Consider the following 55564-nt stretch of genomic DNA (forward strand, 5'->3'; position numbering starts at 1 on the left):
GGGAAGTTATAAAGACGAAGAGACATGGCAGTTTTATGGCAAAAGTAGCCTCATTTCTCCCTTTGGCGAGGTTGAACTGACCCTTGGCGATAAAGAGGAGATGCTGGTAGCGACCCTTGAAAAAGAGAGCCTTGTCGAAGCGCGCAAACTGTGGGGATGGAAAAAACAGGTCAGCAGAAGAGAAAACGCATGATGCACTATTTCCACAGGCAAGTCCAGCTGTGGGGCGAAGAGACACAGCAAAGCTTGCAAAGCAAAAAGATCGTGATCATCGGTTGCGGCGGGTTAGGAAGCTCTTTGGCGTATGCCCTTGGAAGCTCAGGCATCGGCGAGATTCACCTTGTCGATTTTGATGAAGTGAGTGTGCATAACATTCACCGTCAGATCGCATTTAAACTAGGCGACGAGGGGAAACTCAAAGCGAGTGTGGTCAAAGAGAGCATCGAAAGTCGTTGCCCTTTTGTGAAAGTTCAGGCGCATATTGGTCGCTTGGAAGCGTTTACATGTAAAGGCATTGAAGTCGATCTCATCATCGATGCGACCGATAATTTACCGACACGCGCCCTTATTGATCTGTATGCCAAAGAGGTGAAAACCCCATGGCTTTACGGCTCGGTTGAAGCGTTTAACGGCCAAGTCTGTTTTTTCGAGAAGAGTAGTTTTAAAGCGTTTCAAATAACCAATAAAACGCCTTCTGGCATTGCCGCACCGATTGTGATGCACATTGCTTCATTGCAGGCGAATTTGGCACTGCGTTATTTGGTAGGGCTTAGTGTTAAAAAAGATCTGCTTTATTATCTGTACATCAACGAAGAGGGTGAACTGATCACCCAAAAATTTGGCATGCCTTACTAAAAAATTGTTTTACATGTAAAAGGAAAACCATTGCATTTTGAACCTTATCCCTTTGAAAAATTGACCGAGTTATTGAAAGATATAATACCGAGTAACGCGTATCCAGCAGTAACGTTGACCATTGGTGAGCCGCAGTTTGAGACGCCTGATTTTATTCAAGAAGCGCTCAAACAAAACGTGCATTTGCTTAAAAAATACCCCAAATCTTCGGGTGAAGTGTATGTCAATGAAGCACAGCGCGCGTTTGTGAAAAAGCGTTTTGGCGTTGAGCTTAAAAGCAGTGAGTTGATCTCTGTTTTTGGAACGAAAGAGGTGCTTTTTAGCTTTCCTCAGTACCTTCTGCACGATAAGCCAAACCCTGTGATGGCGTATCCGAATCCGTTTTATCAGATCTACGAAGGTGCGGCGATTGCGAGTCGTGCGCGCGTGGTGCATCTGAATCTCACCAAAGAGAATAGCTTTAAACCCGACATCAATTTGCCTGAGCTTAAAGAAGCCGATCTGATTATTCTTAATTTCCCCAACAACCCGACAACTTCAGTTTTAAGCCTTGAAGAGCTAGGCGAATGGGTAAAATTTGCCCTCAAATACGATGTTGTGCTGTTAAACGATGAGTGTTACAGCGAACTGTATGTGGGCGAAAAACCAGCCTCTTTGCTTGAAGCCTCTTTACATGTAGGCAATGATAAATTTAGAAATGTCTTGGTATTAAACTCCATTTCCAAACGAAGCTCTGCGCCAGGACTTCGCTCGGGATTTATCGCAGGCGATGAGAAAATCCTGAATGGTTACGCAAAATACCGAACCTACGTGGGAGCGGCGATTCCCTTACCTCTTCAAATGGCTTCTGCACTTGCATGGAACGATATGGAACACGTGGAACTGACCCGCGCGCAATACGCGAAAAACCTTCGTTTAGCGCATGAAATTTTAGGTGTGCCTGAGGTGAATGCAACGTTTTACGTTTGGCTCGAAGTGAAAGACGATGTGATGTTTACATGTAAACTCTACGAGCAAAAAAATATCAAAGTGCTACCGGGTCGTTTTCTAGGACGTGGCGGCATCGGTGAGAATTATGTGCGCATTGCACTTGTGGAAAACAGTGAAAAAACAGAGCAGATCTTAAAAGAGATCAAAGAGGTTATTGCCTCTTTCTAAAAAATCGTGGAGCTTTTGAAGCTTAGCTTGGAAAGCGTATAAAAATAGATAAGGAAAGTAGTTGAAAAAGGTTCATTTTGTAGGCATTGGTGGCATTGGGCTTTCTGCCTTAGCCAAATATTTAAAACAAGAGGGCTACGAAATCACGGGCTCCGATGTGAAAGCGAGTAAAATTACAGCAGGACTCGAAGAGATGGGCATTCCTGTGCGTATCCCACACGATCCTGCGTGCATAACCGATCAAGATTTGGTGGTGTTTTCTGCTGTGATAAAACCCGATAACATCGAGCTTGCACGCGCTCGTGAAAAGGGAATGACGATCATGCCACGTCGTGAGGCACTGCTGTTTATCTTAAAAAACAGACGTGTTTTTTCGGTTTGCGGAGCTCACGGTAAAAGTACGACGAGTGCGATGCTCGCTTCGATGGTGGAGGGCTCTTTGGTTATTGGTGCGGAGAGCAAGCAGTATGGCTCAAATATGTACTACAAAGAGGGCAACAATGTCATTTTTGAAGCCGATGAAAGCGATGCGAGCTTTTTAAATTCCAATCCCTACATTGCGATTGTGACCAACGCGGAACCGGAGCATATGGAGTATTATAACTACGATTATGACCGATTTTACGGGGCGTATCGACACTTTTTAGAGAGTGCGAAGATTCGGGTGATTAACGCGGAAGATCCTTTTTTAAGCACGCTTACGGAACTTGAAGCCGATCGTCTCTATCCGAGTCGTGACATCAGCGGCATTGAGACCGTGATGTGTGATGGTGAACCTTTTACCTCCTTTGTACTCAAAGATTTGGGGCGTTTTGAAGTCTGGGGGATTGGTGCGCATATGGCACTCGATGCTTCATTGGCAATTCTAGCAAGTCTGCATGAGATGGATGTAGAAACGGCGCGTGAAAAACTTAAAAACTACAAAGGCATCAAAAAGCGTTTTGATCTTTTGACCAAGCATGAAAACTTTGCGTTGATTGATGATTATGGGCATCACCCCACCGAGATCAAAGCGACTTTGGAGTCTGCGACACAATACGCTGCACTCATTGGGCTTAAAAAAGTTACCGCCATTTGGCAACCGCATAAATATTCACGCACGATTGATAATTTGCAGAGTTTTGTCAACTGCTTTGAAGGGGTCGATCAGCTCGTGATTCTACCCGTGTGGCGTGCAGGGGAAAAAGAGGTTTTTATCGACTTTGAAAAAGAGTTTGCACGTTACTCTCCACTTTTCCCACCGCGCGTTTACCGAAAAGATGATAGTATAGAGATATTTCCTTGCGAAGCGAACCAACACATTTTTGATGAAGGGTTGGTCATTAGCTTTGGCGCAGGGGACATAACCTATCAACTCAGAGGAGCCATGTGATGCAATTTTTACTTTTTTTAGCGGTGGTACTTTTGGTTGTTTCTGTGATCTATGCTAAAAAGAGTACATTCTCTAAACAAGCAAAAATTGGACTTTTTAGTTTCCTTATCATTCTGATTGGGCTTGCGTGGTGGTATGAATCATACAATCGCGAGAACAGTGAAGCAAATCGTATGATGATCAGTGCATTTAAACAGGGCAAAACACTCTATTGCGATGGACGTGAAATCTCGTCCGCTACCTTTGTTTTTGTGAATGGAACGCTCAGTTTTATCGCAAACGATCAAAACCAAAACGATAAAGGCATCGTCATCGATATGGCTACATGTAAATTGGAAAAAGTGAAGTAACGCCCTCATGGAAAAGCTTTTTTCGAAACTCGATTTGGTCGATTATGCGGCTGGATTTAAACACTTTTTAGCGCGCGAAAAACCTCTGTTTATGGAGGGAGACGCGAACCTGCATTATAAAATGATCCATGAACTTCTCACACGCGATCGCTTGAAACCTTTGCCTGAAGTTCCCTCTTTAGATGTGGCACTGATGCACCTAAGTAAATTGGGCATCTTGCGCCTCAATGAGATTTTTTCCTTTGTTCAAATCATCAACTATATGCAGTATCTGAAATCAATGCTGAACGATCAAAGCCTTGGCGAATGGATGGATCGTATTGTGATTCCTGCTGAAGTCACGCAAATTTGCGGCTATTTCGATGAAAAAGGCGAGCTAAAATCTAGCGTGGATGAGCAGTTTGCGAGCATCGCTCAAAGCCTTAAAATGGTCAAAGAGGAGATGAACAGCACGCTTCGCCGTCTGATCTCCACTGAGAAAATTTCCCTCTATCTTGCCGATAAACAGATTCACTACATTAACAACCAAGAAGCGCTTTTGGTGCGTGGTGGCTTTAACCATGTGTTAAAAGGCAATGTCATCGGGCGCAGTAGCAGCGGCTTTTTCTATGTCGTGCCTGAAGCGCTTGCGAAGTTGGTGAGTCGCGAGAGTGAACTGATCGACCGCAAAGAGGAGCTGGTGTATAAGTACGCCAAACAGATCTCATCCTCTTTTACCAAACAGCTTAAATTCTTGGGTTTTGTGAACAAAGAGTTTGACCGCTTTGATGCGTACTACGCCAGAGTCGCGTATGCGCGAGAAAAAGATATGGAGTTTGTGTTGCCTTCCAAGAGCAATGTCATCAAACTTGAAAACTTTGCCCATCCTGCGCTTGCGAATCCAAAGCCGATTACGATTGATTTTAGCAAACAGGTGTTGATGATCACCGGTGTGAATGCCGGTGGTAAGACGATGCTGCTTAAATCCATTTTGACGGCGGCGATTTTGAGCAAATACCTGCTTCCGATGCGCATTGATGCCAAGCATTCGAGTATTGGCTCGTTTAAAGAGGTGTTTGCTATTTTGGATGATCCGCAAAATGTCAAAAATGACATCTCAACCTTTGCGGGGCGAATGAGTGAATTTAGTAAACTGTTTAGTAAAAAAGTAGCACTGATTGGTGTGGATGAGATCGAGCTTGGAACGGACGCCGATGAAGCGGCCAATCTCTTTAAAGTGATGATCGAAAAGCTTATTGATAAAGAGATGAAAATCGTCATTACCACCCACCATAAACGCTTAGCTTCTTTGCTCGCCACACATCCTGAAGTCGAACTCTTAGCGGCGATTTACGATGAAAAGAGCGAGCGACCGACGTATGGCTTTTTAAAAGGAACGATTGGTAGGAGTTACGCGTTTGAGACGGCACTTCGTTATGGCATTCCGCACTCCTTGGTCGCCGAAGCACGTGTTTTGTACGGCGAAGATAAAGAGAAGCTCAATGAGCTCATTCAAAAAAATATCGACTTAGAGCTTGAGATGCGTAAAACCTCCGAAGAGCTTGATGCAAGGCTCAAAGAGGTGGAAAAACTCAAAGAGTCGTTGCGCGATGAAAAAGAGCGGGTGCGAGAAGAGTTTGACCACGCCTATTCTAAAATGTCCAAAGAATTCAACCAAGCGATTGGCGAAGCGAAAAAGGCGATCAAGAGTTCCGATACCAAAGAGTCGCACCGCTTGTTAAACAAAGCCAATCAATTGCACCAAGAGACACGTAAAGTGATTCCCGATCAAAAGGCTGAACCTTTACATGTAAACGATAAAATCAAATACGGCAGCTCCAAAGGGGTGATTAAAAGCATCAAAAAAGAGGAAGCGACCATCGAGTGCGACGGCATTACGCTTCGTGTACCTCTCTCCAAACTCAAACGCAGTGGCAATCAACCTAAAGTGCACAAGGCGGGTGTGGTGATCTCCAAAGAGACACCGAGTGGCTCGATGATTTTGGATCTGCATGGACTAAGGGCGGATGAAGCGGTTGAAAAACTCGATAAATTTTTAAGTGACGCGCTGATGAGCGGCTTTGATGAGGTTTTGGTTTATCATGGCATTGGAACGGGAAAGCTTGCCTATGCGGTGCGGACGTTTTTAAGCAGCTATCCTTCTTTAGTTTCGTATGGCGATGCACCGATTAATATGGGTGGTTATGGTGCCACATTGATCAAGCTTTAAAAAAACTTGATGTTAAACAGTAAACAAGAAATGAGTATAAACTCTAAAGAATACTCTTTTACAATAGAGGAATCATGCTAAACACACACGAACTTTTCTTAAAACTTTTACGCTTTGTCTCCGTGACGCCAGATGATGGTGGTGCCTTTACATTCATCAAAGCGTACCTCAATGATTTTGAGATCATTGAAGTCAATGTTGAAAATACCAAAAATCTCTTTTTATACAAACGTTTTGGCGAAGGCCCACACCTCTGTTTTGCAGGGCATATTGACGTGGTTCCACCAGGTACGGGTTGGAAAAGTGACCCGTTTGAGCCTATCGTTAAAGAGGGTATTGTCTATGCCAGAGGTGCCCAAGATATGAAAAGTGGCGTTTGTGCGTTTGTGCAAGCGATGCGTGAGACGACGCATTTTAACGGGACACTCTCTGCTATCTTGACCAGCGATGAAGAGGGTGATGCCAAGCATGGGACAATTGAAGTGATCAAAGAGTTAGAGCGTCGCTCTTTTTTACCCGATTATGTCATCGTGGCAGAACCGACCTGCGAGAAGGTTTTTGGCGATGCGATTAAAGTAGGGCGTCGTGGCTCCATCAACGGTGTGATCGAAATTGTCGGGAAACAAGGGCATGCGGCTTATCCTGAAAAAACGATCAATCCTGTGCATCAAATGGCACCTCTGCTTTCCAAATTTGCGGGGCATTATTTGGATGAGGGCGATGAGTTTTTTACCCCTTCGCAGATCATCATCACCGATATCAGAGGTGGCATGGAAGTCACCAATGTTACTCCTGGTAATCTCAAGATCATGTTTAATGTACGCAACTCAACTAAAACTGATAAAGCAAAAATTAGAACGTATATGGAAGAGGTGTTGCAAGGCTTAAACTTTACTTTGTGTTTGAGTGAAAGTGCGCATCCGTTTGTGACCTCCAAAGACTCACTCATTGTCAAAAAACTTAGTAACGCGCTTTTACATGTAAAAGGTTTAATGCCTAAACTCTCCACCGCAGGAGGAACGAGCGATGCCCGATTTTTCGGAAGTTTTGGCATTGCGACCGTCGAGTTTGGTGTTGTAAACGATACCATTCATGCGCCCAATGAGTGTTGCCCTTTGAGCGAAGTTGAATCTTTAGTCCATATTTTTAAAACCGTCATTGAAAATTTCAAAAAGGAAGATGTATGAAAATAGTCTCGACGACCAATGCACCCGCTGCCATTGGTCCGTATTCACAAGCGATTGTGGTGAACGATATGGTGTTTACCTCTGGGCAAATCGCTCTTATGCCCGATGGTACTTTTTTAGAAGGCGATGTGGAAGCACAGGCTACTCAAGTGCTAGAAAACCTCAAAGCCGTGCTTAAAGAAGCAGGTAGTGGTCTGAAAAAAGTGGTTAAAACAACCATTTTTTTAGCCAATATGGATGATTTTGCAAAAGTCAATGAAGTGTATGGCGCGTTCTTTAAAGAGCATAAACCTGCACGCAGCACCGTTGGTGTCAAAACATTGCCTAAAAATGCGTTGGTTGAGATCGAAGCAATTGCAGTAAAGTAACAATTTATTTTAAAAAACTTTAAAGTTTTTATAATAGAATGTCGCACCCTAAAATCTTAGAGTAGGAAGTTATTTAGCATGACAAAAAATCACTATGAAGTCTTGGTCGTCGGTGGCGGAATCTCAGGTGCAGCTCTTTTTTATGAGCTTGCAAAATATACAGACGTTAAGCGTATCGCGCTTGTCGAAAAATATGAGCGTTTAGCAAAATTAAATTCTGCTGGAACGTCCAATTCTCAAACCATTCACTGTGGCGATATAGAGACTAACTATACTCTTGAAAAAGCGAAAAAAGTCAAAGAGACTGCAGGCATGATCGCAAAATATTGCGTTGCGCATGGGCACGAGGGTCAATTCTTATTTTCACATCAAAAAATGGCAATTGGTGTGGGTGATACCGAAGTTGCCTACATGCAAAAGCGCTACGAAGAGTTCAAAGAACTTTATCCCTACCTTGAAGTCTTTGATAAAGAGAAACTCGCACAGATTGAGCCAAAGCTTATTTACGATGCTGAGGGCAAAGAGCGTCCTGATAACGTTATTGGTGTGGGCGTTGAAGGTGGAGAGTTTAGTACCGTTGATTTTGGTCAAATGAGCGAAAGCTTGGTCAATGAAGCGCAAAAGATTGAAGGCAAGGTTGCCGATGTCTTTTTGAATGCGCAAGTGACCAACATTACCAAATTAGGCGATATGCACGTGGTGATGACCAAAGAGCATACCTTTACGGCTGATTTTGTCGTTGTCGATGCAGGAGCACATTCACTCTATCTTGCCCATGAAATGGGATACGGGCTTGATTTTGCCTGTTTACCCGTGGGTGGCAGTTTTTACATGACCAAGAAAAAAATGCTCAATGGTAAAGTCTATATGGTGCAACACCCAAAACTTCCTTTTGCGGCACTGCATGGCGATCCCGATATCTTAGCCGATGGTTGCACACGTTTTGGACCAACAGCATTGGTAATGCCAAAATTAGAGCGTTACACAGGTGGAACGTATCTTGATTTTTGGCAAACATTGCAATTTGATGGCAAAGTTGCGAAGGTCTTTTATGATTTGATGAAAGACAGCGATATTCGTAACTACATTTTACGAAACGTTCTTTTTGAACTTCCAAAATTTGGTAAAGAGCTTTTCATCAAAGATGCACGCAAAATCGTTCCTTCTTTGCAACTAGACGACCTTGAATACGCGCATCACTTTGGTGGTGTCAGACCTCAGGTGATTAGCAAAACAGAGAAAAAATTGATGCTAGGCGAAGCGAGTATCAACCCAGGTACAGGCATTATCTTTAACATGACACCAAGCCCAGGGGCAACCAGTTGTCTTGGTAATGCACGTCGCGATGTTAAAATCGTGTGCGAATACCTTGGCAAGACATTTGATGAAGCACGCTTCAAACACGAACTCGTTGACTAAAAAATCTCATGGGGCTTTTGATTAAAGCCCCAACCAAAGCTTGCCCATGATAAATCCTCTTGATCTTTATGCCAAAATCGAATCGCTCATCGGTTTTGATGCACAGTATGAAACCCTCTACCAAACCTATTTGGGCTTGCTAAAACCTTTACATGTAAAGCGTATTTTGGATGTGGGATGTGGCAATGGAAAATTTCTTCTACATCTTAAAAACGAGAAACTCAGTGCCTGCGGTATTGATCGAAGTGCCGCAATGATCGAGCGTGCGCGTGCTTTAGGCGTGGAGGCAAGTACCAAAGAGCTCGAAGCATTTGAAGAGGCTTCGTTTGAGTGCGTTGTCGCCATTGCCGATGTGCTCAACTACATCGCACCAGCGCAGATAGACTCTTTTTTAGAAGCCGTTGCACGCGTGCTTCCCAAAGAGGGCTACTTTGTTTTTGATGTCAATACCTTGTATGGTTTTGAAGGGGTCGCCGAAGGGGTGATGTGCCACGATACAGAAGATCAATTTTTATGCGTTGATGCAACATTTGAGCATAATGAGCTTTTAACGAAGATTGTTTTATTTGAAAAAGAAGGCGATCTTTACCACAAAAATGAAGGTTCCATCACACAATACTTTCACCCGCTCTCTTTTTTCAAAAAACTGGGAGCATTCAAACTCTGTTCTACCAAACCCGTCACACTCTTTGGTGACGAGCCTGATAAAACAATTTTAATTTTGCAAAAACGTTAAGCGAGGTCTTGCAAAAACGTATTGAGCATGGTATTTTCTTGCTCAAGTTTATCTTCGGCTTGCATCTTCTCTTGAAGTTGCTTACGGTAAGCATCGAGCATCGTGTCTAACATGGAGATTGCATTTTCTCGATCTTCACCGCTTAAGGGTGGTTCACTATCTGCACTCAGCCCCAATTTATCTTCAAGCTCCGCTTTTTTCTCTTCCATCAGTTGCTCAATTTTTTCTTGATTGTACTCTTGATAAAATTGAAGTGAACCTTTGGACGTCAGTGCTTCTTTAAATGCTTCAACCGCCGCATTTGATTCAACTGAAGCAGCTGAGATTGTGGATTCATCACTCGAACTGGTGCTTCCATCCAATTGACTTGCAAGGATACTGGCAAATGAGTCTTCACTAAGCGAATCCTTTGTGGTTACTTTTGTGAGTGTACTCAAAAACGATTGATTGACACTGTTTTTACTTTCCTCAATGGTCATTAAAAACTCCTTATGAGATGAGTATTTATAACAAGCAAAAAGGGTTCCTATGTTAAAATATAAATCAAAAAAGGAGTTCTATGTTTGTGGTTGAAGAGGCAAAAAGTTCTGATATAGAGCATTTAATTGATTTATTAACCCTGCTTTTTTCGCAAGAGGCCGAATTTACGCCGCACCCTGAGCTTCAACGCTCAGGCCTTAGGATGATCTTGGAAGATGCCACCATAGGCACCATTTTTGTTCTTAAAAAAGATGGTGTGATCATCGGGATGGTGAGTCTTTTATGGACGATTAGCACGGCACTTGGCGGTAAAGTTGCCTTCTTGGAAGATATGATTATCGCGCCTAAATACCGAGGAAAAGGGTGTGGAACACTGTTGGTGGAGGCTGCAATTGAGTATGCTAAAAAGCTTACATGTAAACGTATCACGCTTTTAACCGACCCGCATAATCATGCGGCACAGCACTTTTACAAACGACTGGGTTTTGATGATTCACAGATGCAACCAATGCGATTGATCTTAGCGTGACATTTTGCAAAAAACGGACAAAAAATAGTACTATACAGCTATACAAAGTAAAAGGATCTATGCTTGAGACGTTTTTTTTGTTTTTTAAGCCTCATGATGACACTACTAAATGCGACACCACCCACGGATTCTTATCTCTTATACCAAGAGGTTGTCCAAAAAATTAAAGAAGAGTCGGTTCAACCTTTTGATGAAAAACGGTTGATGGAAGGTTGTTTAGAAGGAATGGTGACCAGTGTTGACATCAATGGACGCTATCTCAACGAAGAAGAGTATGAGACGCTTTATCTCAGCTCAAAGCCCGTTGCTGGTGTCGGGTTGTATCTGATTCAAAAGCGCAACCATATTTATGTCAAATCGGTTGTTGACCACTCTCCTGCACACAAAGCCAATCTTCAAAAAGGTGATGAAATTGTTCAAATCGATGGTGTTCTTGTTCGAAACCTCAGTTTAGATGAGGTCATTTCAGCCCTTCGCGGATCTCCCAATACCAAAATTAAATTATTAACACTCAAACTTAACAGTTCAAAACCGATTGAGCTGCAACTCACGCGTAAAGCAGTTACGATCGATCTTATCAGTTCGTTGATGTTTGAAAATGATATTGCCTATGTCAAAATTAGCTCTTTCGCCCAAGATACACTTCCCTCTTTTTTGGAGGATATGCGCTATCTTTACGAAGCACAAAAGCACAAAATTAATGGAATGATTTTGGATCTTCGCGATAATCCAGGAGGCATTTTCAGCAGTGGTATTGCCGTGACCTCTCTTTTTTTAGAGAAAGACAAACTTGTTTTAACAGTCAAAAGTCGCCACAAAGAGGAAAAAAAGCAGTATAAAAACACACCGCAAGATTTTGAAGGGGTTGAATATGCTGACAAAATAGAAGCGCTCTCTTTTTTAAAAACAGTCCCCTTAGTCATTTTAACCAATAATGACTCAGCAGGGAGCTCGGAGATTGTCTCTTCGGTGCTTCAAGAGTACAATCGTGCCATGATCATTGGAACGCCAACGTTTGGTAAAGATACGTTTGCAACGCTTTTTCCCCTCAGTTCCAACACGACAGCTGTAAAGTTTGCGACAGCACGTTGGTGTACGCCTAAGGGAAAAAGTGTATGGCCCAGTGGTGTGATACCCAATATTGAGATCAATCAAGGAAGCGAAGAGGAAGATATTCCCCTTCAAGAAGCATTACGTTTTTTACAGAAAAAGTAGTTATTTGGTAATAAACATGTAAAAAGGTTTTTCATCCAGTTGCATGTCGATCCAAACGCCATTGGAACCTAACGTATCGCTCAGGGCAACTTGCACGGAGAGGTAGGTTTTAGGAAGTTCAAAAAGAACTTTAAGATTTTTACCCGAGAACGTTACTTTCGCCGATCCTGTGATGATATTGCAAAATTCAGCAACACCATCGACAATTGACGCTGTATCATCGGCTTCAAGACTCTCTCCCAACATGGCTTCTAGTGCAACAAGTGCCAGTTCTCGTGGAAAAACAAGGAAGAAAATACCACTAATATCGCCTTTAAATTTCATCGCAGCGATGATCACATGCGGAGGGATTTTTTCATTAAACGGTCTGATTTCATGCTTGATTTTTTGTGCTTCAAGCCCTGTAATCGTCACAAGCGAATTAACGGCGGTGTCAATAAACACAGGAAGATTCATCACCAGTTGTTTAGAAAGTCCTAAACCTTGTGAGGCGTGTGTTTTAGTGCTGCTTTGGTTAATGGCCGTGTGCGTGATGGTCATATCGTATTTTTTAGCAGAAGCTTTGATCTTAAAATCTTCTGCATTGCGTGCATGAACGATGGAATAGCCCATTTTCCCCAGTTCCATTGCAATTTTGTCGGCATTCTCTTTATCTTCATCGTAGATGAGTACGTCTAGCTCTTTTTTGAAGGCTTTTGGGTTAAAAAAGAGAATCGCTGTATTAATGTTTTGAAAGAGTTTCACCGAGGTATTGGCACTAAATTTTTTAAGATAGGCAAACGTATCGCGTTTATAATCACCAATAGCGACGGGAAGATCAATCCTATGGCTTAGTTTTTCAAGCTGTTTGACTAAATTCGCAAGGTTGGGATCTTCTTTGGTTAAAGGAGAATAAGGGGTATCTTTTAAGGAGACAAGTACACCTTTGATCCCTTTGTCTTTGAGCATTGCCTGTTGTCCTATAATCGTATTGTATAAGACACTGTTACGATTCTCATGAACCGCTTCGTTATAATTAAAAATTAAAATAGAGTGTTGAATGCTGTTTGTCATGGTGTTATGTTAACCGTATGTGTTGATTAGGATAATAAGTAGTGATAATACCACACAAAGCTTTTAATTTTATTGAATTAATCTAAGGCTATCGTATTTATCGACCGATGCAAAAAAAGCACCTTTCTTAAAATAGAATAAAGCCGATCCACAGACGTTTATAGGATGATGCAATGTGACAAAATGTGTAAAACTTCAGCATCTTTTTAAAGCTTACATGTAAGGCTTATGATATAATTTTGTAACACTAAAGTGATATAATAGAACTCATTATAAAAAAGGAAACAGAGATGGATAAAAAGACAAAAATCCTAGCAACCGTTGGACCAGCAAGTGATAGTGTAGAGATTTTAGAGGGGTTAATTCGAGCAGGTGTGAACGTATTTCGACTCAATTTTAGCCATGGAACCCATGAGTACCATGCAAGTACACTTGCCAAAATCAGAGAAGCGGAAAAAAATGTTCAGAAAAAAGTGGGTGTTTTACAAGATATTTGCGGGCCAAAGATTCGTGTAGGAAAACTCGAAGATGACTTTTATCTTGAGCCAGGGGATCACATCCATTTCACGAAAGAGCAAATTGTTGGTAAAAAACTTGAAGAAGGAAAATATGAACTCTGCATTAACCAACCGCAGATTTTAGATATGCTTAAAGAGGGCGAGTATATCTACCTTTACGATGGCAATATTCGCGCGAAAGTGATTGAAATAGGCGATAAGATTGTAACCCAAGTGGAAAACAGTGGCAAACTCTCTTCCAACAAAGGGGTGAACTTTCCCAATACGGTCATTAACATCGAAGTTATTACGCCTAAAGATGAAGCAGATCTTCGCTGGGGTGCAGAGAATGACGTCGATTTTGTGGCTGTCTCTTTTGTCCAAAGTGCCAAAGATATTTTACAAGCACGAAAAATTCTTAAAGAGCATAAATCCCGTGCGCATATTTTTGCCAAAATCGAAAAATTTGATGCGGTTGAAAAAATTGATGAGATTTTAGAAGTCAGTGATGGCATCATGGTAGCACGAGGAGACCTTGGTATTGAAGTCCCGTACTACAAAGTTCCAAGCATCCAAAAAAGATTGATTGCCAAAGCCAACGCGGCATCTAAGCCCGTTATTACGGCGACGCAAATGCTTCTTTCCATGGCAGAAAAAGAGATGGCAACCAGAGCTGAGATCAGTGACGTTGCGAATGCTGTGTTGGATGGAACGGACGCGGTGATGCTCTCAGAAGAGAGTGCGATTGGGGTCAATCCAATCCATGTTGTTGAGGTTATGTCCAATACGATTAAAGAGATTGAAGCGATCTATCCGTATAGTAAATTCGAGGTTTATCCCTTCTTGGATGAGACCGATATTATCTCTTCATCCACCGCGCGTCTTGCGGATCGTCTAGGTGTTGAAGCGATGATTTCACTTACCAGTTCAGGAAAATCGGCTAAAAAATTAGCGAGGTACCGCATTAAAGCAGACATTTATGCCGTTACGCATGATGAACGCGTTGCACGCTCTTTAACCATTGCATGGGGCATTAAACCGATCATGAACATTGAAGCCAGTAATCTCAACATGATGCTGGGCAAAACGCTTCAAAAGGGCATTGAGCGAGGTTTGATTGATAAAGAAAAAACCTACATCGTCACAGCAGGTTATCCAGCAGGTGTTGAGGGAAGTACCAACTTTATTCGTATCTTGAAAAAAGCACAGATTGAATACTACACCGATATGGTTCTCTAGGGAGATTTTAAGCGATTTAAGCCTTTTGGAAAGACTCCTTTAGGCTTAAAGACCTTTTACTTTAATATTACCTTAAAGAAGGTTTAGGTACAATCCAAACCTCAAAATAAATCTCTCCCAAGAAGGACATACGCATGTATGCAATTATAAAAAATGGCGGGAAGCAGTATAAAGTTCAAGAAGGCGACTACTTAAATGTCGATAGACTTGACGCTCAGCCAAAAGAGAAAATCGTAGTGACGGAAGTTTTAGCTGTGAACAATGGCGAACTTACAGTGGGTGCCCCATTCGTCAATGGTGCTACAGTAGAACTTGAAGTTGTTACTGAAGGCAAAGACAAAAAAGTTATTACTTTCAAAAAACGTAGACGTAAAGACTCTAAAGTCAAACGTGGTTTTAGAAGACAATACACTAGAGTAAAAGTTGTAAGCATTAAAGCTTAACCCACAAACGTTACAAAAGATAAAGATTAGGAGTAACCAATGGCTCACAAGAAAGGTCAGGGAAGTACCCAGAATAATAGAGACTCAGCTGGACGTAGACTGGGTGTTAAAAAATTTGGTGGTGAATTTGTACGCGCAGGCAATATTATTATTCGTCAACGTGGAACAAAAGTACATGTAGGAAATAACGTAGGCATCGGTGTTGATCACACGATCTACGCATTAATCGATGGTTTTGTACAATTCCAACGTAAAGATAAAATTAGAAACAAAGTTTCTGTTATCCCCGCAAGCTTATAATGTAAAGGTGGAGTTTTCTCCACCCTCTTTTTTTCCCTCAAAACAAAAATACCTCTAATGATTATACGTTTACATGTAATGATTAAAGGTATTATTACTCTTTATATTAAAAGGTTTTTACGATGTTTATAGACAATGTAGCACTCACACTCAGCTCCGGAAAAGGAGGCCCAGGTTCCGTCTCTTTCCGTAGAGAAAAGCATGTTATCCAAGGTGGTCCTGATGGTGGAGATGGAGGACGCGGAGGCAATGTCTATTTTGAAGTGGATAACAATACCCACACCCTCTCCCATTTTCGAAACAACCAACACCTTAAAGCCAAAAATGGTGAAGCAGGTATGGGAAAAAAGATGTACGGTAAAATGGGCGAACATTTGGTCGTAACGGTTCCTCCTGGAACGCAAGTTTTAGATGCAGAAACGAAAGAGGTTCTTTTAGATCTTGTCGATGACAGCGAGAAAAAGCTTTTTTTAGAAGGCGGTATGGGCGGTCTTGGCAATACACACTTTAAAAGTTCAACCAATCAACGACCTGAATTTGCTCAACCTGGGCGTCCTGGGCTTACCAAAGAGATTAAGCTTGAACTTAAATTGATCGCCGATGTTGGGCTTGTAGGTTTCCCAAATGTGGGAAAATCAACGCTGATTTCGGTTGTCTCCAATGCGCAACCTGAAATTGCAAACTATGAATTTACCACGATTACACCAAAACTAGGTGTGGTGGTCACCGATGATTACCGCTCGTACGTTATGGCGGACATTCCAGGTATTATTGGAGGAGCTAGTGAAGGCAAAGGGCTAGGGATTGAGTTCTTGCGCCACATTGAGCGTACTAAATTTTTACTTTTCATGATTGATCTTGCCAATTACCGTGATCTTAAAGAGCAATATTACACGCTTCAACAAGAGCTTCGCACGTTTTCTGAAAAATTAGCACACCGTGATTATGCGATCGCACTGACACGTTGTGACACATTAAGCTCTGATGAGATCAATGAAAAAGTGGACCAATTTTTAAGACTTTTAGGGCTTGAAGCCAATGAATTTACGCACAAATATAAAACGAGGGAAGACTTGCATTCGTATGGTCAAGATGTTCATGAGAGAGAGCGTGCATTGCCATTTTTTGTGATGCCACTCTCTTCTGTCTCTAAAATCAACGTTGATCCGATCAAGTATGCCCTATCCGATGTTATAACAAAGGTTCGTGATGAGAAGAGTAGTCGTTAAGGTTGGCACGCACGTCCTAAGCGAGCAAAACCGTTTATGTAAAGAGCGCATTTTAAATTTGGTGGAATTTTTAGTCGCACTGATGGAAAAACATGAAGTCATTTTGGTCTCTTCGGGAGCCGTGGCAGCTGGTTATTCCATCTTGAAATTGGATAAAAAATTACTGCACAATCGCCAAGCAATCGCCGCTGTGGGTCAACCCCAATTGATGGCGATCTACAATAAAAAACTTGAAAAATTTGGTAAAAGTGGCGCACAACTGCTCTTAACAGCCGATGATTTTGACTCACGAAAACGTTGTTACCATGCTAAATGTACGATTGACACTTTGCTTGAAAATGGTATTCTTCCCATTATCAATGAAAACGATGCGACGGCAACGGAAGAGCTTGTTTTTGGTGATAACGATCAACTTTCTTCACGGGTTGCATACTATTTTGGAGCAGACCTTTTGATCTTGCTCTCCGACATTGACGGCTATTATGACAAAGACCCTCACAAACATGCCGATGCGACGATGCGCAAGATTGTTCATGCGATTGATCCTTCCGAATTGGAAGTTGAAAAATCAGCCAATTTTGCCTTTGCAACGGGCGGCATCGTGACCAAACTCAAAGCGGCAGACTTTTTGTTGGAGCGCAAAAAATCGATGTTTATCGCGAGTGGCTTTGATTTAAGCGATGTGAAAAGTTATATGTTAGAGGGCGTTCATAAAGGCGGAACACTCTTTACATGTAAGGATTAAAATGCGCATTGTTTTTATGGGTACCCCTTCGTATGCTACGACAATTTTAGAAGCATTGCTTCAACATTCTGACATCGATGTGGTGCTTTTGATAACCCAAGAAGACAAACCCGTAGGACGAAAACAGGTATTGACTCCTCCGCACATTAAAGCATGGCTCCTTGAACACGATTTACATGTAGAAATTTATCAGCCAAAATCGTTGCGAGGAGATGAAGCTCACGCCAAAATTGCTGCGTTAAAGCCTGATTTTATCGTAGTGGCGGCATACGGTCAGCTTTTGCCTAAAGCAATCCTTGATATTGCGCCTTGTATCAACCTTCACGCTTCACTCCTTCCAAAATACCGAGGAGCAAGCCCGATTCAATCCACACTTTTAGCCAACGAAACCTACGCGGGTGTGACCTCAATGCTGATGGAAGAGGGGCTTGATACGGGCGCAATGCTTGGATTTTCATACCTTAAAATTGAACCAAAACACACTTCGACACTTTTGTTTGATGCCCTTGCCACACTGGCGGCAAAATTGACCGTTGTGACTCTTGAAAATTTTCATTCCATCTCGCCTTTAACCCAAATCAGTGCTAATGCAAGTCATTGTAAAAAGATTAAAAAAGAGGATGGTTTGGTCTCGTTTGATCACAGTGCTCAAGCGATTGTGACACGCTTTAAAGCACTCTCTCCTTGGCCGGGACTTTTCTTGGAATCGGGTATAAAACTACTAGAACTTGAATGCAGTAATGAGAAAGAAAATGCTCTTGGTGGCGTCCTTCAGGCGATAAACCCTGAAGGAATTATACTTACATGTAAAAAGGGTTCACTGCTGCTTAAAACCCTTCAGCCGATCTCCAAAAATGCGATGAGCGCTGTGGATTATATTCGTGGAAAAAGGCTTAACATTGGTGATACACTGGTTTGATTCTTTAGAGTCCACACATCAATATCTCATCACCTCGCTTCGCGAAGGTACACTTTTTGCACCATGTGCCATCGGTGCTACGACACAAACCAATGGGGTGGGCAGTCGTGGTAACGCTTGGGTTGGCGAAGCGGGAAATCTCTTTTTTTCATTTTGTGTCGAAGAGAAACAGTTACCGCTCGATTTGCCATTAGCCTCTGTTTCGATCTATTTTTCTGCTTTAGTGAAGCAGATTTTAGAAGATAAAGGCTCGTGTGTATGGCTTAAATGGCCCAATGATTTTTACTGTGATACGAAAAAAATTGGAGGAATGATCACCACCAAAACGAGTGTTACGATTGTAGGTTCAATTGGACTGAATCTTTGTAGCGCACCTGAAAATTTCGGGACTTTAGATATTATCATTACACCCAAAGCTTTAGCCGAAGATTTAATTGCTAAGGTTGAAGAAAAAATATCGTGGAAGAAAGTTTTTAGTAAATATAAGATAGAATTTGACCAAAATCGAAACTTTTCTTTCCATTTAGATGGCAAATTGGTCTCGTTACGTGACGCGGTATTGTGTGATGATGGCTCTATAGAGCTAGAAAATAAAAAGGTGTACAGTTTACGATGAGTGAGATTATAGCGATAGCAAATCAAAAGGGCGGTGTTGGTAAGACAACCACTGCTATCAATTTGGCTGCCTCCTTAGCAGTTGCTGAAAAGCGCGTGTTATTGATCGATATTGACCCTCAAGCCAATGCGACAACCGGTCTTGGTTTTCACAGAAGCGACTATGAGTACAACATCTATCACGTGCTTATCGGCAGAAAACGTCTTTCGCAAGTCATTCTTGAGACGTCACTTTCAACCTTACATGTAGCGCCATCGAATATTGGACTTGTAGGAGTTGAAAAAGAGTTTTATGATAACAATACCAAGGGTCGCGAGCTTATTTTGAAAACGAAAATTGAAGAGATTAAAGATCAATACGATTACATTATCATCGATTCACCTCCAGCACTTGGAAGCATTACAATCAATGCACTCAGCGCTGCAAACTCTGTAATTATCCCGATTCAGTGCGAATTTTTTGCATTGGAAGGTTTGGCGCAGTTACTCAATACCGTCAAACTGATTAAAAAAACGATTAACCCGACACTAGAAATTAAAGGCTTTTTACCGACCATGTACAGCACCCAAAACAACCTCTCAAAACAAGTTTTTGCAGACCTTAAAGAGCATTTTAAAAGCAAACTGTTTGTGGATAAAGAGAGTGCTTCGTATGTGGTCATTCCTCGCAATATCAAACTGGCAGAATCCCCAAGTTTTGGCAAACCGATTATTTTATACGATGTAGAATCGCCTGGTTCTAAAGCGTATCAAAATCTTGCCAATTCGATTTTAGTGAGTTAACGTGATGAGTGCAAAGAAGGTTTTAGGACGAGGACTGAGTGCGATTATCGAAGATGTCGAAGAGGCATACAAACAAGATATTGAGCAAGCAAAAGATTTGGTTCGTGACATTGCCATTGAGCGTATTACCCCAAATCCTTACCAACCACGAACGCATTTTAATGAAGTTGCTTTAAAAGAACTCAGCGAATCGATTAAGCGTCATGGCTTATTGCAACCGATCATTGTGGTTGCTAAAGATGATGGCTATATGCTTCTTGCAGGTGAACGTCGTTTACGTGCGAGCAAACTAGCAGGCTTTACAAAAATAAAAGCCATTGTGGCAGACATCGAATCAAAAAATCTACGTGAATTAGCGCTGATAGAAAATATTCAAAGAGAAGACCTTAATCCCGTCGAACTTGCCATTGCCTATAAAGAACTCATTGAAGAGTATAAAATAACCCAAGATGGACTCTCTGAAATTATCCATAAAAGCCGAACCCAAATCACCAACACGATTCGGTTACTGAGCTTAAGTGATCAAACAAAAAAATACCTTGCAGAAGGTATTCTCTCTCAAGGTCATGCAAAAGTTTTGGTAGGACTTGAACCCAAAGATGAAGAGACGATCGTCAACACCATTTTAGGTCAAAAACTGAGTGTGCGTGAAACCGAAGCGTTGGTAAAGAAGCTTAAAAGCAGTGATGAGTCAACTGGTAAAGTAGAAAAGACCGTTTCGGCTATTCCTGAAGAGCTTCAAACACTTACAAGCAGGCTGAAAGAGCTTGGCTTTGAGGCAAAACCTAAAGCAAATACCATCACAATCCATTTTAAAAACGGTGAAGCAATTTATACTTTTTTGGAGCAATTGAAGTCTTAAAGCGGGTTGCGTCGGTTCATTTAATAAACTATTTTCCTTTGCTGTGTTACAATTCGCGCAAAATTTTGATACGGCAATCTTGTTTGTGCTAAAAAAATCTTAAAAATTGAGTCTGATCTCGAGCTAAAGGAGCAAGAAATATGTTGGATATTATCCCAGCACTGTTACTGGTGACTGGAACTGTGTTTTTAGTGATGTTAATACTTCTTAACAAAACGCTTTACAAACCCCTTCTGGAGTTTATCGACAATAGAAATAACTCTATTAATCGTGATTTAGAAAATGCAGGGAAAAATGCCAGTGACGTTGTAGCCTACTATCAAGAAGTAGAAACGATTTTGTCTGAGGGCAAAATGGAAGCAGCGAAAATTAGAGAAGCTGCACTGAATGAGGCAAAAGAGAAAGCGGGCAAAAGAGTTGAGCAAAAAAAGAGTGATCTTGAAGCTCAAAGCGTAACGTTCTTGAAGGCTTTAGAGTCAGAAAAGGATGAGTTTAAAAATGGTCTGTTGGCACAAATGCCTCTTTTCAAAGAGAGTGTTGCTGCTAAACTGAGCCATATTTAAGGAGTATACGGATGAAAATAAACTATTTTTTACTCTTGTTAGCTCCAATGGCACTTTTAGCCAGTGGTGGTGAAAGTGGCGGATCGACGGATATTTTTCCAAGAGCTGTCAACTTTTTAATCTTTGCTGCGATTATGTACTACTACGTTGCAGATGCTGCAAAACAGTGGTATGTTGGGCGTAAAAACGAGATTGCAACGAAGTTAGATTCAATTCAAGTTAAATTGAAAGAGTCTAATAGCAAAAAAGAGACTGCCCTTGCTAAAGTCGAAGAGGCAAAAGCAAATGCAAGAGTCATTGTTGAAACGGCTAAAAAAGAGGCACTTCTTTTAGCTGATAAAGTTGCACAAGACGCAGATGTCGAAATCGAAAGTTTGAGCAGAGCCTTTGAAGATCGTGTCAGTATTGAGCGTCGTAAAATGCAAAGAGCTATTGTCTGTGAAGTTTTAGATGAGATGTTTAAAGAGGGTTCTATCTCTTTAGACAATGATGAAATCGTTAAAATTGTCAATAAGAAGGTTGCATAATGAGTGGAGCAATAGCAAAAAAATATGTTAATGCGCTCATGAGTAGCTGTAATGATGCTGAATTAACAGAGATTTATGGTTTGTTAACTCAATTGGTTGGGGCCTTAACGATAGAGAAGTTTCATAACATTATTCTCTCTCCAGATGTCTCTGCAAAAGCGAAAGAAGAATTAGTTCTCTCTTTGGTTGAAACTAAAAATACGAAATTTCAAAATTTCATCAAATTACTGAGTCACAACGATCGTCTTACCTTGATTTCGGTTGTTGCGAAAGAGTTAAAATACCAACTCTCTTTAAAAAACAATACATACGAAGGGAGTGTTGCGACCAACTTCAAAATGAGTCAAGCACAAGTCAGTATGTTAGAAGAGAATTTCAGTAAAAAGTTTAATGCTAAGATTAAATTAAATGCGAACGAAAACAGTTATCCGGGTATTAAGGTTGAGTTAGATGATTTGGGTGTTGAAGTAAGCTTCTCAGTTGAGCGTCTTAAAGCTCAATTAACAGAGCATATCTTGAAAGCAATTTAATAATAAATAGATAAAAGAAAGTTAAGGAGTAATGTGTGGGAGCAAAAATGAAAGCTGACGAAATCAGTTCAATCATTAAAGAGCGTATTGAAAACTTTGAGCTCAATGTAGATATCGAAGAGACAGGTAAAGTTATCTCTGTAGCTGACGGTGTTGCAAACGTTTATGGTTTGAAAAACGTTATGGCCGGTGAAATGGTTGAGTTTGAAAATGGCGAGAGAGGCATGGCACTTAACCTTGAAGAATCAAGCGTAGGTATCGTTGTTCTTGGTAGTTGTAATGAGATTAAAGAAGGCTCTTCTGTTAAAAGATTAGCAAAACTTCTTCGTGTTCCAGTCGGTGAAGCATTGGTGGGTCGTGTTGTCAACTCATTAGGTGATCCTATTGATGCAAAAGGGCCGATTAACGCCACTGAAACACGTTTCGTTGAAGAAAAAGCACATGGTATTATGGCACGTAAATCCGTTCATGAGCCCCTTCAAACAGGTATTAAAGCGATCGATGCACTTGTACCAATTGGTAGAGGTCAAAGAGAGCTTATCATTGGTGATAGACAAACAGGTAAAACAACAATTGCCCTTGATACCATCATTAACCAAAAAGGTCAAAACGTTACATGTATTTATGTTGCGATTGGTCAAAAACAATCAACCGTTGCTCAAGTCGTTAAAAAACTTGAAGAACACGGCGCTATGGAATACACAATCATCGTTAATGCAGGTGCAAGTGAGTCTGCTGCTATGCAATTCTTGGCTCCATACGCAGGTGTTTCTATGGGTGAGTTTTTTAGAGACAGTGGCAAACATGCGTTAATCGTGTATGATGATCTTTCAAAACATGCGGTTGCTTACCGTGAGATGTCATTGATTCTCAGACGTCCTCCGGGTCGTGAAGCATACCCAGGTGATGTTTTTTATCTACACTCAAGACTTCTTGAGCGTGCAGCGAAAGTTAATGATGAATTAGGTGCTGGTTCTTTGACAGCTCTTCCAATCATTGAAACACAAGCAGGCGACGTATCTGCGTATATTCCAACCAACGTTATCTCTATTACCGATGGTCAGATCTTCTTGGAATCCGATCTCTTTAACTCAGGTATTCGTCCTGCGATTAACGTGGGTCTATCGGTTTCACGTGTTGGTGGTGCGGCACAAATTAAAGCAACCAAACAAGTTGCAGGTACGATGAGACTTGACCTTGCTCAATACCGTGAGCTTCAAGCATTTGCACAATTTGCAAGTGATCTTGATGAGTCAAGCCGTAAACAATTAGAGCGTGGTCAACGTATGGTTGAACTCTTGAAACAACCTCCTTATGCACCAATTCCTGTTGAAAAACAGATTTTGATTATTTTTGCAGGTGCTAAAGGGTACTTAGACAGTATTGATGTTAAATCAGTAGGCCGTTTTGAAGCGGAACTTAACTCTTATGTTGAAGCAAAGTATGCAGATATTTTTGAACAACTTAAAGCTAAAAAAGCGATTGATAAAGAGCTTGAAGAGCTATTACATAAGGCATTGAGCGAGTTTAAAGCGACGTTTGCAGTCAAGTAAGGATCAGCTATGGCAAACCTTAAAGAGATAAAAAGAAAAATTAAGAGTGTTCAGAATACTCAAAAAACAACACGCGCTATGAAGCTGGTTTCAACTGCAAAGTTAAAACGTGCCGAAATGGCTGCAAAGCAATCACGTGTGTACGCCGTTAAAATTAACGAAGTGCTCTCAGAGATTGCTTATAAAATCAACCAGTACACCAACGGTGCAGTTGAGAGTCGTTTTTTTGATAAAAATGAGACACCCAGCACAATTGATGTCATTTTTGTGACCGCAGATAAAGGTTTGTGTGGTGGTTTTAATATTCAAACCATTAAAGCTGTTCGTAACCTTTTATCTGAATATGGAAAACAAAATGTGACCGTTCGACTTCGTGCTGTCGGAAGAAAAGGTATGGCATTTTTCAATTTCCAAGGAACTGAGCTTTTGACCTCCTATGCAGGCGTAAGCTCATCTCCAAGTTATGAAAAAGCACAAGAAATTATTCAAAGTGCAATTGATGATTTTGTTGAAGGTAAAACTGACAAAGTTATTTTGATCCATAATGGATATAAAAATATGATTTCGCAAGAGTTGAAAATCGTGGATGTTGTACCGGTACAATCTCCTCTTGAAACACTCGAAACAAGCTCCTTAATGGAATTAGAGCCTGATGAGAGTGGCGAAGAGATTTTAGATTCATTGTTGCAAAAATATTTTGAATACAATATGTATTATGCACTCATTGATTCACTCGCAGCTGAACACAGTGCGAGAATGCAAGCGATGGAGAATGCAACCAACAATGCCAAAGAGCGTGTTGGCATTTTAACATTGGCCTACAATAAAGCTAGACAAGAGTCTATTACTACTGAGCTCATTGAGATTATCAGTGGTGTAGAATCTATGAAATAAACTGTTTTGCAAAAAATAAAAGGAGAATATTCAATGAATGGATTAATTAGCCAGATTATGGGTCCAGTTGTTGACGTCGATTTTAATGGCTACCTTCCTAAAATCAATGAAGCGATTGAAGTGAATTATGAAGTAGAAGGCAAGAAGCAACGTTTGATTCTTGAAGTAGCAGCACATTTAGGCGACAACCGTGTAAGAACAATTGCGATGGATATGAGTGAAGGTTTAACAAGAGGAATCAGTGTTAAAGCTTTAGGCAATCCTATTCAAGTTCCCGTAGGTGAAGAGGTTCTAGGACGTATTTTTAACGTCATTGGTGATGTCATCGATCAAGGTGCGGATGTTTCAAGAAAAACACTTTGGTCTATTCACAGAGAACCACCAAAATTTGAAGAGCAAAGTACAAAATCTGAGATTTTTGAGACAGGTATCAAAGTTGTTGACTTACTTGCCCCTTATGCAAAAGGTGGTAAAGTTGGACTCTTCGGTGGTGCTGGCGTTGGTAAAACCGTTATTATTATGGAACTCATTCACAACGTTGCGTTTAAACACAGCGGTTACTCTGTATTTGCAGGTGTTGGTGAGCGAACACGTGAGGGAAATGACCTTTACCATGAGATGAAAGACTCTAACGTCTTGGATAAAGTTGCTTTATGTTATGGTCAAATGAGTGAACCACCAGGAGCAAGAAATAGAATTGCACTTACAGGTCTTACCATGGCTGAGTATTTCCGTGATGAAATGGGTCTGGATGTATTGATGTTTATTGATAACATTTTCCGTTTCTCTCAATCAGGTGCTGAGATGTCTGCACTTCTTGGACGTATTCCTTCGGCAGTTGGTTATCAACCAACATTAGCCAGTGAGATGGGTAAATTCCAAGAGAGAATTACATCAACTAAAAAAGGTTCTATTACGTCTGTTCAAGCGGTTTACGTACCAGCGGATGACTTAACTGACCCTGCTCCTGCAACGGTATTTGCTCACTTAGATGCAACAACCGTACTTAACCGTGCGATTGCTGAAAAAGGTATTTATCCAGCGGTTGATCCTCTTGATTCAAGTTCACGTATGCTTAATCCAGAAATTTTGGGTGCGGATCACTATAATGTCTCTCGTGGCGTCCAAGCGGTACTTCAAAAATACAAAGATCTTCAAGATATTATTGCGATTCTTGGTATGGACGAGCTTAGTGAAGAAGACAAAGTTACGGTTGATCGTGCTCGTAAAATTGAAAGATTCCTTTCTCAACCATTCTTCGTTGCAGAGGTATTTACAGGAAGTCCTGGAAAATACGTCACGCTTGAAGAGTCAATTGCTGGCTTTAAAGGTATTCTTGATGGTAAGTACGATGATTTACCAGAAGCTGCGTTCTACATGGTAGGAACTATTGAAGAAGTTATTGAGAAAGCTGCAAAACTAAAAAGCTAAGAAGCGATAAGGTTAAAAAATGAATACATTAAAATTGGAAATTGTGACGCCAACGGGTCAAATTTTTGCCAACGATGTAAAAAGTGTTACGCTTCCAGGTAAAGAGGGTGAGTTTGGTGTTTTACCAAACCACGCCTCCTTGGTAACGCTTTTACAAGCAGGTGTCATTGATATTGAACTAAAAGATGGAAATCATGATGTTGTCGCTATTAATTGGGGACATGTTAAAGTCGATGAGAACTCTGTTACAGTTTTAGCCGATGGCGCAGTCTCAATTGGTGGAGCCAATGAAAGCGAAGTTGCAAAATCATTAGAAGCTGCTAAAGCACTTTTAGAGAGTATTAGTGATTCAGATATTGCTATTGCGATTGCTACAGCAAAAATCGAGTCCATTGCAAAAACAAGGAAATTTTAAATCTTATGACATCTTTTGAATTGTTCTTGAATTATTTTGCAAGAAGTGGCTTTTTTACATGGGTGATTTTAATCTGGCTATCTGCCTATTTTATCATTACATGTGGTATTTTCTTTAGTAGATACTTTTATCTTGGATATTGGCTTTCCATTGAAAAAAATTCGTTAGAGTCTATGCTAATGGGTTCAAAGAATGTACGTGATGATTCAATTTTACGAAAATGTTCAAGTACAGCAGGGGCTTCTGAAAAACTTTTAAATGTGTGTAAAAATGTTGCTGAAAAAAATGCAACGAGTGGTTTATGGATGCTCTCCATTATCGCTTCAACCGCACCTTTTATTGGTTTGTTTGGAACCGTTGTCTCTATTTTGGAGACATTTAGTGGTTTAGGACAATCAGGTAGCGCATCATTGGGCGTTATTGCACCTGCCATTAGTGAAGCCTTGGTCGCAACGGCTACGGGTATTTTTGTCGCGATTCCTGCCTACAGTGCCAATCTGTTTCTTCGTAGAAAAGCGTATGAAGTGATTGTTTATGTACAAAGAGAAGTGGATATTTTACTTTCAGCCAATGAGACACGAAGAGATAACGCATGATGAGTCAATTGGACGAAGTTCCTGAGTTAAACATTACACCACTTGTAGATATTATGTTGGTATTGCTGGCCATTTTAATGGTTACAACGCCTGCCTTGGTCTATGAAGAGGTGATTAAACTTCCTGATGGTAGCAAATCCTCTGTTGTGAGCAAACTTCCAGAGCTTGAGATTAGGGTTACCAAAGATAAAAAAGTCTATATCAAAAACGATAGTTTTATGCTTGCCGAATTTCCTGATAGTTTTATGATGCAAAAAAGTAAATATCCTCTTAAAAGTATTGTCTATATCAAGGCTGATGAAGCCCTCTCTTATAAAGACGTTATGTTTGTACTCAAAACAATTAAACAGGCTGGTTTTACGAACGTATCTTTAGAAACGAATGGATAAATACTGTGTCGAGTGTGAATAAATACGCCTCTCTTGGATGGATTTTATCCATCCTTCTCTACATCTGCTTGCTATTTTGTCTTGCTTATGTTTTAAGCTCGCACAAAGATACGCTTAAAAATTATACTTCTCAAAAAGATCCTATGAATGTTGCTTTGGTTGAGCGTAAGAAGAATGATTCAGAAAAGCTTAAAGAGGAACGCAAAAAAGAAGAAGTCCAAAAACCCGTTGAAAAACCTATTGACAAACCAAAGAGTGAAGAGAAAAAAGTTGCCTCTTCCCCCAAAGAAGCAGTAAAAAGCCAATCACTCCGAGGCCTCTTTGAAGATATTAATACGTCTAAACTTCCGAAGGAAGCCAAAGAACAAAAAAAAGATCAAACAGCACCTACACGTATTAAGCCAAATAAAGATGAGACAAAAGAGAAGAGTGAGAGTGTTGCCTCTAAAATTGCAAACTCCTTGAATTTTTCAGAGCAAAAACATTTAGTGGACACCAAAAAAGGTGGTGAGTATGATCCATTTATTGGTAAAATTCAAGAAATTTTAGAAGAAAATTGGCAAAAGACAGTTGATACAGAAAATGGCAATGTTGCGAAGGTTGTAATTAAAGTCAGTGACCAAGGTGTCTTTAGTTACAAAATAGCTTCGTTGTCTTATAATAATGAATTCAATACAAAACTCAAAGAGTTCTTACATGCCATGGAAAGTGTTGAATTTCCAAAATATGAAAAAGGATCCTTATTTGAGATGCCAGTTGAATTTAAAGATATAAAGGAGTAAAGCGTGATTAAAAAAATCGTTGTTTTCTTATGTTTAGCGCTGTTTGCATATGCTGGTGACGCAACCGTAGAAATTGTCAAAAAGATAGATGTGCTTCCAAAAATTGCGGTGCAAGATGCAAGCCCAAGAAATGTTGATTTAGAGTCAAGAAGAAGTTTTTTTAAGCTTATAGCAGGTGATCTACGTGTGAGTAGCCATTTTAATGTTCTTGATGATTATTTGCAAAGTAGTTATGAAGGTGGACCGTTAGAGAATTTTCTCTCCGATAAAAAAGTAGATATGATCTTACGTTTTAGTTTGACGCAAGATATCAATGCTGCTACAGCAAATGTAAAATTGATTAACGCAAAGACGGGTGTGACAACCTTTGAGAAAGTGTATAGCATAACGGATAAAAAGAGAAATCCTTTCTTAGCGCACAAAATTGTTGTAGATGTAAATGACCAAGTAGGGGCTCCTTCGGTTAAATGGATGGAGCAATCGGTTATCTTCTCTCGATATACGAATGCTAAAAAGAGTGAGATCGTGATTTCTGACTATACCTTGAGCTATACAAAGATAGTTGTAACAGGGGGGCTTAATATCTTTCCTAAATGGGCAAATACGGATCAAAGTGCTTTTTATTATACCTCGTACAGTGGTGCGGAGCCAACAATTTATCGATATGATTTAAGAACAGGTGGCAGAAAAAGCATTATTTCAAGCCCAGGTATGATTGTATGTTCCGATGTTTCGAAAGATGGAACTAAACTTCTTTTAACCATGGCCCCCAAAGATCAAACCGATATTTACATTTATGATATTTCAACGCGAAAAATAAGTAAAATTACAGATTATTCAGGTATTGATGTTAATGGTAACTTTATTGATGATGATAAACGTATTGCCTTTGTTTCTGATCGCTTAGGAAGTCCCGATATTTTTGCACAAGGTATTTATGATAAAAGTTTTGAAAAACTGGTTTATCATGGCAAGAATAAGAATTCTATTTCAACGTATGATAATTATATTGTCTATTCAAGCAGAGAAGCGGACAGCGAGTTTGGAAGAAACACCTTTAATCTCTATTTGATTTCAACGAAAACAGATTATTTAAGACAATTAACAGCAACAGGTGAGAATCTTTATCCACGTTTTGCAAAAGATCCTGATACCATTATGTTCATTAAACAGTTTGGAAATCAGAGTGCTTTGGGCATCATTCGTCTCAATGCAAACAAAACGTATCATTTTCAACTCAAAACTGGTAAACTTCAGTCAATTGATTGGTAGTTTTTTAAAAAAAATGTGCTATAATTCCGAAGTTTTTAAATTTGAACTTTTTAAAAGGATCTAATAATGGGTAAATTAGCTTTAACGAGCTTAGCGGTAGCGGTTTTGGTTTTAACAGGTTGTAGCCAAAAAAGTCCAGAAGTCGATATGACTAAAGGAACTAATGACACAAAAGGTGCATCAACAAATGATGGTATGAGCGCTCTTCAAAAATTGATTGCTTCTTTAGAGGCTAACTCTAAAACAATCTATTTTGATTTTGACAAATACACCGTCAGAAAAGATCAACAAGCAAATATCGATGCAAATGCTGCATTGTTCAACTCTGCAGAAGCAAAAAGCTTCTCAATCAAAGTTGAAGGTAACTGTGACGAATTCGGTACAGACGAATACAACTATGCACTTGGTCTTAAAAGAGCAAAAAGTGTTAAAGATGGTCTAGTTGCTAAAGGTATGGTTGCAGATAGAGTAACTGTTGTAAGTTATGGCGAAAGCAATCCTGCATGCACAGAGCACAATAAAGATTGTTGGTCTAAAAACAGAAGAGCAGAATTCAAAGTTCTTCCATAATCTTTGTTTGAATGAAAAAACAGATTTTTCTATTTTCGATAGCGTTGCTGCCTATGGCAGCGCTATCGAGTGAACCCTCAGCTTTTGGATCCAGCGATTCTAGTAGCAGCACTAGCAATACCTCCTATAGTAATACTGTTAGCGTTACTGATATGAAACCTCAAAACAGTCAAAAAATAGCAACCATTAATGAAACCGTTGTCAATAATAAAACAGCTCTGAGTAATGTCTCTGAAGAGTACGAGGGAATGCGTTCAGTTATGGAAAGTTATGCAACTAAAATTGCTAAACAAGATGAAAAAATGCGTCAGCTCGAAGAGGAAAATAAAAAACTTAGAGAATATGTTGAAGAGAGTCGTCAGATTCAAACTGAAAATCAAGATAAAATCAAAGTGGTTGTTGGTGAACTTGGAACACTGATTGATTCTATCAATAAAGATTATGTACCCAAAGATAAATTTGATCAGCTTGCCAATGAAGTAAGAGGTAACAAGAGCAGCGCTTCTAAAACGACTACTGCCCCTGAACCCGCTAAAAAAGAGACCCCTTCAAAAACAATTTCTGCTAAAGAATTAAGCACTAAAGATAGCGCGACATTGATTAAAGAAGCGGATGATTATTTTGATAAAAAATCGTATACTGAAGCACAAGCGCTCTATACAGAACTCTTAAATCGTAATTATAAACCTGCAAAAGTCAATTTTACACTTGGCGAAATAGCATACAATCAAAAGTCTTATGCCAAAGCGATTGAACACTATAAATCAAGTATTTCACTTTTTGATAAAGCAGCTTATACCCCAACACTTCTTTATCATACAGGCACTTCTTTTCAAAAGCTTGGAAAAACCAAAGATGCACAAGGTTTTTACAAAGCGCTTAAAGAGAATTACCCTGATTCCCCCGAAGCTAAAAAAATTAAATAACTTTTTTTATACACTTCTTTGCCCAAAAAATAGACTTAAAGCTTTCGCCTAAGGGCATATACAACAAACTTATGTTAAAATTCCCTGTTTATAAATTAAGGGAGAAAATATGAGTATTAGTGATAATCAAGTAGTTTCAATCCATTATGAGCTTAGAAATGTTGATAGTGGTGAAATTTTAGATAGTAATATTAATGCAGCGCCACTCTCTTTTATTGTTGGAAAAGGTCAAATTATTCCAGGATTAGAAGAGAAAATTAAAGAGCTTAAAGCTGGTGAGAACGCTGACATTAAAGTAGTTGCAGCTGATGCCTATGGTATTTACGATGATCAAGCTGTTCAAACATTACCAAAAGAGCAATTTGCTGGACTTGAACTTCAAGTTGGCATGACACTTTATGGTCAAGGTGAAAACGGTGAGACGGTTCAAGTAAGCGTTAAAAGCTTTAATGATGAAACCGTTGAAATCGATTTTAACCATCCTTTAGCGGGACAAGATCTTTTATTTGCAATTAGCATTCTCGAAGTACGTGATGCAACAGCAGATGAGATGTTAAACGGTTATGTTGGTGGTGGACACAGTTGTGGTTGTGGATCTGGCGGATGCGGTTCCCATGAGCATGAAGATGAGAGTGAATGCTGTGGCGGACACGATCACGATCATGAGCACGGTGAAGGCGGATGCTGCGGCGGTGAAAGTCACTCCCATGGTGGCGGATGTTGTGGATCACACTAATTATATAGCAAAGTCAAGAGCCTCTATGGAGGCTCTTAAATCAGCTAATCTTCTCAAAAGTGTTACAATTAATGCACTGATATTGGGTGAAAATGGCGCGGGCAAACAAACGCTTGCCAAACATATTGTTTCAGCTCCTATTGTCGATGCGAGTGCTTTCAATGAGCTTTTAGCGCTTATTGAAACAAACAGTAGTCTCATCGTCAAAAATTTTCATAAAATTACCAATTATAAAAAACTCAAAATCGCGTTAGATGTTCATAAAACACGCATTATTGCAACCTCTAGTTTGCCAATTGGCGAACCTTTAATGGATGAATTTTTCAGCCTTAAGATTGTTATTCCACCGCTTCGTGAACGTCTTGAAGATGTGCCTGCGTTGATGGAGAAATTCGCCTATGAAGCATGTATGATGTTTGATGGAGAGTTTGGTGCAGCACCTTCTTTGGATGAAATCACTCCCGATCTTAGCAAAAATTGTTACTCCCTCAGACGATCCGTTTACAATGCTTATCTTATGAACTCTTTTGGCGAAGAAGAAATTTTAGCAATGATGGAGCGTTTTTTATCCCAACGTATTGGTGGGCGAAATGATTACCGCGATTTGCTCTACCTTTTTGATGTTCCTATGATCAAAAGTGGCTATACCAAATTTGGCTCTCAACTTGCCATCAGTGAAAAATTTGGACTCAATCGAAATACCCTACGCAAAAAAATCAACGATTACAAAGACAGACTAAAAATAGACTAGATGTGTGCATTTGTACCTGTGACAAAAGCTTACATGTAAAACATAAAAGGTTCATCAATGAATAATAGTATCTTTATCTTTCCTGGACAAGGTAGCCAAAAAATTGGCATGGGAAAAGATTTTTATGATAACGCTCCTCTTGCAAAAAAGATGATTGAAAAAGCAAGTCAGCGAGTAGGATTTGACTTTACAGCGCTTCTGTTTGAAGAGAATGATAGATTAGATCAAACAGAGTTCGCACAACCTGCTATCTTATTGGTCAGTCTCATCGCGCATCGCCTCTTTAGTGAGCAGTGCAAAGTCATTCCTCAATCCGTTTTGGGTCATTCTCTCGGTGAATTTTCAGCTTTAAGTGCTGCTAGTGCCATGGATTATCTCGATGCAGTAGAGCTTGTACACCAACGCGGTCTTTTGATGAAAGAGGCGTGCGAAGGCATTAATGCGGGTATGATGGCGCTTCTTGGTTTGGATGATGTCAGTGTTGAGAATCTTACATGTAAAGAGCGTGAGCTTGGCAAAAAAGTCTGGGCGGCAAATTACAATGGCGATGGACAGATTGTTATTGCGGGGAATAAAGATGATTTAGCTTCACTCGAGCCACTTTTTAAAGAAGCAGGGGCCAAAAAAGCGGTTTTACTTCCGATGTCCGTCGCAAGCCATTGTCCACTTTTAAGCTCAGCTCAGCCAAAACTTGAAGAATACTTAGAAAAATGGCTCAAAGAGAGTTTTGCAATGCCTGTGATTTCCAATGTGACAGCAAGCGCTTATCAGAGTAAAGCAGAGGCAAAAAGACTCCTTTCAGAGCAGTTGGTTTCACCTGTCAAATACAAACAATCTATTTTACATGTAGAGAATGCTACGGACTCGTTTATTGAATTTGGAGGCTCTGTACTTAAGGGTCTTAATAAACGCATTACGCAAAAACCAACGCATAGCATTACCGATATGAAAAGTTTAGACGAAGTGCTTGCACTTTTGTAAAAGGAAAAAGATGAAAATAGCGATTATGGGTGCGATGGTCGAAGAGATCACGCCACTTTTAGAGTTTTTTGGAACGTATGAGACGATTGAGCATGCCAAAAATCGTTACTATACCACGTCGTATAGGGGAATAGATTTAGTCATTGCTTACAGCAAGATTGGTAAAGTTAATGCGAGCCTTACCGCTTCAACGCTTATTGAAAAATTTGGAGCGCAAAAACTTCTTTTTTCAGGCGTTGCGGGTGCACTCAACCCCTCCCTTAAAGTGGGCGATTTGCTTGTAGCAACCAAACTTGCTCAACACGATCTTGATATTACGGCGTTTGGCCATCCTCACGGCTACGTGCCTGAGGGTTCTGTCTATGTTGAAACGGACAAAGCACTCACAGAGTTGGCTAAACAAGTAGCATTAGAACAAAAGATTCCATTGCTTGAGGGTATTATTGCCACAGGTGATCAATTCATCTGCGATGGTGTGAAAAAAGAGTGGATTCATACGACATTTAATGCCGATGCCACTGAGATGGAAGGCGCTTCCGTTGCTGTGGTATGTGATGCTCTAAACATTCCTTTTTGTGTGCTTCGTGCCATCAGTGATGCCGCTGATATGGACGCGGGATTTAGTTTTGATGAATTCTTAGTCAGTTCAGCCAAAGAGAGTGCTCAGTTTATTATCGCGATGTTGGACGAACTCAGTCATGATCGAAATTAGTAAACGCCTTTTACGCATCGTAGGGCGCACCAATGCCCACTACAATCTCATCAATGAGGGCGATAAGATACTGCTAGGGCTTAGTGGGGGGAAAGACTCCCTAAGCCTTGCGCATGTTTTAAAACACATGCAACGCGTTGCTCCGTTTGATTTTGAATTTAAAGCGGTTACGATTGCCTATGGCATGGGAGAAGACCTTCAAACATTACACAATCACTGTTTGGAGCATGAGATCGATCACGAGATTGTGGATACGAAGATTTTTGAGCTTGCGCAAGAGAAAATTCGTGAAAACTCCTCATTTTGCAGTTTCTTCTCGCGCATGAGACGAGGAGCACTTTACACCTATGCGCTTGAGCAAGGTTATGCAAAGTTAGCGCTTGCGCACCACCTTGATGACGCGGTAGAGAGCTTTTTTATGAACTTCTCACACAATGGAGCACTTCGCTCTATGCCACCCATCTACAAAGCGCAAAACGGCTTGCAGGTGATTCGCCCACTGATTCATGTACGTGAGCGTCAATTGCGCGATTGTGCAATGGATGCCAATATGCCGATCATCGGAGATGAAGCGTGTCCTGCGATGCGTTTTGATGTTAAAATGCCCGTGATGCGAGCCAAAACGAAAGAGATGCTTATTAGTATGGAAAAAGAGAATCCCGATCTTTTCATCTCACTCAAAAAAGCATTTGAAAATATCCAAACATCCAGTTTTAGTGATGCGCGCTTTTTAGAGTAAATTTCTGCTTCGAAAGAAGCAAGCTTTAGCGCAGCGTAGGCTGTTAGGCAAAGCCAAACAGGCGTATCAAGATCAAAACCCCTCCAATAAAATTTTCCATAACACATCAATTTGTTCATCATCCAGTGCTATGGTGCTCTGTTCTTCAAAAAGTTGCTTTACATGTAAAAGATCAAAGGTCTGATTCCACGCACACAGTTTATGTGCAGGTAAAAAACCTCGAATCAGTGTTAAATCATTTTCAATGCGCTCTTCGCAGTTAAAACAGATAAAATCATCGTGCAATCTTCCCTCATAAATCAAAAGTTTGATATAGGCTTCAATAGCGACCCGTTTAGGGTTCTGCTTTTGCCAAATAGTAGAACATGCTTCTAAAAGATCAAAATAAAAACTATCAATCGTTGCTACATCTTTGAGATGCGTGTAAAAAAGCCGAATAAAAGGCTGCCAAATCAGCATGCGTTCGCGCTGGTTATTCCAAGGCGTTCCTAGGTGCATAATGGAGCGAAGCTGAGGAATGGATGACTTGAGAGAGGGAATCGCTTCAAAGTCAATTTTGTAGCCTAAATGAATCGTAGAGTGACGGGCACCGTAAAATCTATAAAGGGTTTTAATGCTGGTTTGCGTTAAAATGGTGACAATTAAATCTTCGTCTTTGACGCGATTTAAATTGATGATGTATCCTTGCATAAAGAATTTTAGCATCTAAATATTTGACTATTATTAAAATTAAAAATTAACTATTCATATTTATTTTAATAAATTAATTGACAATTAATATGAATTGAGGTATGTAAATGCTATAAACATCGAAAAGTAGTGTTTAATTGAAAAATAAGCATTATTCATGTATTATCCTTCGCTTTTAGCTTAAAAATTTGTCAGATTTCGTCAGAATTTTGATGAAAATTCCACAAAAGGCTTGTGAAATGGATCTTATTACAGGATTTAAAGACAACTGCGGTTTTGGATTAATCGCAAACATAAAAAACATTCCAACCCATGAAAATGTCGAAGATGCTATCACGGCATTAGAGCGAATGATGCACAGAGGTGCCATTGCTGCTGATGGTAAAAGTGGCGATGGTAGTGGACTTCTTTTTTCTATGCCTGCTGAGTTTATGAAAAAAGAGGTACACAAATTAGGCATTGATCTTCCAAAGCAGTTTGCTGTTGCTATGATTTTTTTAACCACCGATGAACAAAAAAGAATTTTTGAAGAGACCTGTGAGCAAAACGATCTTAAAGTTCTTTTGTATCGCGATGTTCCTGTAAAAACAAAAGCCCTTGGAAAATTAGCACTCGATTCATTGCCTCAAATTATTCAAGCCTTCGTAACGTCCTCATCCTTAGTGGCAACCAAACGTTTTGAAGCACTGTTGTACTTGACACGTAAAATAGTTGAGCGAAAACTCGCTAATGAGCCTGATTTTTACATTGCCTCTTTTTCAAGTAAAGTGATTTCGTACAAAGGTTTGGTGATGCCAACCTACATCAAAACTTTTTTCCCCGATTTGAGCGATGTCGATTTTAAAGCAACCTTTGCCCTATTTCACCAACGTTTCTCCACCAATACGCTCCCCAAATGGAAACTAGCGCAACCGTTTCGAACATTAGCACACAATGGAGAGATTAACTCTATTTCAGCCAATCGTTTCAACACACACGTTAAAAGTGAGTGTATGAAAAGCACAATTTTCTCCGATGAAGAGTTGCAAAAATTATATCCATTGACGACGAATGATGTGAGTGACAGTGCGAGTTTGGACAACATGTTTGAATTTATGCTTATTAATGGATTTGACTTTTTCAAAGCCGTACGCTCACTGATCCCCGCTCCATGGCAAAATGCACCGCACATGGACTCAGAGCTTCGAGCTTTTTATGAATTCTCCAGTATCAATTTTGAGCCATGGGATGGTCCCGCAGCAATTTCTCTCACCGATGGTCGTCATATCGCCTGTGTACTGGATCGAAATGGTTTAAGACCTGCTAAATACATCATTACCAAAGATGATCGCATCATTATCTCTTCGGAGTATGGTGTTTTAGATATTGAAGAAGACAACATCATCGAGCGAGGCAGATTACAAAGTGGTCAAATGATCGGTGTGGATCTTAAATTTGGCAAGATCATGAAAAACGACGACATCAACGACTATTTGAAAAGCTCAAATACCTATACCGAATGGTTGAACAAAGGGCTTGTGTATCTGCAAGAGTTTGTGGACATTCCTTTTTCCAAAACAACGGATTATGTACGTGAAAATTTAGAACTTGAGCAACGCTACTTTAACATCACGCAAGAAGTCAAAAATATGGTCATCGAGCCAATGATGAAAGATGGCAAAGAGGGTGTTGGCTCTATGGGTGATGACACACCAATGGCTGCATTTAGTAAAGTCCAACGTAATTTCAGTGATTATTTCAAACAAAAATTTGCGCAAGTGACCAATCCTCCGATTGACCCGATTCGCGAAAAAGTGGTGATGAGTTTAAATACGAGCTTTGGTGAAATTCGCAACATTTTAGAAGAAGATCAAGAACATGCGATACGCATCAAATCGATCTCTCCTATTTTAATGCAAGAAAAGTACGAAATCTTAGACTCTTTTGGCGATTCTAGCAAAGCGCGCTATAAAGATGAGTATAAGAACCGCTACTTCTCAACACTGTTTGAAGACAACCTCAAAGGCAGTCTTGAAGATTTAGCCTATGACATTGCGCAAGCGGTTAAAAATGAGGGCATTCGCATTATTTTCTTGGATGATCGTGGCATGACGAGCAAGCTTAAACCGATGCCGATGATTATGGTGATTGGTCGCGTGAATCAAGTGCTTTTGGATGAAGGTGTTCGTTCACTCACCTCTATTATCGCCATATCGGGTGAAGCGATCGATACGCACTCATGTGCCTGTATGATGGGATTTGGTGCGAGTGCCATTTATCCTTATTTACTCTATGCCACCGTTTTGGATGAAGGCAAAAAGAGTGAAATGGGCGCGTATGAGATCAAAACAAAACTCAAAAATGTCAACCATGCTTTGGGGCAAGGACTTTTAAAAGTCATGTCTAAAATGGGTATTGCGACTATTGCATCGTACAAAAACTCAGCACTCTTTGATGTTTTAGGTCTTGGAAAAGACGTGGTTCATGAGTGTTTTGATGGTGCGATTTCACTGATTCCGGGGCTTTCGTATGAAGATGTGGAAGAGCGTTTAAGTCGTAACCATCATTTAGCGTATGAGCTTAACATCAGTAAAAAGCTTTTCCCTCTTGAAATTGGTGGTTTTTACAAATACATCGATGGGCAAGAGTACCATGATTATCATCCTAATGCGATTCATGCGATTCATAAAGCAACTACGAGCGGTGATAAAAAAGATTTTCATGAGTTCACAAAATTGGTAAATAATCGCGGACTTAAGATGATTCGCGATTTCTTTGAACTTAAATCTGATCGTGAGCCGATTGCTCTTGATAAAGTCGAATCAAAAGAGGCGATCTTTAGACGTTTTTCAACCGCAGCGATGAGTTTGGGCTCCATCTCTCCTGAAGCGCATGAAGCTTTGGGTGAAGCGATGAATAAGATCGGTGGTATGAGTAACTCTGGCGAAGGTGGTGAAGCACCTGAACGTCTTAAAAGCAATAAAAATTCACGTATTAAACAGATTGCATCGGGTCGTTTTGGTGTAACACCTGAGTATTTACGCTCAGCAACGGAGATTCAGATCAAAGTGGCACAAGGTGCAAAACCAGGTGAGGGTGGACAGCTTCCTGGGCATAAAGTAACGCCACTGATTGCAAGCCTTCGCTACACAATTCCAGGTGTCACGCTGATTTCGCCACCGCCGCATCACGATATTTATTCGATTGAGGATTTGGCACAGCTTATTTTTGATATGAAACAGATCAACCCAGAAGCAATCATCACCGTTAAACTCGTATCGACGGCAGGTGTTGGAACGATTGCAGCAGGCGTGGCAAAAGCCTATGCCGATAAAATCATCATCTCTGGCGGTGACGGCGGTACGGGTGCAGCACCTCTGACGTCCATCAAATTTGCAGGAAATCCATGGGAAATTGGTTTAAGTGAGGCGCATAATGCGCTTAAAGCCAACCACTTAAGAGACAGCGTGCATCTTCAAACTGATGGTGGACTCAAAACGGGTCTGGATGTCATTAAAGCAGCTTTACTTGGTGCGGAGAGTTATGCGTTTGGAACACTTTCGTTAACGATCATTGGGTGTAAAGTGCTTCGTGTTTGTCACTTAAACCGCTGTTCTGTGGGTGTGGCAACACAAGATGAAAAACTCAGAGAGCATTTTGTAGGAACGGTCGATAAGCTGATTAACTTCTTTACGCTTTTAGCGGAGGATGTTAGAGAAATTCTTGCACACCTTGGGTATACGCGTATGGAAGAGATTATTGGACGCAGCGATCTTCTAAGCGTAATAGACGACGCATTTGCGAAGAAGTTTGATTTTTCTTCCGTATTAATGAGGCTTGAAGGTCCTGATACACACAATGGTAAGTCGAATGATCCGTTTGATAAAAATGAATTTGAGAAAGCCATTTTAAAAGATGTCTATAAAGTCATTGAAAATCCAGATGAAAAAATAGTCTTGCACAAAAGTATTAGCAATACCAACCGTAGTTTTGGAACACTCATCAGTGGTGAAATCGCGAAGTTTTACGGCAATAAAGGGCTCAAAGATGACAGCATCGTCTTTAGGCTCAATGGCGTTGCAGGTCAATCTTTGGGGGCATTTTTAGCCAATGGAATTAACATCAACCTCAAAGGCACGGCGAATGATTATGTTGGTAAAGGCATGAATGGTGGTAAAATCGTCATAGCGCCTAAGTATCAAGGCAGAGACTACTCATGTGCGGGCAATACCTGTCTGTACGGCGCAACAGGTGGTAAGCTTTACATTGCAGGCAATGTCGGGGAGCGTTTTTGTGTCCGGAACTCTGGCGCAACGGCTGTTGTTGAAGGTACTGGAGATCATGCGTGTGAATATATGACGGGCGGTTTGGTTGCCATTCTTGGAAATACAGGCGTGAATTTTGGTGCTGGTATGACGGGTGGTGTCGCATTTGTTTATGACGAAACACGTGATTTTATTGATAAACTCAACCAAGAGTTAGTGATTGCGGAACGCATTGATACGGATGATATGGATGAAGCACGCCACTTCTTGAAGCGACTTTTACGAACCCATATTAACGAGACAACAAGCTTTAAAGCAACGCATATTTTAGATGATTTCCGCCACGCGGTAAGAGATTTTTGGATGGTGAGACCTAAAGATATGACGAAGGTACCACTCAATCCTGAGCAAGGAGACTAAGATGCAAAATTTTGTGAATGAAGAGAGATGTGAGCCTAGAAAACGCTCAACCGGTGATAGAGTCAAAGATTTTAGAGAAATTTATGAAATTTTGAGTAAAGAAGATGCCTCTTTGCAAGCCGATCGTTGTATTCAATGTGGCGATCCTTTTTGCCATAGCAAATGTCCTTTGCACAACTACATCCCCTTTTGGCTCAAAGCCACGAGTGCAATGAAGCGTGATTTGGCGTTTAATCTCTCCAATGAGAGCAATCCATACCCTGAGATTACAGGGCGAATTTGTCCACAAGATCGTCTTTGCGAAGGCGATTGTACGCTGAATGATGGGCATGGCGCGATCACCATTGGGGCGATTGAGACCTTTATCTCAGAAGAGGGATTTAAAAAAGGGTTGAAGCCAAGTTTTCCAGGCATTACGACGAAGAAAAAAGTCGCCATCATTGGAGCAGGCCCTGCAGGACTTGCCTGTGCAACCTACCTTTTACGTGCGGGTATTGCGGTCAGTATGTACGAGAGACAAAACAGAGCAGGTGGACTTTTAACGTACGGCATTCCTGGTTTTAAACTCGATAAAGAGGTTGTCGCACGTCGTGTCAGATGGCTTCAAGACGCGGGAATGACCTTACATGTAAACACCCATGTGGGTAAAGAAATGAGCTTTGATGAGATCGCACACAGCCATGATGCCCTATTTTTAGGTGTGGGTGCAGAGAGTCCTCGCAAAGCCAATATTGCCAATGAAAATGCGAATGGTGTTTTTATGGCAATTGATTTTTTACGCTCTATCCAGAAAAAACTTTTTAGTGAAAGTTACGATAAAAAGTTTGAAGTCAAAGGCAAAAACGTTGTGGTTATCGGTGGTGGTGACACGGCGATGGATTGTCTAAGAACCTCGATTCGTGAAGGGGCTAAAAGTGTCACCTGTCTTTACAGACGCGATAAATACAATATGCCTGGTTCTAAAAAAGAGTTTAAAAATGCGATCGAAGAGGGTGCAGAGTTTGTTTACAACGTAACGCCAAAAGAGATTTTGGTGAACTCTGAGGGACAAGTGATCGGCATTGATATGCACAAAACGATTTTAGGTGCGAAAGATGCGAGTTGTCGTCAATGCGTTGAGATCGTTAAAGGTGGCGATTTTAGAGTGGATGGCGATATTATCATCTTTGCCCTTGGTTTTACGCCAAGTGTTCCAACCTTCTTGGCAGAAAATGGCATTGAGGTTAATAAATCAGGCTGCATTGTCGTCAATGCGGAGTATCAAACCAGCAAATCAGGTGTGTATGCAGGCGGCGATTGCAAACGAGGTTCTGACCTTGTGGTTACAGCTGCAAAAGAGGGCAGAGATGCTGCGCTTAGCATCATCAAAAAATTGCTTGGATAATGAGTCCCATGTGAGCTTTTTAAACACCGCGATAAATGCCAATGAAGAGCTGTTTGAGCTTTTACATGTAAAAGGATTAAACGCGTCGCATCACCACCTTTTTGCCGTTGGCGCGGGTGGCGATGTGAGTGCTGGCATTGACCTCGAAGCCGAGCAGATTTTCATCAAACATCTTTTGCCTTTTGGTGAGATTGTCTCGGAAGAGAGTGGGGTGATCTCCAGCCCCAACGCTCATGCGCGCATTATCCTAGACCCCATTGATGGCAGTGACAATCTTCTCTCCCATCTTCCTTATTATGGTACCTCTATTGCCTATTTTGAAAACGAAAAATGCACGCAAGCGATCATCACCAATTTAGCCAATGGCGATGTTTTTATCAAAGATGAAACGGGTTTACGCCAAGGAAAAATAGGAAAAAAAGACTTTACATTGGTTACATATAACGCCTTTTCAAAGGTAGGAATTTTTGAGCGTTCTTACTGTTCCAAAAAGGCACATGAGAAGCTGCACGACGCTAAAATAAAGTACCGATCCCCAGGCGCTTTTGCCCTCTCTTTAGCCTATGCCCACGATGTTTCCTTTGTGCTGTATGAAGGCGTTATGCGCTCCTACGATGTCGAAGCGGGTCTGTTTATGTGCGAGGATTTACATACCTTTTATGGGGGAGATATTTTCCTCGTAAGCAAAGATAAGGAAATTTTTGATAAAATAAAAAGTTTATTTATAAGTAATTAGCTTTCAAAGAGGATAAAAACCGATGCGATTTGCAGAAATTTTCTCTAAAATCCGAAAAACGCAATCTGCTCCAAGTGAAGCGCCAAGCCACTGGGTCAAATGCACTGCGTGCCAATCTTTAATGTATTACAAAGAGATCGAACAACGTTTTAATGTCTGTCCAAAGTGTGGTTTTCATATGCGTATCTCTGCAAAACAACGAATTGAACAGCTCTGTGATGAGGGAAGTTTTGTTGAGTTTGACACCAATCTCATACCGATAGATCCTCTGAAATTTGTGGATAAAAAATCCTATAAAAAACGTATCGAAGAGGCGCAAGAAAAAACAGGAAAAAACTCATCAGTCATGTGTGGCTCATGCAGCATTGAGGGTGTGCCCGCTCAGATTGTTGTCTTTGACTTCGCCTTTATGGGCGGAAGTTTGGGCTCCGTTGAGGGTGAAAAGATTGTAAGAGCTATCAACCGCGCTATTGCCAACAAAGAGGGCGTGATTATCGTGAGTGCGAGCGGTGGTGCGCGTATGCAAGAGAGCACCTTCTCCTTGCTTCAAATGTCTAAAACATCCGCTGCTTTGACCAAACTCGCTGATGCCAAATTGCCCTACATCTCCATTTTAACCGATCCGACGATGGGTGGAGTCAGTGCGTCTTTTGCCTTTTTGGGCGATATCATCATGGCAGAACCGGGTGCCCTTGTAGGATTTGCAGGTCAGAGGGTTATCAAACAGACCATTGGTGCCGATTTACCAGAAGGGTTCCAAAAAGCGGAGTTTTTATTGGAGCACGGTTTGATTGATATGATCGTAACGCGTACCGATATGAAAAAAGTGGTCGCAGACTTGTTGAATCTTTTAGGTGGGAGTTGCAAAAACGATGCATTTGAGTTAAGACTCAAAGCATGAATGTAAAGATTTTTACGATCGAAAAAAGCAGCGATAAGGCACTCGAGGCGATCGCTGGCGAATACACTAAAATGATTTCTCGCTTTGCCAAAGTCGAAGAGATTAAGATCTTTAATAAGCAAATTGCCTCCGCTCAGATGATCGGAGAAAAAGAAGCGCGAGCTTCTTACACAAAAGCGTACGAATCCCATTTAAAAGGGTACAATGTTGCACTTGATGTGGAAGGGGAACAGCTCAGCAGTGAGCAGTTTAGTACACTTTTCGATCAAGATGTGAGCATTAATTTTTTTATTGGTGGTGCTTTTGGGTTTGAAGAGGGTTTTTTAAGCAAAACTCAAAAGATTATAAGTTTAAGTAGATTAACATATGCGCACAAAATCGCGAAAGTGGTTTTATTTGAGCAGATTTATAGGGGATTGTGTATAAAAAACAACCATCCCTATCATAAATAGTTGATTATAATGCAACGTTATTTCAGGTCAATTTTTTGTAAAGGAAACAAAGGATGAGAGAGCACGAGCTAAAGCATTTCGAGGACATTCTCAAAGAGAGACGCGTCCAAATCAAAAAAAATATCGAAGACTCAATGCGAGAAATCGAAGATCTTAAAGATACCGATGTCGGTGATGAAGCAGATCATGCTTCCGTGAGTACCGATCGTATGATCGAGCAAGCAATTAGTGCACAACAGATGAAAGAGCTCAACGAGATAGAGTTTGCTCTCAACAAAATTCGAAATGGCAGTTATGGCATTTGTGAAATGTGTGAAGAAGATATTGGTTTTCAACGCCTCAAAGTTAAGCCACATGCGCGCTACTGCATTGTGTGCCGTGAGATCATTGAGAAATCAGCAAAAAATAAATAAGTAGGAAAAGCCATGGGAATCAAACGCTATATCCTTGTGACGCTCATTTACATGTTAGCCATTGGACTGTATATCTATAGTTTTAATGGTGAAAGTTATACCCTTGAACTGTTTGGTCTCTCATTAAGCTTGCCTATAGCGTTATGGGTACTTCTCCCTGTATTCTTCTTGGCACTTGGTTCTATCGGGCACTTGGTATTTTATAATTTCAAAGATTTTCTCTACAAAAGAGCGTTGAAAAAAGACAATGAACTGTTTCAAGAGTCTGCTAAAAATCGTATTTTAGGTGAAGAGGTTACCACTTCGTATAAAACCGAGGGATTTAAATTTGCGGGAAAAGTGCTACAAAGTATGCGTTTTGATGCGACACTTCCAACATCGTTTATTGAAGAAGAGGTGGCAAAAGCATGTGCGGTTGCGGTGAGTGTGACAAACGGAAATTACGAAGATCTAAAAAAATATAAGCTTTCTAAAACCAATCCTCTTGTGATTCAAAATAGTATCAATCGTCTTAAAATTGAGCCTCGCTTTGCACTTGAGGTGCTTAAAAATTGTAAAGAACTTAACAGTGAATTGTGCAAAAAAGCGTATGAAGCATTGCTTGATTTTGCAAGTTTTAATGAAATTAAACGGTATGATTTTCCCACCGATAAAGATGCCTTTACCCATATGATGAAACGCTACTTAGACGCGGATGATAGTTTTGAGATGGATATTAAATCAATTGAAGATATGCTAGAGCAGTTTAAAGCCGATAGGGCTGATTACCTAGAGCTTGCACGCGAAATGAAGATGAAATTAACACCGGACGCTTTGATTGCACTCTTTGAAAAACTTTACAACTCCAAAGGTACCGTTGCGACGGATGCTTATTTGTATGTACTTTATGATCTTCAAATGATTGATAAAATTCGTGAACTTCTCCTCAATTCTGATGGTGAAGAGTTTGTTAAATTTAAAACCATTATGTTCTTACGCGACCATGGTAAAAGTATTGACATCGAAAAATTCTTGCACGCATGACTTCCGAGATAGACTTTAGTAAGGGCATTTTAGCCCTTGCACCTCTTGCTGGCTTTACCGACCTTCCTTTTCGTAGCGTTGTTAAAAAATTTGGTGCCGATGTCACCTTTTCTGAGATGATCAGCGCGAATGCGCTGCGTTATGGATCTGAAAAAACCTTTAAGATGATCACCAAATCCCCACGAGAGACGCCCTACATTGTTCAGATTGCAGGATCAGACTTAGTCTCAATTAAAGAGGCAGTGCTGGCTTTAAATGACATTGAAGGCATTGATGGGATCGATCTTAATTGTGGTTGTCCTGTGCCTAAAATTATCTCCCAAGAGGCAGGCTCTTCACTGCTTCTCAATCTTCCGCACATGCAAAAAATTATTGAGACGATTAAGACGCATTCAAACAAACGTTACACCAGTGCTAAAGTGCGCCTGGGCTTTACGACCAAGATTCCTGAAGAGATTGCACAAGCGTGTGAGAGTGCAGGGGTTGATTTTATGAGCATGCACGGCAGGACGCGTTCAGGAGCGTATAAAGCCGAAGTCGACTACCAAGCGATTGCAAGAGCACGCGCGTCTGTGAAGATTCCTCTGATTGCCAATGGTGACATCACCAGCTATGAAAAAGCCTTACATGTAAAAGAGCTCACAGGGTGCAATAGCTTGATGATTGGGCGAGGAGCGGTGGGAAATCCGTGGATTTTTTACCAGATCAAAAATGAGCTCGTACACGTTGAAAAAACCAAAATTTTAGAAATTGTCTTAGAGCATTACGATGCAATGGTCGATTTTTACGGTCAAAAAGGGATTTCGATTTTTCGTAAACATCTGCACACCTATTCCAAAGGGTTTCGCGAAGCGTCTGAATTTAGAGATAAAATTAATCGTATTGAAGATGGAGTGCTGATGAGAGAAGCTATTTTAACTTTTTTCGCTCAATAGCCGTCATCAAAGCCTTGTGCTTTGTGTTTATCTTTTTTATAATTACCTCGATACTTCTCTTTCTCCAGTAAATTAGCCTCTTTTAAAAGACGTTTGTGCGTCTCTTCCGTGTCTATTTCTTCTAAGTTCACAATGCTATTGGCGACCAAATTGGCGTAATTTTCCAGTCCATTCGTATAGGTTGAATCGAGTCGGATGGGTTCGACTTTTCTGAGTGTCTTAAGCCCTTTTTCGGCACGTTTGACAAACAAAATAAAATCAAAATTTTCATTTTTAAGCGCACTCACGCAACTGCCTAAAAAGCGCTCCAAGGATCGGATGTATTTAACGCGAGCGTCTTTGTCGTTGATATTCATGGCATACTCACGATGTTAAGATAGTGTAAAAGGTTGCTGATAAGGATAAAAAAAGGTATAAAAACCAAAGAGGTGAAAAAGACCAAGAGAGTCACATCTAAGGGCTTGCACTCATACAACGCGGCTAAATTGACGTTCGTGACCGCCAATGGTACAATCAGCTCAATAAAAATCAGGGTCGCGACCATCGGCTCCAAATCAAGCAAACCATAGAGAATCCAACCGGCAATCAATGGTGTGATGACAAACTTAATAACGCTTACATGTAAAAGAAGTTTCGTGTTGATACTGCGAAGTTTGATGTTGTAAAGGTACATACCAAAAATGACCAATTGAATGACCATCGTACAATACGCTCCCATCTCTAAAGGAATAAGCATCGCAGGATGCAGGTGGATCTCAAAAATGTTCATTAAAAGGGCTAAGGAAGCAAACCAGATCACAGGTAATTTGATGATGTTAAAGAGAGATTGTTTGATGCTAAAATTGCCTCTGGAGTAGAAGAAGACGCCAAGGGTATAGACGATAAACACATTGGTGATGTTGATCATGCTCATGTACAAAATAGATGCATCTCCAAAAAGTGCAATGCCCAGAGGAATACCCAGATTGCCTGTATTGCCAATGATTACACAGATGGTGATGATGGATTTTTCTTTAATGTCCTCTTTGAAAAAGATAAAAGCAATGAGAGAGCTTATCAGCACGCAGATTAGCGAAATCGTTAGGTACCAAAAGGGTGCTTCGAGGAGTGAAAACTCAATCGGACGGCTGGAGAGTCCCCAAAATGAGAGCATGGGTTGTAAAAAATAGATGGAGAGAAGGATCATCCCTTTTTCATTCATCTCCTCTTTGAGCATCCGCTTTGCCATAAATCCTAGAAAGATGAAGGCGTAGATAGACAAGATGGAGATAGCGATGGTCATAAGGTTTTAACGGAGCTCATCTATAGGGGTGTAATCTGCGGAAGCCTTGTTTTTATAGGTGCTGAGTTTATTGTCTTGAAGCTTAAGGTAGTCATCCAAACGTCTGCGATTTTCCTCAAAAACCTTTTCAAAATCGGTGTCATCTTTGACTTCGCCATTTTGAAATTTCTCTAAAAGAACGTTGGAATTTCCTGTCATCACGAGGTATTTGATGGTGCCATACTCAAAAAGTACCACACTGTTTTGGTTATCGATCTGTTTTTTATGCAACAGCGTCACCTCTTGTTGTGTGCCTGTTTTTGGGTTGAAAAGCCATGATTTCCCGCCCTTTTGAGCAGCAGCATTGGATGGTTTGATCGTTTGAATCGCCAGTCGTTTTTTAATCCAAAACATCACGAGCACCAAGAAGAGTAAAATAGCAATCACAATAATATAGCGCGTGTCGATCAGATCAACAGAAGAGGAAGGCACGGTTGGAAGGGATGAACTCACCGCTTCTGAGGAGCTTTGTGTCGGTGCTTGCATCACACTACTGCGAATGCGAAGCCCAAAACCATCAACGGTTTTTGAGGCAATGACACTTACTTTTTTATCGCTTTTCAGCACCACTTTAAGGGTATTGTTTTTTTCAGGGATGATGGTCAGTTCTTGAATGATGTTGGAGTTAATGCTCTTCTCGATCATCTTGTCATACCCAAGATCGTTAATCGTAAGCGTAATAGACGTTGCATCATTTTTTTGAGAGATACTGCCTTCATGGGGGGCATCAAACGAGAGCATCACATCAACGCGATCACTTCGCTCGTAGACATTGTAGGTCAATAAATTAGACGCATTTACCCATGAAAGTAACACGAGGAGTGCGACAAAAAGTCTCATACGTTCTCTTTTTTAAAGTATTGGATGACGGTTTTGGAGTCTAGGATTTCATTGATACGGATCGCGAGGTTTTTCTCATACACCATCACCTCTCCTTTACCAAAGATTTTGTTGTTGATGTAGAGTTCAACACTTTCACCTGCAGGTTTTTCAAGGTCGATGACGGAACCTTTTTCGAGTTTTAAAAGTTTTTGAATCGTAATATTGGTCGTGCCAAGCTCTGCCACAAAATCGACATTAATATCTAAAAGATTTTCAAATCCCGAGAGAAGTTTGCGTGCGACATACTCTTGATCGACTGCGTCCAATGCTATTCCTTTACAGATGTGTTCACCTAACAAAGCAAAAACTCTTCCAAACCTTGGTGTATAGGTTTATTATAGTTTATTTTGTTTAAATTGTTTATTAAGCTAGATTTTAGTGGTATGATGTTTGGTATAGCTTTTGCATAGACCCTATCTAAACGCAAAGGAGCGATGATGTTTAAAACGACACCCAATCAGGTCATTTTCTACGAAAAAACAGGCTGTAGTGGGAACGCTCGTCAAAAAGCGCTTCTTAAAGAACACGGTGTCATATTTGAAGTGCGAAGCCTTTTGGACACACGCTGGGATGTGCAAACATTGAACGCATTTTTTGAAGGACTAAGCCTCAAAGAGATGCTCAACCCTTTTGCTCCACAGCTTAAAGATGGGACGTTTAAAGTGGACGATTACACCAAGGAAAGTCTTATCGAAAAAATGGTGCAAGAGCCCATTTTGATCCGTCGTCCGCTGATGCAAATTGGTACTGTAAAGCTCTGTGGTTTCGACATTCCAAAGCTTAATTCCCTTTTACATGTAAAGATGCCAATTCCCCAAAATATCAACGCCTGTTTAAGCAGTGACGCATGCAACAATGCTTAGAATATATCTGTCGCGAGTTTGAAAAGGTCAAGGACTATCTGCATGCGCCCACACCTGCCAAAGAGCTGATCATCAACAATCTTTTTGCCAATTTTATGGACTGTTTTTCGGAGTATCCGTTTGAAAAAAAGCGCTACCCCAAAGAGTTTTTACACAGTGCCAATCTCTACAATGCAGGCGATGTGGTGATGCTCAAACGCTTTGAGGACATTGGGATGCGCTATTTACTGCTGAGTGATTTTTACGATTATGTCAAAATCACCCATTTGTATCACAAAGTCTAATCTTCCTTCAAACTTGCCAGTTTGGCACAGAGCTTTTGCGTCACTTTTTTGGTCGTCGCTTCATCGCGCTCCAATCCGTAAACGCTAAGAGGAAAATTCAGAGGTTTTTGGATGCGCCAGATGCACTCGTGCTCTTCGGTGGGCAGTATGGAAGCAGGATTGCCCACGGCAACCCAACCGATGGGTACCATGCCATCAGGTTTGACATAGGACTTGATATGAACCACGGCGCCAATGCGAATTTCACTGCGCGCGCCAACGTGTGCGCCATGCAAAACAGAAGCATTGGTTGCCACAAAGACTTCTTCTTCCAAATGACAGCCAACGACATGCGCGTGTGGGCCGATGAGGCAGTTGTTTGCGATAGTGAGTGGGTGATTATCAAGGCTTCGAAGCACCGCATTTTCCATAACAACACACTCGTCGCCAATGCAAATCGCGCCGCCTTCTGCGATAATTTGCGCCCCAAACAAAATGCGAGCGTTCGTACCAATGGTGACATTGCCATAAACCATAGCATTAGGAGCGATAAACGCGGTAGGGTCGATGCGCGGAGATACGCCTTGATGACTTGAAATCATAGAGTTTCCTTTTGAAAGCACAACGTGTGTGGATGAGATAAGATAGAGATGAAATTATACTGCTAAGCGGGGCAAATAAAGCTATAAAAAAATAAATTTTTAGAGTGAAACGATATGAAAATAGTTCAAAAGATAACTGATAAAGATAAGATAAGGGATGAAAATAAACGAGGTAAAAAAGACCAAAGAGGCGACATCGACGGGCTTACAACCATAAATTGCTGCGACGTTGATGTTATTGAGTGCCAAAGGCATGATGAGCTGAACCAATAAGATTGCGGCAACCATTGGCTCGATGGGAAGAAGGTAAAAGAGTATCCAAGCGCTTAGCAGAGGTGCAACGATGAACTTCACAAGGTTTACATGTAAAAGCAGTTTATAATTGAGCGTTTTAATTTTGACATTGCACAGATACATGCCAAAGACGATGAGTTGAAGCACGATCATACAGTATGCACCCATCTCTAACGATTTAAAAATCGTCGGTGGAATCTGAACCTGTGCGAAATTCAGTGCTAGGGCGATAAAAGACGCCCAGATGACAGGAAGTTTGATGATATTGAGCAGGGATGCTTTGAGATTGGACGTGCCACCTGAGTAGAAGAAAACGCCTAAAGTATAGGTCATAAAGGTATTGGCAACGCTGATCATACTGGTGTAAATGATAGACTCCTCACCAAAGAGCGCAATGCCCAAAGGGATACCAAGGTTGCCTGTATTGCCAAGGGCTACGGCGATACTCATGATCGCTTTTTCTTTATCGTCCGTAAAAAAAAGTCGCGCAAAGATGTAGCCAAGCACAATCGTCACACACGAAATCAGCACATAATACAACGGTACTTGCAATAAAGAAAGCGTGATGGGTCTGGTGGAAAGTCCCCAAAACGAAAAAATTGGGTGCAGAAAATAGACAGTGATGATGCTCATGCCGCGCTCTTGTATCTGCTCTTTAAAAATCTTTTTCGCGATAAATCCAAAGAGGATAAAAACATAAATCGACAAGATCGCAATGGCAATATTCATAGCAAAGACTCTTTACATGTAACGATTTTAAAAAAGGGTATTGTAACGCAAATTGAAGCAAACGGTTTAATTTTTAGGACACTTTAGCCCTTTAGTCGTCGCATGCTAGAATGAAAGGAAAAAGAGAATCCATGAAAGAATTTATCAAAAATATTCAAACCGCCATCATCGGCACACTGGACAAAAATAACCTTCCTTTTTCATCCTATGCCCCGTATATTTACGATGCCAACCGTTTTTATGTCTATATCTCCGACATTGCAACACATGCCAAAAATATTCAAAAAACCCCAAAAGCCTCACTCTTTTTCGTGGAAGATGAGAGTAAAACGGAGAATTTATTTGCCAGAAAACGCGTATCATTGCAGTGCGACAGTGTGAAAATAGCGCGAGGCAGTGAACGTTTTGAGGAAGTTTTAAGTCTGTTTGCAGAGAAATTTGATGCGAAGATGGTCGCAACGTTGAAAAAGATGACCGACTTTAATCTGTACGAATTCAAAGTGCATTACGGCGAAGCGACCTTTGGGTTTGGAAAGGCGTATTTTATCGGTGGGGAAAATATGGACGAACTCATAGCAAGAACAGGTGATAATCCGCATCATGGAACAGAAAAATAGTGTATTGACAAAACATCAACTGTTGCAACTTCAACGAGGTGTGAGTTTTGAAGAGGTGCTTGAGCTGATTGTTCAAGGTAGCGTTTTAAATCGCCTCATGCATCCTAACCGTGAAAAATACCCCCATCAAGAGATTTTTGTTGTTGAGATGAAGGGGTACATTTGGTATGTTCCTTTCGTGGAAAATGAGAGTGAAATTTTTTTAAAGACCATTATTCCGAGCCGAAAACTGGTCAAATCCTTTGGAGGTAAAAAACAATGAAAACAAAAAAAATAGTCCTAGATACCGAAGAAGCAGAACTTCTCAGTGAGATAGAAGCAGGTGAATGGCACGAAAAACCAATGGATGAGCAAGAACTGAGTGCGTACCAAAACCATGCCAAATATACCAAAGCATTGAATGAAAAAAGACAAACCACCATTCGCTTTTCCGTCAGTGACCTAGCCATACTCAAAGCAAAATCCAAAGAGCTGGGCATCGGGTATCAAAACCTGATTCAAGCGCTGGTACATAACTATGTGAAGGGTGATATTAAGCTAGAAATGTGAGGGTTTTGGCTTTACATGTAAAGGGGAAAATTAAAAGTTTAGCCCCTTTTTGCGGTATAATATTCTTAAACGGATAGGGAATGTGAATGCCTACACTTTTGCTTCAAGACGGTTTTAAATTTTTCTTTTATGCCAATGAGCATGAGCCAAAGCATATTCACGTGATGAAAAATGAGGGTTTTGCAAAAATTGAGTTAGAGCACTTGAAAGTCGTACAAAATTATTTGAAACCAAAAGATTTAAAAATAGCATTGGCTATTATAGAACAACACAAAGACGAATTTGAAAGGAAGTGGAATGAGTGGTTTAATTAAAGGAAAAGAAGTCCATTTTGACGATACCTATTTACATGTAAAGCTCAGTGATGAACGCATCATTTCAACGCCGCTTGATTGGTATAAACCTCTCAAAAATGCCACATTGGCTCAGCTCAAAAATTACACATTTATCTGTTTAGACTCTGGCATCGAATGGGAAGAACTTGACTATCAGCTCAGTATTGAAAGTATGTTACATGGTGAGAGTAGAGTCGCTTGATTGTGTAAAAAGTTAAAAGTTTAGCCCTGCCTCGTATTGAAATTAAATTAAAGGTAAACGTAATGTATAAAAAACTGATTATGCCAATATTTCTTATTCTTATTTGTGGTTGTGCCAGTACAAAAAATTATGAAATGAAATTAGATAGCTGGCTTGGGCATAGTGCTAATGAACTTGTTAGTTCTTGGGGGTATCCTCAGAGTTCTTTAGTTGCTCCGAATGGGAATACGGTGTATATTTATGGAAATTCTGGTAGTTATAGGATGCCTTCACAAACAAATAGCACATATAATGTTGTAGGGAATACAATTTATGGGAATTCATATACAACGGGTGGGCAAACTATAAATTTTTGGTGTAGAACTTTTTTTGAAGTCAATGAATCAAAAAAAATAATTTCTTGGAAATGGGAAGGCAATAATTGCATTTCAGAATAAAAATGATGCTATCAAATAACAAAACTTCTTTTTTTAAAATTTAACTCTTACCCTTTGTCTTCTTAGCGTATTTATCAAATATCATGTGTAAAAAAATGGAGCATTGATGAAAATATTGAGATGGATATTATTTTTACCTTTAGGCTTTGTTGCCTCATTTGTATTTGGCTTTCTAGCAGCTATGCTAACTAATTTTTTTGGTGGAGCTAGTTGGTATGTTTGGCTTGTTAGCGGCGCAGCATCAAGTGGTGCATTTATCATTGTTTCATTAAAAGTAGCACCTGAAGAGAACTCAATATCAAAATGGCTAACTTTTGCAACAGTTAGTATATTAGGTTTTATAGAAATAATTGGTCCATTTCTGTTCAGCACTGATTTATCAAAGTCTTTTGCTGGTGTAGCAATGATAATTATGGCAATTAGTGTAATCCACCCCTTTAATAAAAAAAATGAAACAAAAAAATATAAGTATTAAGTAGATTTTCTTAGTTTAAAATTTACTTTTATTAGGAGGTTTAGCCCTCTCTTTCAAGGGCTTAAACGCTTTACATGTAAATCTGTCCACCGCTCTCTTTAAAGTGTTTGGCTTGCTCTTCCATTCCTTTTTCTAATGCAACAGTAACATCTTCAGCACCAATCTTTGCGGCGTAGTCTCTGACATCTTGCGAGATTTTCATGGAGCAGAATTTTGGGCCGCACATGGAGCAAAAATGCGCGACTTTGGCACTTTCCACTGGGAGCGTTTTGTCGTGGTATTCACGTGCGCGGTCAGGGTCGAAGCCGATGTTGAACTGGTCGTACCAACGAAACTCAAAACGGGCTTTGCTCATGGCGTTGTCGCGTATTTGCGCTCCAGGGAAACCTTTGGCGAGGTCTGCGGCGTGGGCGGCGATTTTGTAGGCGATGATGCCTTCTTTGACATCTTCACGGTTTGGTAAGCCTAAGTGCTCTTTGGGTGTGACGTAACAGAGCATCGCTGTGCCGTACCAACCGATTTGCGCCGCACCGATGGCTGAGGTGATGTGGTCGTAGCCTGGAGCGATGTCGGTGACCAAGGGTCCAAGGGTGTAGAAGGGCGCTTCAAAACAGTCCTCTAACTCTTTGGTCATATTCTCTTTAATCATCTGCATCGGAACGTGTCCTGGGCCTTCGATCATCACTTGCACGTCGTGTTTCCATGCGATTTTGGTGAGTTCTCCCAGCGTCTCAAGTTCGGCAAATTGCGCTTCATCGTTGGCATCGTAAAGGGAACCGGGGCGTAAGCCATCGCCGAGTGAAAAGGCGACATCGTAAGCTTTCATGATGTCACAGATTTCCTCAAAATGAGTGTATAAAAAACTCTCTTTGTGATGGTGCAGACACCATTTTGCCATGATGCTTCCACCACGAGAGACGATGCCTGTGAGGCGTTTTGCTGTCATAGGAACGTAAGCGAGGCGAACACCTGCATGAATCGTAAAGTAGTCCACGCCTTGTTCGGCTTGCTCGATGAGGGTATCACGGAAGACTTCCCACGTCAAGTCTTCGGCAATGCCGTTTACTTTTTCTAAGGCTTGGTAAATGGGCACAGTTCCGATAGGCACGGCGGAGTTACGGAGTATCCACTCTCTCGTTTCGTGGATGTTTTTGCCTGTGGACAAGTCCATCACAGTGTCACCACCCCAACGGGTTGACCAGAGCATCTTTTCGACCTCTTCTTCGATGGATGAGGTCGTAGCGGAATTGCCGATGTTGGCGTTGATTTTGACCATGAAGTTACGACCTATTATCATCGGCTCGGCTTCAGGATGGTTGACATTGAGGGGAAGAACGGCACGTCCTGCGGCGATCTCTTGGCGTACAAATTCAGGCGTGTAAACATCGGACAGGTTTGCCCCAAAATGCTCACCTTTATGTTGAGAGCCTAAGAGTTTGTGTTTGCGTGCCTCTTCAAGGTTACAGTTTTCACGAATGGCGACATACTCCATCTCTGGCGTGATGATACCTTGACGAGCGTAGTGCATTTGAGTGATATTCTTGCCTTTGAGTGCGCGACGTGGTTTTTTGAGGTTAGGGAAACGAAGAGCGTTCAACTCTTGGTCATCGTGACGTTTGTGAAAATAGATAGAGTTAAAATCGGCTAGTTGTTCGGTGTCATTGCGCTCTTCGATCCATTTGGCGCGTAGTGGTTCTAAGCCTTTGTGGAGGTCGATCTTGACAGTGGGGTCGGTGTAAACGCCTGATGTGTCATAGACGTGAAGCGGTGGATTTTCCTCAAAGGTACCATCGCGAAGTGAAGTCGCACTGAGGGTGATTTCACGCATCGGGACTTGAATGTCTTTGCGTGAGCCTTGGACGTATAT

At 40.8% G+C, this 55564-nt stretch carries 67 protein-coding genes (2 of these 67 only partly in view); 56 read left to right on the forward strand and 11 right to left on the reverse strand.

The features are described 5' to 3' along the window. The 10 genes from SMUL_RS03290 to SMUL_RS03335 all read left to right on the forward strand — a co-directional run. On the forward strand, positions 1-193 hold the end of the coding sequence (locus SMUL_RS03290) for a carbon-nitrogen hydrolase family protein (RefSeq protein ID WP_025343836.1). Its footprint begins 599 nt before the window's first position; 193 of the gene's 792 nt are visible here — the last part of the coding sequence; the start codon falls outside the window, past its left edge; it ends in the stop codon at positions 191-193. Then, positions 190-855, forward strand: coding sequence for a HesA/MoeB/ThiF family protein (locus SMUL_RS03295; RefSeq protein WP_025343837.1), 666 nt, complete (start codon positions 190-192; stop codon positions 853-855). The genes SMUL_RS03290 and SMUL_RS03295 overlap by 4 nt, the downstream gene beginning before the upstream one ends. Before the next feature lie 30 nt (positions 856-885). Further along, positions 886-2013 carry a succinyldiaminopimelate transaminase gene (locus tag SMUL_RS03300; RefSeq protein WP_025343838.1) on the forward strand — a complete coding sequence of 376 codons (1128 nt, stop codon included), beginning with the start codon at positions 886-888 and terminating at the stop codon, positions 2011-2013. 61 nt (positions 2014-2074) lie between these two features. After that, positions 2075-3385: a UDP-N-acetylmuramate--L-alanine ligase gene (gene murC, locus SMUL_RS03305; RefSeq protein WP_025343839.1), complete on the forward strand. Its 1311-nt coding sequence runs from the start codon at positions 2075-2077 to the stop codon at positions 3383-3385. Beyond that, positions 3385-3735 carry a hypothetical protein gene (locus SMUL_RS03310; RefSeq protein WP_025343840.1) on the forward strand — a complete coding sequence of 117 codons (351 nt, stop codon included), beginning with the start codon at positions 3385-3387 and terminating at the stop codon, positions 3733-3735. Before murC ends, SMUL_RS03310 begins: the two co-directional genes overlap by 1 nt. A 7-nt stretch (positions 3736-3742) precedes the next feature. Next, entirely contained in the window at positions 3743-5944 is a 2202-nt protein-coding gene (locus SMUL_RS03315) for an endonuclease MutS2 (RefSeq protein WP_025343841.1), read from the forward strand. A gap of 74 nt (positions 5945-6018) precedes the next feature. Beyond that, complete coding sequence (gene dapE / locus SMUL_RS03320; RefSeq protein WP_025343842.1) at positions 6019-7131, forward strand: succinyl-diaminopimelate desuccinylase; 1113 nt, start codon at positions 6019-6021, stop codon at positions 7129-7131. Beyond that, a complete protein-coding gene (locus SMUL_RS03325; RefSeq protein WP_025343843.1) occupies positions 7128-7499 on the forward strand; it encodes a RidA family protein in 372 nt (123 codons plus the stop codon). Before dapE ends, SMUL_RS03325 begins: the two co-directional genes overlap by 4 nt. Before the next feature lie 78 nt (positions 7500-7577). Next, positions 7578-8918 carry an FAD-dependent oxidoreductase gene (locus SMUL_RS03330; RefSeq protein ID WP_025343844.1) on the forward strand — a complete coding sequence of 447 codons (1341 nt, stop codon included), beginning with the start codon at positions 7578-7580 and terminating at the stop codon, positions 8916-8918. Positions 8919-8964: 46 nt separating this feature from the next. Continuing rightward, positions 8965-9654: a class I SAM-dependent DNA methyltransferase gene (locus tag SMUL_RS03335; RefSeq protein ID WP_025343845.1), complete on the forward strand. Its 690-nt coding sequence runs from the start codon at positions 8965-8967 to the stop codon at positions 9652-9654. Here SMUL_RS03335 and SMUL_RS03340 read toward each other — a convergent pair. Beyond that, the gene (locus SMUL_RS03340; RefSeq protein WP_025343846.1) at positions 9651-10133 is read right to left on the reverse strand and encodes a hypothetical protein; all 483 of its coding nucleotides are present in this window, start codon (positions 10131-10133) and stop codon (positions 9651-9653) included. The two genes, SMUL_RS03335 and SMUL_RS03340, sit on opposite strands and share 4 nt — an antisense overlap. Before the next feature lie 80 nt (positions 10134-10213). Here SMUL_RS03340 and SMUL_RS03345 point away from each other — a divergent pair, with 80 nt between their 5' ends. Next, on the forward strand, positions 10214-10663 hold the full coding sequence (locus SMUL_RS03345) for a GNAT family N-acetyltransferase (RefSeq protein ID WP_025343847.1): 450 nt from the start codon (positions 10214-10216) through the stop codon (positions 10661-10663). Positions 10664-10726: 63 nt separating this feature from the next. Next, on the forward strand, positions 10727-11878 hold the full coding sequence (locus tag SMUL_RS03350) for a S41 family peptidase (protein ID WP_025343848.1): 1152 nt from the start codon (positions 10727-10729) through the stop codon (positions 11876-11878). Here the strand turns inward: SMUL_RS03350 and SMUL_RS03355 are convergent, their stop codons facing one another. Then, positions 11879-12931, reverse strand: coding sequence for a chemotaxis protein CheX (locus SMUL_RS03355; RefSeq protein ID WP_025343849.1), 1053 nt, complete (start codon positions 12929-12931; stop codon positions 11879-11881). Positions 12932-13221: 290 nt separating this feature from the next. Here SMUL_RS03355 and pyk point away from each other — a divergent pair, with 290 nt between their 5' ends. The 21 genes from pyk (at position 13222) to SMUL_RS03460 (ending at position 30085) form a co-directional block, all read left to right on the forward strand. Next, positions 13222-14667 (forward strand): pyruvate kinase, encoded by a 1446-nt coding sequence (gene pyk, locus SMUL_RS03360; RefSeq protein ID WP_025343850.1) that lies wholly within the window; start codon positions 13222-13224, stop codon positions 14665-14667. 134 nt (positions 14668-14801) lie between these two features. Then, positions 14802-15110 (forward strand): 50S ribosomal protein L21, encoded by a 309-nt coding sequence (gene rplU / locus SMUL_RS03365; RefSeq protein WP_025343851.1) that lies wholly within the window; start codon positions 14802-14804, stop codon positions 15108-15110. 39 nt (positions 15111-15149) lie between these two features. Next, positions 15150-15410, forward strand: coding sequence for a 50S ribosomal protein L27 (gene rpmA, locus SMUL_RS03370; protein ID WP_025343852.1), 261 nt, complete (start codon positions 15150-15152; stop codon positions 15408-15410). Between the two features lie 122 nt (positions 15411-15532). Continuing rightward, entirely contained in the window at positions 15533-16639 is a 1107-nt protein-coding gene (gene obgE, locus SMUL_RS03375; RefSeq protein WP_025343853.1) for a GTPase ObgE, read from the forward strand. Then, entirely contained in the window at positions 16620-17384 is a 765-nt protein-coding gene (gene proB, locus SMUL_RS03380) for a glutamate 5-kinase (RefSeq protein WP_025343854.1), read from the forward strand. Before obgE ends, proB begins: the two co-directional genes overlap by 20 nt. Position 17385: 1 nt before the next feature. Continuing rightward, positions 17386-18303: a methionyl-tRNA formyltransferase gene (fmt, locus tag SMUL_RS03385; protein ID WP_038532960.1), complete on the forward strand. Its 918-nt coding sequence runs from the start codon at positions 17386-17388 to the stop codon at positions 18301-18303. Further along, complete coding sequence (locus tag SMUL_RS03390) at positions 18266-18919, forward strand: biotin--[acetyl-CoA-carboxylase] ligase (RefSeq protein ID WP_025343856.1); 654 nt, start codon at positions 18266-18268, stop codon at positions 18917-18919. The genes fmt and SMUL_RS03390 overlap by 38 nt, the downstream gene beginning before the upstream one ends. After that, positions 18916-19701: a ParA family protein gene (locus SMUL_RS03395; protein ID WP_025343857.1), complete on the forward strand. Its 786-nt coding sequence runs from the start codon at positions 18916-18918 to the stop codon at positions 19699-19701. The genes SMUL_RS03390 and SMUL_RS03395 overlap by 4 nt, the downstream gene beginning before the upstream one ends. Positions 19702-19705: 4 nt before the next feature. Continuing rightward, positions 19706-20563, forward strand: coding sequence for a ParB/RepB/Spo0J family partition protein (locus SMUL_RS03400; protein ID WP_025343858.1), 858 nt, complete (start codon positions 19706-19708; stop codon positions 20561-20563). Positions 20564-20703: 140 nt separating this feature from the next. Continuing rightward, complete coding sequence (locus SMUL_RS03405; RefSeq protein WP_025343859.1) at positions 20704-21126, forward strand: FoF1 ATP synthase subunit B'; 423 nt, start codon at positions 20704-20706, stop codon at positions 21124-21126. 11 nt (positions 21127-21137) lie between these two features. After that, positions 21138-21653 carry a F0F1 ATP synthase subunit B gene (locus SMUL_RS03410; RefSeq protein WP_025343860.1) on the forward strand — a complete coding sequence of 172 codons (516 nt, stop codon included), beginning with the start codon at positions 21138-21140 and terminating at the stop codon, positions 21651-21653. Continuing rightward, on the forward strand, positions 21653-22183 hold the full coding sequence (locus SMUL_RS03415) for a F0F1 ATP synthase subunit delta (RefSeq protein ID WP_025343861.1): 531 nt from the start codon (positions 21653-21655) through the stop codon (positions 22181-22183). Before SMUL_RS03410 ends, SMUL_RS03415 begins: the two co-directional genes overlap by 1 nt. Positions 22184-22230: 47 nt before the next feature. Next, complete coding sequence (atpA, locus tag SMUL_RS03420) at positions 22231-23736, forward strand: F0F1 ATP synthase subunit alpha (RefSeq protein WP_038533780.1); 1506 nt, start codon at positions 22231-22233, stop codon at positions 23734-23736. A gap of 9 nt (positions 23737-23745) precedes the next feature. Next, complete coding sequence (atpG, locus tag SMUL_RS03425) at positions 23746-24630, forward strand: ATP synthase F1 subunit gamma (RefSeq protein WP_025343863.1); 885 nt, start codon at positions 23746-23748, stop codon at positions 24628-24630. A 33-nt stretch (positions 24631-24663) separates the two neighbouring features. After that, positions 24664-26061 (forward strand): F0F1 ATP synthase subunit beta, encoded by a 1398-nt coding sequence (gene atpD / locus SMUL_RS03430; protein ID WP_025343864.1) that lies wholly within the window; start codon positions 24664-24666, stop codon positions 26059-26061. A 19-nt stretch (positions 26062-26080) separates the two neighbouring features. After that, positions 26081-26476 (forward strand): ATP synthase F1 subunit epsilon, encoded by a 396-nt coding sequence (atpC, locus tag SMUL_RS03435; RefSeq protein ID WP_025343865.1) that lies wholly within the window; start codon positions 26081-26083, stop codon positions 26474-26476. Between the two features lie 5 nt (positions 26477-26481). Beyond that, positions 26482-27072, forward strand: a complete 591-nt coding sequence (locus SMUL_RS03440; protein ID WP_025343866.1) for a MotA/TolQ/ExbB proton channel family protein — start codon at positions 26482-26484, stop codon at positions 27070-27072. Next, positions 27069-27461: an ExbD/TolR family protein gene (locus tag SMUL_RS03445; protein ID WP_038532965.1), complete on the forward strand. Its 393-nt coding sequence runs from the start codon at positions 27069-27071 to the stop codon at positions 27459-27461. Before SMUL_RS03440 ends, SMUL_RS03445 begins: the two co-directional genes overlap by 4 nt. A 143-nt stretch (positions 27462-27604) precedes the next feature. Beyond that, on the forward strand, positions 27605-28243 hold the full coding sequence (locus tag SMUL_RS03450) for a TonB C-terminal domain-containing protein (RefSeq protein WP_223809756.1): 639 nt from the start codon (positions 27605-27607) through the stop codon (positions 28241-28243). A 6-nt stretch (positions 28244-28249) separates the two neighbouring features. Beyond that, on the forward strand, positions 28250-29515 hold the full coding sequence (tolB, locus tag SMUL_RS03455) for a Tol-Pal system protein TolB (RefSeq protein WP_025343869.1): 1266 nt from the start codon (positions 28250-28252) through the stop codon (positions 29513-29515). Positions 29516-29581: 66 nt separating this feature from the next. Beyond that, entirely contained in the window at positions 29582-30085 is a 504-nt protein-coding gene (locus tag SMUL_RS03460; protein ID WP_025343870.1) for an OmpA family protein, read from the forward strand. On the opposite strand, the gene SMUL_RS17625 is transcribed toward SMUL_RS03460, so the two are convergent. After that, on the reverse strand, positions 30069-30197 hold the full coding sequence (locus SMUL_RS17625; RefSeq protein WP_280938049.1) for a hypothetical protein: 129 nt from the start codon (positions 30195-30197) through the stop codon (positions 30069-30071). The genes SMUL_RS03460 and SMUL_RS17625 overlap by 17 nt on opposite strands. Here SMUL_RS17625 and SMUL_RS03465 point away from each other — a divergent pair. The 6 genes from SMUL_RS03465 (at position 30139) to SMUL_RS03490 (ending at position 34930) form a co-directional block, all read left to right on the forward strand. After that, the gene (locus tag SMUL_RS03465) at positions 30139-31011 is read left to right on the forward strand and encodes a tetratricopeptide repeat protein (protein ID WP_407701806.1); all 873 of its coding nucleotides are present in this window, start codon (positions 30139-30141) and stop codon (positions 31009-31011) included. The genes SMUL_RS17625 and SMUL_RS03465 overlap by 59 nt on opposite strands. Positions 31012-31120: 109 nt before the next feature. Continuing rightward, positions 31121-31747, forward strand: a complete 627-nt coding sequence (locus tag SMUL_RS03470) for an FKBP-type peptidyl-prolyl cis-trans isomerase (protein ID WP_025343872.1) — start codon at positions 31121-31123, stop codon at positions 31745-31747. Then, complete coding sequence (locus SMUL_RS03475) at positions 31638-32498, forward strand: Fis family transcriptional regulator (RefSeq protein ID WP_223809758.1); 861 nt, start codon at positions 31638-31640, stop codon at positions 32496-32498. The genes SMUL_RS03470 and SMUL_RS03475 overlap by 110 nt, the downstream gene beginning before the upstream one ends. 57 nt (positions 32499-32555) lie before the next feature. Then, complete coding sequence (gene fabD / locus SMUL_RS03480) at positions 32556-33479, forward strand: ACP S-malonyltransferase (protein WP_025343874.1); 924 nt, start codon at positions 32556-32558, stop codon at positions 33477-33479. A 10-nt stretch (positions 33480-33489) separates the two neighbouring features. Then, complete coding sequence (locus tag SMUL_RS03485) at positions 33490-34191, forward strand: 5'-methylthioadenosine/adenosylhomocysteine nucleosidase (RefSeq protein ID WP_025343875.1); 702 nt, start codon at positions 33490-33492, stop codon at positions 34189-34191. Beyond that, a complete protein-coding gene (locus tag SMUL_RS03490) occupies positions 34178-34930 on the forward strand; it encodes an ATP-binding protein (protein WP_025343876.1) in 753 nt (250 codons plus the stop codon). The genes SMUL_RS03485 and SMUL_RS03490 overlap by 14 nt, the downstream gene beginning before the upstream one ends. Before the next feature lie 72 nt (positions 34931-35002). Here SMUL_RS03490 and recO read toward each other — a convergent pair whose 3' ends face one another. Then, complete coding sequence (gene recO, locus SMUL_RS03495) at positions 35003-35620, reverse strand: recombination protein RecO (protein WP_025343877.1); 618 nt, start codon at positions 35618-35620, stop codon at positions 35003-35005. 239 nt (positions 35621-35859) lie between these two features. On the opposite strand from recO, the gene gltB reads away from it, so the two are divergent. The 8 genes from gltB to SMUL_RS03535 are packed head-to-tail and all read left to right on the forward strand — an operon-like array spanning position 35860 to position 46128. After that, a complete protein-coding gene (gene gltB, locus SMUL_RS03500; protein WP_025343878.1) occupies positions 35860-40284 on the forward strand; it encodes a glutamate synthase large subunit in 4425 nt (1474 codons plus the stop codon). 1 nt (position 40285) lies between these two features. Next, positions 40286-41668, forward strand: a complete 1383-nt coding sequence (locus SMUL_RS03505; protein WP_025343879.1) for a glutamate synthase subunit beta — start codon at positions 40286-40288, stop codon at positions 41666-41668. 10 nt (positions 41669-41678) lie between these two features. Beyond that, positions 41679-42404, forward strand: coding sequence for an inositol monophosphatase family protein (locus SMUL_RS03510; RefSeq protein ID WP_025343880.1), 726 nt, complete (start codon positions 41679-41681; stop codon positions 42402-42404). A gap of 22 nt (positions 42405-42426) precedes the next feature. After that, positions 42427-43305: an acetyl-CoA carboxylase, carboxyltransferase subunit beta gene (gene accD / locus SMUL_RS03515; protein ID WP_025343881.1), complete on the forward strand. Its 879-nt coding sequence runs from the start codon at positions 42427-42429 to the stop codon at positions 43303-43305. Next, positions 43302-43757: a 23S rRNA (pseudouridine(1915)-N(3))-methyltransferase RlmH gene (locus SMUL_RS03520; protein ID WP_025343882.1), complete on the forward strand. Its 456-nt coding sequence runs from the start codon at positions 43302-43304 to the stop codon at positions 43755-43757. The genes accD and SMUL_RS03520 overlap by 4 nt, the downstream gene beginning before the upstream one ends. Positions 43758-43810: 53 nt before the next feature. Next, positions 43811-44170 (forward strand): RNA polymerase-binding protein DksA, encoded by a 360-nt coding sequence (gene dksA / locus SMUL_RS03525; RefSeq protein ID WP_025343883.1) that lies wholly within the window; start codon positions 43811-43813, stop codon positions 44168-44170. Positions 44171-44182: 12 nt separating this feature from the next. Next, the gene (locus SMUL_RS03530; protein ID WP_025343884.1) at positions 44183-45193 is read left to right on the forward strand and encodes a hypothetical protein; all 1011 of its coding nucleotides are present in this window, start codon (positions 44183-44185) and stop codon (positions 45191-45193) included. Further along, positions 45190-46128: a tRNA dihydrouridine synthase gene (locus SMUL_RS03535; RefSeq protein ID WP_025343885.1), complete on the forward strand. Its 939-nt coding sequence runs from the start codon at positions 45190-45192 to the stop codon at positions 46126-46128. The genes SMUL_RS03530 and SMUL_RS03535 overlap by 4 nt, the downstream gene beginning before the upstream one ends. Here the strand turns inward: SMUL_RS03535 and SMUL_RS03540 are convergent. Genes SMUL_RS03540 through fliN form a run of 4 tightly spaced genes read right to left on the reverse strand, consistent with a single transcriptional unit; the run spans position 46122 to position 48597 of the window. Further along, a complete protein-coding gene (locus tag SMUL_RS03540) occupies positions 46122-46484 on the reverse strand; it encodes a hypothetical protein (protein WP_025343886.1) in 363 nt (120 codons plus the stop codon). The genes SMUL_RS03535 and SMUL_RS03540 overlap by 7 nt on opposite strands. Then, entirely contained in the window at positions 46481-47356 is an 876-nt protein-coding gene (locus tag SMUL_RS03545) for an AEC family transporter (RefSeq protein WP_235674109.1), read from the reverse strand. Before SMUL_RS03545 ends, SMUL_RS03540 begins: the two co-directional genes overlap by 4 nt. Positions 47357-47416: 60 nt before the next feature. Beyond that, the gene (locus SMUL_RS03550) at positions 47417-48289 is read right to left on the reverse strand and encodes a hypothetical protein (protein ID WP_025343888.1); all 873 of its coding nucleotides are present in this window, start codon (positions 48287-48289) and stop codon (positions 47417-47419) included. Then, the gene (gene fliN / locus SMUL_RS03555; protein WP_025343889.1) at positions 48286-48597 is read right to left on the reverse strand and encodes a flagellar motor switch protein FliN; all 312 of its coding nucleotides are present in this window, start codon (positions 48595-48597) and stop codon (positions 48286-48288) included. Before fliN ends, SMUL_RS03550 begins: the two co-directional genes overlap by 4 nt. Positions 48598-48765: 168 nt before the next feature. On the opposite strand from fliN, the gene SMUL_RS03560 reads away from it, so the two are divergent. Together SMUL_RS03560 and SMUL_RS03565 are read left to right on the forward strand one after the other, a co-directional pair. Then, positions 48766-49194, forward strand: coding sequence for an ArsC/Spx/MgsR family protein (locus SMUL_RS03560; RefSeq protein WP_025343890.1), 429 nt, complete (start codon positions 48766-48768; stop codon positions 49192-49194). After that, positions 49179-49478: a hypothetical protein gene (locus SMUL_RS03565; protein ID WP_025343891.1), complete on the forward strand. Its 300-nt coding sequence runs from the start codon at positions 49179-49181 to the stop codon at positions 49476-49478. The genes SMUL_RS03560 and SMUL_RS03565 overlap by 16 nt, the downstream gene beginning before the upstream one ends. Here the strand turns inward: SMUL_RS03565 and SMUL_RS03570 are convergent. Further along, positions 49475-50059: a gamma carbonic anhydrase family protein gene (locus tag SMUL_RS03570; RefSeq protein ID WP_025343892.1), complete on the reverse strand. Its 585-nt coding sequence runs from the start codon at positions 50057-50059 to the stop codon at positions 49475-49477. The genes SMUL_RS03565 and SMUL_RS03570 overlap by 4 nt on opposite strands. A 99-nt stretch (positions 50060-50158) precedes the next feature. Next, positions 50159-51082, reverse strand: a complete 924-nt coding sequence (locus SMUL_RS03575) for an AEC family transporter (protein WP_025343893.1) — start codon at positions 51080-51082, stop codon at positions 50159-50161. A gap of 131 nt (positions 51083-51213) precedes the next feature. Between SMUL_RS03575 and SMUL_RS03580 the strand changes: the two genes are divergently transcribed. The 7 genes from SMUL_RS03580 (at position 51214) to SMUL_RS03610 (ending at position 53697) form a co-directional block, all read left to right on the forward strand. Beyond that, positions 51214-51699: a HugZ family pyridoxamine 5'-phosphate oxidase gene (locus tag SMUL_RS03580; protein ID WP_025343894.1), complete on the forward strand. Its 486-nt coding sequence runs from the start codon at positions 51214-51216 to the stop codon at positions 51697-51699. Further along, positions 51683-51961 carry a DUF4258 domain-containing protein gene (locus SMUL_RS03585; protein WP_025343895.1) on the forward strand — a complete coding sequence of 93 codons (279 nt, stop codon included), beginning with the start codon at positions 51683-51685 and terminating at the stop codon, positions 51959-51961. The genes SMUL_RS03580 and SMUL_RS03585 overlap by 17 nt, the downstream gene beginning before the upstream one ends. Then, entirely contained in the window at positions 51958-52248 is a 291-nt protein-coding gene (locus SMUL_RS03590; RefSeq protein ID WP_025343896.1) for a hypothetical protein, read from the forward strand. The genes SMUL_RS03585 and SMUL_RS03590 overlap by 4 nt, the downstream gene beginning before the upstream one ends. An 86-nt stretch (positions 52249-52334) precedes the next feature. Further along, positions 52335-52562: a DUF4160 domain-containing protein gene (locus SMUL_RS03595; RefSeq protein ID WP_025343897.1), complete on the forward strand. Its 228-nt coding sequence runs from the start codon at positions 52335-52337 to the stop codon at positions 52560-52562. Next, positions 52546-52785, forward strand: a complete 240-nt coding sequence (locus tag SMUL_RS03600) for a DUF2442 domain-containing protein (protein WP_025343898.1) — start codon at positions 52546-52548, stop codon at positions 52783-52785. Before SMUL_RS03595 ends, SMUL_RS03600 begins: the two co-directional genes overlap by 17 nt. Positions 52786-52847: 62 nt before the next feature. Next, entirely contained in the window at positions 52848-53222 is a 375-nt protein-coding gene (locus SMUL_RS03605) for a hypothetical protein (protein ID WP_025343899.1), read from the forward strand. 106 nt (positions 53223-53328) lie between these two features. After that, positions 53329-53697, forward strand: a complete 369-nt coding sequence (locus SMUL_RS03610; protein WP_025343900.1) for a hypothetical protein — start codon at positions 53329-53331, stop codon at positions 53695-53697. Between the two features lie 70 nt (positions 53698-53767). On the opposite strand, the gene thiC is transcribed toward SMUL_RS03610, so the two are convergent. After that, on the reverse strand, positions 53768-55564 hold the 3' portion of the coding sequence (thiC, locus tag SMUL_RS03615; RefSeq protein WP_025343901.1) for a phosphomethylpyrimidine synthase ThiC. 72 nt of this gene lie beyond the right edge of the window; 1797 of the gene's 1869 nt are visible here — the last part of the coding sequence; its start codon lies off the right edge, out of view — the gene reads right to left on this strand; it ends in the stop codon at positions 53768-53770.

The sequence above is a fragment of the Sulfurospirillum multivorans DSM 12446 genome (genome assembly GCF_000568815.1).
Classification (GTDB): Bacteria; Campylobacterota; Campylobacteria; order Campylobacterales; family Sulfurospirillaceae; genus Sulfurospirillum; species Sulfurospirillum multivorans.

Excerpts from the sequence above, each read along its gene's own strand:
- SMUL_RS03595 (WP_025343897.1), top strand. The coding sequence starts at position 52,335 with ATGCCTACACTTTTGCTTCAAGACGGTTTTAAATTTTTCTTTTATGCC.
- SMUL_RS03405 (WP_025343859.1), top strand. The coding sequence starts at position 20,704 with ATGTTGGATATTATCCCAGCACTGTTACTGGTGACTGGAACTGTGTTT.
- SMUL_RS03475 (WP_223809758.1), top strand. The coding sequence starts at position 31,638 with ATGAGAGTGAATGCTGTGGCGGACACGATCACGATCATGAGCACGGTG.
- SMUL_RS03315 (WP_025343841.1), top strand. The coding sequence starts at position 3,743 with ATGGAAAAGCTTTTTTCGAAACTCGATTTGGTCGATTATGCGGCTGGA.
- SMUL_RS03520 (WP_025343882.1), top strand. The coding sequence starts at position 43,302 with ATGAATGTAAAGATTTTTACGATCGAAAAAAGCAGCGATAAGGCACTC.
- SMUL_RS03400 (WP_025343858.1), top strand. The coding sequence starts at position 19,706 with ATGAGTGCAAAGAAGGTTTTAGGACGAGGACTGAGTGCGATTATCGAA.
- SMUL_RS03575 (WP_025343893.1), bottom strand. The coding sequence starts at position 51,082 with ATGAATATTGCCATTGCGATCTTGTCGATTTATGTTTTTATCCTCTTT.
- SMUL_RS03295 (WP_025343837.1), top strand. The coding sequence starts at position 190 with ATGATGCACTATTTCCACAGGCAAGTCCAGCTGTGGGGCGAAGAGACA.
- SMUL_RS03605 (WP_025343899.1), top strand. The coding sequence starts at position 52,848 with ATGTATAAAAAACTGATTATGCCAATATTTCTTATTCTTATTTGTGGT.
- atpD (WP_025343864.1), top strand. The coding sequence starts at position 24,664 with ATGAATGGATTAATTAGCCAGATTATGGGTCCAGTTGTTGACGTCGAT.
- SMUL_RS03450 (WP_223809756.1), top strand. The coding sequence starts at position 27,605 with ATGAATGTTGCTTTGGTTGAGCGTAAGAAGAATGATTCAGAAAAGCTT.
- fmt (WP_038532960.1), top strand. The coding sequence starts at position 17,386 with ATGCGCATTGTTTTTATGGGTACCCCTTCGTATGCTACGACAATTTTA.
- SMUL_RS03340 (WP_025343846.1), bottom strand. The coding sequence starts at position 10,133 with ATGACCATTGAGGAAAGTAAAAACAGTGTCAATCAATCGTTTTTGAGT.
- SMUL_RS03550 (WP_025343888.1), bottom strand. The coding sequence starts at position 48,289 with ATGAGACTTTTTGTCGCACTCCTCGTGTTACTTTCATGGGTAAATGCG.
- SMUL_RS03345 (WP_025343847.1), top strand. The coding sequence starts at position 10,214 with ATGTTTGTGGTTGAAGAGGCAAAAAGTTCTGATATAGAGCATTTAATT.
- SMUL_RS03530 (WP_025343884.1), top strand. The coding sequence starts at position 44,183 with ATGGGAATCAAACGCTATATCCTTGTGACGCTCATTTACATGTTAGCC.
- dksA (WP_025343883.1), top strand. The coding sequence starts at position 43,811 with ATGAGAGAGCACGAGCTAAAGCATTTCGAGGACATTCTCAAAGAGAGA.
- SMUL_RS03570 (WP_025343892.1), bottom strand. The coding sequence starts at position 50,059 with ATGATTTCAAGTCATCAAGGCGTATCTCCGCGCATCGACCCTACCGCG.
- SMUL_RS03585 (WP_025343895.1), top strand. The coding sequence starts at position 51,683 with ATGGAACAGAAAAATAGTGTATTGACAAAACATCAACTGTTGCAACTT.
- SMUL_RS03465 (WP_407701806.1), top strand. The coding sequence starts at position 30,139 with ATGGCAGCGCTATCGAGTGAACCCTCAGCTTTTGGATCCAGCGATTCT.
- SMUL_RS03505 (WP_025343879.1), top strand. The coding sequence starts at position 40,286 with ATGCAAAATTTTGTGAATGAAGAGAGATGTGAGCCTAGAAAACGCTCA.
- SMUL_RS03440 (WP_025343866.1), top strand. The coding sequence starts at position 26,482 with ATGACATCTTTTGAATTGTTCTTGAATTATTTTGCAAGAAGTGGCTTT.
- SMUL_RS03600 (WP_025343898.1), top strand. The coding sequence starts at position 52,546 with ATGAGTGGTTTAATTAAAGGAAAAGAAGTCCATTTTGACGATACCTAT.
- SMUL_RS03335 (WP_025343845.1), top strand. The coding sequence starts at position 8,965 with ATGATAAATCCTCTTGATCTTTATGCCAAAATCGAATCGCTCATCGGT.
- SMUL_RS03590 (WP_025343896.1), top strand. The coding sequence starts at position 51,958 with ATGAAAACAAAAAAAATAGTCCTAGATACCGAAGAAGCAGAACTTCTC.
- SMUL_RS03330 (WP_025343844.1), top strand. The coding sequence starts at position 7,578 with ATGACAAAAAATCACTATGAAGTCTTGGTCGTCGGTGGCGGAATCTCA.
- SMUL_RS03565 (WP_025343891.1), top strand. The coding sequence starts at position 49,179 with ATGCAACAATGCTTAGAATATATCTGTCGCGAGTTTGAAAAGGTCAAG.
- SMUL_RS03580 (WP_025343894.1), top strand. The coding sequence starts at position 51,214 with ATGAAAGAATTTATCAAAAATATTCAAACCGCCATCATCGGCACACTG.
- SMUL_RS03610 (WP_025343900.1), top strand. The coding sequence starts at position 53,329 with ATGAAAATATTGAGATGGATATTATTTTTACCTTTAGGCTTTGTTGCC.
- SMUL_RS03355 (WP_025343849.1), bottom strand. The coding sequence starts at position 12,931 with ATGACAAACAGCATTCAACACTCTATTTTAATTTTTAATTATAACGAA.
- SMUL_RS03325 (WP_025343843.1), top strand. The coding sequence starts at position 7,128 with ATGAAAATAGTCTCGACGACCAATGCACCCGCTGCCATTGGTCCGTAT.
- accD (WP_025343881.1), top strand. The coding sequence starts at position 42,427 with ATGCGATTTGCAGAAATTTTCTCTAAAATCCGAAAAACGCAATCTGCT.
- rpmA (WP_025343852.1), top strand. The coding sequence starts at position 15,150 with ATGGCTCACAAGAAAGGTCAGGGAAGTACCCAGAATAATAGAGACTCA.
- fabD (WP_025343874.1), top strand. The coding sequence starts at position 32,556 with ATGAATAATAGTATCTTTATCTTTCCTGGACAAGGTAGCCAAAAAATT.
- SMUL_RS03460 (WP_025343870.1), top strand. The coding sequence starts at position 29,582 with ATGGGTAAATTAGCTTTAACGAGCTTAGCGGTAGCGGTTTTGGTTTTA.
- pyk (WP_025343850.1), top strand. The coding sequence starts at position 13,222 with ATGGATAAAAAGACAAAAATCCTAGCAACCGTTGGACCAGCAAGTGAT.
- rplU (WP_025343851.1), top strand. The coding sequence starts at position 14,802 with ATGTATGCAATTATAAAAAATGGCGGGAAGCAGTATAAAGTTCAAGAA.
- atpA (WP_038533780.1), top strand. The coding sequence starts at position 22,231 with ATGAAAGCTGACGAAATCAGTTCAATCATTAAAGAGCGTATTGAAAAC.
- SMUL_RS03560 (WP_025343890.1), top strand. The coding sequence starts at position 48,766 with ATGATGTTTAAAACGACACCCAATCAGGTCATTTTCTACGAAAAAACA.
- SMUL_RS03445 (WP_038532965.1), top strand. The coding sequence starts at position 27,069 with ATGATGAGTCAATTGGACGAAGTTCCTGAGTTAAACATTACACCACTT.
- recO (WP_025343877.1), bottom strand. The coding sequence starts at position 35,620 with ATGCAAGGATACATCATCAATTTAAATCGCGTCAAAGACGAAGATTTA.
- SMUL_RS03490 (WP_025343876.1), top strand. The coding sequence starts at position 34,178 with ATGATCGAAATTAGTAAACGCCTTTTACGCATCGTAGGGCGCACCAAT.
- SMUL_RS03535 (WP_025343885.1), top strand. The coding sequence starts at position 45,190 with ATGACTTCCGAGATAGACTTTAGTAAGGGCATTTTAGCCCTTGCACCT.
- dapE (WP_025343842.1), top strand. The coding sequence starts at position 6,019 with ATGCTAAACACACACGAACTTTTCTTAAAACTTTTACGCTTTGTCTCC.
- gltB (WP_025343878.1), top strand. The coding sequence starts at position 35,860 with ATGGATCTTATTACAGGATTTAAAGACAACTGCGGTTTTGGATTAATC.
- SMUL_RS03545 (WP_235674109.1), bottom strand. The coding sequence starts at position 47,356 with ATGGCAAAGCGGATGCTCAAAGAGGAGATGAATGAAAAAGGGATGATC.
- SMUL_RS03395 (WP_025343857.1), top strand. The coding sequence starts at position 18,916 with ATGAGTGAGATTATAGCGATAGCAAATCAAAAGGGCGGTGTTGGTAAG.
- atpG (WP_025343863.1), top strand. The coding sequence starts at position 23,746 with ATGGCAAACCTTAAAGAGATAAAAAGAAAAATTAAGAGTGTTCAGAAT.
- SMUL_RS03540 (WP_025343886.1), bottom strand. The coding sequence starts at position 46,484 with ATGAATATCAACGACAAAGACGCTCGCGTTAAATACATCCGATCCTTG.
- SMUL_RS03485 (WP_025343875.1), top strand. The coding sequence starts at position 33,490 with ATGAAAATAGCGATTATGGGTGCGATGGTCGAAGAGATCACGCCACTT.
- SMUL_RS03470 (WP_025343872.1), top strand. The coding sequence starts at position 31,121 with ATGAGTATTAGTGATAATCAAGTAGTTTCAATCCATTATGAGCTTAGA.
- proB (WP_025343854.1), top strand. The coding sequence starts at position 16,620 with ATGAGAAGAGTAGTCGTTAAGGTTGGCACGCACGTCCTAAGCGAGCAA.
- atpC (WP_025343865.1), top strand. The coding sequence starts at position 26,081 with ATGAATACATTAAAATTGGAAATTGTGACGCCAACGGGTCAAATTTTT.
- SMUL_RS03415 (WP_025343861.1), top strand. The coding sequence starts at position 21,653 with ATGAGTGGAGCAATAGCAAAAAAATATGTTAATGCGCTCATGAGTAGC.
- SMUL_RS03310 (WP_025343840.1), top strand. The coding sequence starts at position 3,385 with ATGCAATTTTTACTTTTTTTAGCGGTGGTACTTTTGGTTGTTTCTGTG.
- SMUL_RS03410 (WP_025343860.1), top strand. The coding sequence starts at position 21,138 with ATGAAAATAAACTATTTTTTACTCTTGTTAGCTCCAATGGCACTTTTA.
- obgE (WP_025343853.1), top strand. The coding sequence starts at position 15,533 with ATGTTTATAGACAATGTAGCACTCACACTCAGCTCCGGAAAAGGAGGC.